Source organism: Nocardia cyriacigeorgica, assembly GCF_029868385.1.
Taxonomy (GTDB): Bacteria; Actinomycetota; Actinomycetes; order Mycobacteriales; family Mycobacteriaceae; genus Nocardia; species Nocardia cyriacigeorgica_F.
This window is the reverse complement of the sequence record NZ_JARWNX010000038.1, coordinates 114,913-172,583: the sequence shown is the minus strand read 5'-3', so window position 1 is coordinate 172,583 and position 57,671 is coordinate 114,913. Positions and strand designations below refer to the sequence as shown.

Sequence of the window (57,671 nt, the reverse complement as noted above, 5' to 3'; positions counted from 1 at the left end):
CTACGGCACGGTCGCCGAGCAGGCGCTCGCGCTGGCGAAGGCGTTGACCACCGCGGGCGTGACTCCCGGCGACACCGTCGCGGTGATCGTGCCGAAGGGCCATCAGCAGGTGATCTCCGTACTCGGCGTGCTCGCCGCGGGCGCGGTGTATCTGCCGGTCGGCGCCGATCAGCCGCTGGCGCGTCGTGATCGGATCCTCGCGCGCGGTCTGGTGCGCGCCGTGATCACCGGTGCGACGGTCGAGGTGCCCGAAGGCATCGAGCGGATCGTCTTCGACGAATCCATCACCGGCCCGCGCGCCGAACAGGCCGTCGTGCCCGATCCCGATGCCCTCGCTTATGTGCTGTTCACCTCCGGGTCCACCGGTGAACCGAAGGGTGTCGAGGTCAGCCACCGTGCGGCCGCCAACACCATCGACGCGATCGCCGAGGAATTCGGGCTGAACGCCGACGACCGCACCATCGGCCTCTCGGCGCTGGAGTTCGACCTGTCGGTGTTCGATATGTTCAGCCCGCTCGCACTCGGCGGCGCGATCGTCTGCATCGACGCCGACAAGGTGCGCGATGCCGCCGCCTGGGCCGAACTCGTCGCGGCGCACCGGGTTTCGGTGCTCAACTGCGCACCCGGCCTGATCGGCATGCTGCTCGATTCGGCCACCGCCGAACAGCTGCGCAGCCTGCGCGTGGTGATCACCGGCGGCGACCGCGTGGATGCCGGTGTGGCCGCCCGGATTCGGGCGCAGGTCCCCGGACTGCGTTTCGCCGGTCTCGGCGGCACCACCGAGACCGCGATCCATTCCACCGTGTACGAGGTCACCGACGAATTCCCCGCCGAATGGACCGCCGTGCCGTACGGCCGCCCGCTCTCGGGTGTGCACTGCCGCGTGGTGAACGAGCGCGGCGAGGATGCCCCCGACTGGGTCACCGGTGAACTGTGGATCGGCGGCGTCAGCGTGGCCGACGGCTACCGTGGCGACCCCGAGCGCACCGCCGACCGGTTCGTCACCGCGAACGGTATCCGCTGGTACCGCACCGGCGATCTGGCGCGGTATCTGCCCGGCGGCACCATCGACTTCCTCGGTCGCGCCGACCATCAGGTGAAGATCCGTGGCTACCGCGTCGAACTGGGTGAGGTGGAGGCCGCGGCCAAGACCCTGCCCGAGGTCGGCGAGGCGGTGGCGGCGGTCGTCGCCGGACGGCTGAGCCTGGCCGTGGTCGGCGCGGAGTCCGGACAGGTGGTCGACACCGTCGCGGTGGCCGCCGCCCTGGCCGAGCTGCTGCCGGAGTACATGGTTCCCGACGTCCTGCACTTCCTGGAGCAGGTGCCGCTCACCAGCAACGGCAAGATCGACCGCGCGGCCATTCGCGCGGTGCTCGAACGTGAGACCGAGGGTCGGGCCGAGGCCGAGTACGTGGCGCCGGAGACCGCGCTGGAGGCGGCGGTCGCCTATATCGCCGCGCAGGTACTCGATATCGAGCGGATCGGCGTCACCACCGATTTCTTCGACGCGGGCGCCAATTCGATCCTCGCCACCACCTTCGTGGCGAATGTGCGCGGTCTGTTGGCCGTCGACGGTGTCGGCGTCACCGATGTGTTCGGCGCGAAGACGGTACGTGGCTTCGCGGCCCGGCTCGTCGAACGTGAGCAGGTGCCGGGCCAGCTGACCCAGGTGGCGCGAATCCTGTTGGAGGTCGCCGGAATTCCCGATCCGTCGGCCGATCTGGCCGCGGCGCGAGCCTGACCGGCGAGGGACGATCGACGTGGCGTCATTAGAGGACCTTCAGGCCGCGATGCGGGCCAGGCTCAGCGATGCGGGTATCGCGGCCGCTCCCGGTGTCGCGCCCCGGCGCGATCCGGGGCGGGCGCCGCTGTCGTTCGCCCAGCGGGGTGTATGGGATTACCAGCGGCGAACGCCCGACAGCACGGCGCACAATCTCTGTCTGGCCTTCACTTTCACCGGCGAGGTGGACGGTGCCGCGCTGCAACGCGCGTTCCTGGCGCTGGTCCGCAGGCACGAGGTGCTGCGTACCACCTACCACGCCGACCAGGACGGCACACCGTACCAGCGCATTCACCAGGATCTACCGCCGCGTACGGAATCGCTGGATCTGCGTGCCGAACCGGACGCGGACGCGCGGTTGCGTGCGGTGATGGCCGCCGCCGGTACCGAGCCCTTCGATCTGGCGGCCGAATCGTCGCTGCGGCTGACCTACGTCGAACTGCCGCCGGACGATTCGGGGCGGCCGAAGATGGCCGTGGTGATGGCGTTGCAGCACATCGCCTGGGATGGCATGACGCTGCCCGTCCTCTCGCGTGACCTGGAACGCGCCTATGCGCGCGCGAAGGAAGGTCCGGGTTCGGAACTGGATTTCGCGCCGCTGTCATTGCAGATCGCGGATTTCGCCGAATGGGAACAGCAGCGGTTCGCCGATGCCGATCACGGCGACGATATCCGTTTCTGGGAGCGGCAATTCGACGGACTCGAACCGCTGCGCCTGCCGTACGACCGGCAGCCCGACACCGTCTCCGAACGCGGCGGGCGCTGCGATCGCACCTTGAGTGTGGCGGCCGACAAGAATCTGCGCGCACTGAGCACCACCCTGCGCACTCCGGCCTTCTCGGTGTTCCTCGCCGCGTACTACCTGACACTGCGCCGGATCACCGGTCAGCGCGATATCGTCATCGGCACCGCGGTCGCCAACCGTGAGGAGTCCGGGATGGGTTCGCTGATCGGCAATCTCAGCAATTCCATCGCCTTGCGCATCGGCGCCGACGAGGTTTCCTTCGCCGATCTGGTTGCGCGGGTTCGCGCGGTCACCGACGCCGCGTTCGGCCACCGCAGCTTCCCCTACGACCACATCGCCGAGGCCGCGCGGCGGGTCGGCGGGCGGACGAGGCCCTACGAATCGTTGGTGCTGTTCCTGGAGCAGAAGATCGACGGCCCACAGTTGCCCGGTTGCACCACCGCCTGGGAACTCGCGGAGAAGGGTTACGCCCTGCTCCCGCTGACCGTGGAAGCGTTCCTACACGCCGACCACACCGATGTGCAGATCGCCTATCAGGTCGATCTTTTCGACGAGCAGACCGTTGTGCGCATTCATGAGGAACTCGACCGGGTCCTCGCGAACGCGGCCGCGGACCGGCAGGACAAAGGGCTCACCAGTGACTGACAATTCCTATGACGACGTGCTCGCCAAGGCTTTCGACGACCGTGTGGTCGCCTGGACCGAACAGGCCGAGCTGGACAAGAGGTTCCCGCGCCACCTGCTCGAGCACCTCGGCGCCGCCGGTGTGTTCGCGCGCAAATGGGAGGGCCGCAAACTCACCGAGCTGGAGCATCACTTCGCACTGGCCCGCGAACTCGGCACGCTCGGTTCGGCGGCCATCGGCGTCGGGGTGAGCCTGCACGATTCGGCCATCGCCATCCTGCGCCGCTTCGGCCGCAACGACTTCCTGCGCAATCTGGCCGAAGAGGCCATCGCGGTGGAGAAGGTGCTGTGCATCGGCGCGTCCGAGGAATCGGGCGGCTCGGATCTCCAGAACGCACAGACCATGATCGCACCCGAGGGCGACGGCTACCGGGTGGTCGGCCACAAGAAGTTCGTCTCGCTGTCCCCGATCGCGGACTACATCCTCGTGGTCTGCCGCGATGCGAGCAGCGGCTCGGCCGGGGAATCGGGCAGCGTCGCGCTCGCGGCCGTGCCCATCTCGCAGGTGCAGGTCGGCACACCGTACGAGAAGTTGGGCGCGGGCCCGCTGGACACGGCCCCGGTGACCATCGACACCTGGATCCCGGAGGAGGCGCTCATCGCCCGCCCCGCGACCGGTCTCGCCGTCATCAGCTGGGGCCTGGCCCACGAACGCTATTCGGTGGCGGGCCAGATCGCCGCGGCCTGCGAGGTGATGCTCGGCGTCACCCTGGCCCGGATGTACGACCGCACCCAGTTCGGTAAGCGCCTCTACGACCATCAGGCCCTGCGGCTGCGGGTCGCGGATCTGCAAGCGCGGGTCGACCAGCTGCGCTACGCCCTCGACGGTGTCGCCGCCGAAGGCAAGATCAATCTGCGTACGGCCGCCTCGCTGAAGGCTTCCTCGGCGAAGCTCGGCGAGGAAGTGGCCTCGGAGTGCCTGCACATCTTCGGCGGCATCGGCTATCTGCAAGTCGGCCTGCCGTTCGAACGCTGGTACCGGGACATGAAGCTGGCCCGCGTCGGCGGCGGCGCCGACGAGGTGCTGCTGGAACTGGTCGCCGCGGCCATGAAGCCCGATAACGCACGCTATGAGCAGATGCTCGCGAAGGTGGAACAGCCATGAGCACCGAGACCACATCCGCCGTCACCGAGCTGACGCCGTCGGATCACACCTATTTGCACCTGGATACCGACAGCCGCCCGATGCACTGGTCGATGCTGCTGGAGCTGGCGCCCGATGGCCCGCGGCTGGCGGTGGCGGATGTGCGCGAGCGGGTACGTGAGCGCAGCGAACTGTTCGAGCTGTTCCGCATGGGCATCCTGAACGGGCGGTGGCGCAAACCGCAGGTGGTGCTGGCCGAAAAGGTCGACGTGGACCGGCATCTCGCCGCCGTCGACTACGCCGACGACGCCGATCTGCGCACCCGGATCGCGACCCTGCTGGAGACGCCGCTGCCCCGGCCCGAGCCGATGTGGCACATCACCATGTTCACCCCCCGCGGTGACGGTCCCCAGTTCTTCCTGCTGCGTGTGCACCACGCCGTGTCCGACGGCATCGCCGGTGCGGCCTTCGCCGCACTGCTGGCCGACGGCACCCCCGAAGAACTCACCGAATTCGAACGGTTCGCGACCAGTCCGCGCTTCCGAACCCCGGCCGTCGAGCCCGAGGTGCTCGAGGAATCCAAGGCCGCCTTCAATGAGCAATGGGCCGCGGGACGTAAGGGTCGCGGCTGGCCGAAGCTCACCAAGTCCGGCAAACGCGAGTACGCCCTCTACAGCGCGTCCACCCGCGATCTGCGCCGCGCCGCCAAGAAGAACGGCGCGACCGTGCACGAGTTCCTGCTCGCCGCGGTCGGCCGCACCGTGAGTATCGCGCCGCCCGCCGCCGCGAACCCGGCCGAGGTCATCCGGGTGACGCTGCCCGTCACCAACGATCCGACCTTCCGGCACACCGGTAACGCCGTCCTGGTCTCCCCGCTCAACCTCCTCGGCAACGAGGCCGATCTGGCGCGCCAGATCGAGCGGACCCGGTCGGAGCTGGCCACCATCGAACAGCGCCGTCCCGAACTCGCCACCGCGGCCCCCACCACCGCTCCCGGTCTGCCGTGGGCGATGCAGCGGGTGATCGCGGGCGCGGGCATGGCCCATATGAGCCCCGACATCCACATCGGCGTCAACCCCGGCTTCTCGCGGATTCGCGCCGTGCTCGGCCAGACGATCGCGGAACTGACCCCGCTGTCGCCGCTGGCCGGATATTCGCTGTCGGTGACCGCGCTGATCCTCGGCAACAAGACCTCCTTCGGCATCGTCATCGATCCCGCCGCCCTACCCGCGGGATACGCCGACACCTTCGCCGAGCATTTCGACCGGGTGCTTCGCGAAGCGGCGACCTCGGAATGATCCGGCCGTACCCCGGCGTCGGCGGACCCGAAGCGCCGGAACCGAACCAGATTCGACGCCGTGGTGCGCCGTGTGCGCAACCGCAGTGCGGGAAGAGAGTGGAACACCAATGAGCAGAATCACCGAGTTGCTTTTCGAGCAGCCCGCTTCCGAGGTCAACGGTCTGTGGAGCGGTATCGAATCGTCGGATCTGACGTTTCGATCCTGGGACCAGGTGCGGTCGGTGGCCCGCCGGGTCGCGGGCGGTCTGGCCGAAGCCGGTGTGGTGCCGGGTGATTCGGTCGCCATCCTGGCGGGCACCCCTGGCGACGTGGCCGTGACCGTGCAGGCGATCTGGATGCGCGGCGGCGCCTTCACGATGCTGCATCAGCCCACCCCGCGCACCAACCTCGAGACCTGGGTGGCGGATACGCGCGCGGTGATCGAGATGCTGAACGCCCGCGTCGTCGTGGTCGGCGCACCGTTCACCGAGGCGGTGCGGGGGCTCGATATCGGCGTCCCGTTCATCTCGATCGACGAGCTGGCCGCTCGCACCGAGGAACTACCGCATGTGTCCACCGATGAGGAGGACATCGCGATCCTCCAGCTGACCTCCGGCACCACTGGCGTGCCGAAGGCCGTGGCCATCTCGTATGCGAACATGCATCAGAACCAGGTGGCGATGGTCACCGCAGCCGAGATCGCGTCCGACGATGTGATCGTCAGCTGGCTGCCGCTGTACCACGATATGGGCATGATCGGCATGCTGATGACACCGATGTTCGCGCAGGCCACCTCGGTCATCATCACCCCGCTCGGCTTCCTCAAGAATCCGCTGTCGTGGGCCGAACTCATCACCCGCTTCGGTGGAACCCTCACCGCGGCACCCAATTTCGCCTACTCACTGCTCGCCCGCCGGTTGCGCCGGGCTGAGGACGGCGCCTACGACCTGTCGTCCATGCGTGTCGCGGTCAACGGCGCGGAGGCCGTCGATGAGAGCACCCTCGTGGAGTTCGTCGGCGAGGCCGAACGTTTCGGCTTCCGTGCCGAAGCGCTGATGCCGTCCTACGGGATGGCCGAGACCACCCTCGCGGTGTCGTTCACCGCCGCCGCCGAGCGGTACACGGTGGACGTCATCGACGCGGAGCGGGTGGAGGCCGATGGTGTCGTGCAGCGCGAGGACGTCACCCGCGCCCGCACCATGATGCGCCTGGGCGTCCCGGTCCCCGGGATCGAACTCAAGGTGGTCGACGACAACGGCCAGGCCCTGCCCGACGATCACGTCGGCAATATCCTGGTGCGCGGTGAGGCCGTGACCAAGCGCTACCTCGGCCCCGACGGCTACGTCTCGGCCAATGACGCCGACGGGTGGCTGTCCACCGGCGATCTCGGTTACGTCGTCGCAGGCACCGGTGAGGTCGTGGTGTCGGGCCGCAAGAAGGACGTCATCATCGTCGCGGGCCGCAATATCTCCCCGACCGTGGTCGAGCGGGCCGCGGGCGTCGTCCCCGGTGTGCGGCCCGGCAGTATCGCGGCCGTCGCGGTCCGGCTGTCCCATATGGCGAGGGAAGGCATCGCCGTCATCGTCGAATCGGATGCGGCGGCCGACGGCGATGAGAGCGAGCGCATCCGCAAAGAGGTCGCCCGCGCCGTCTACGACGATGTGGGCATCGCGCCCACCGTGGTCACCGTCGTGCACAAGGGCGCACTGCCCAAGACCCCGTCCGGCAAGCTGCGCCGCTCCTCGGCGGCAAGCCTGATCCCCGCCTGACGGAAGGTCTTTCCGCACCACCTACCAGGATTTCTCTCATGATCAGCGTTCGCGGCGTTTCCAAACGCTTCGGCGAGAACGTCGCCGTCGACGATGTCAGCTTCGAAGCCGAAGCGGGCTCGATCACCTATCTGCTCGGCCCCAACGGGGCGGGCAAGACCACGGTCATGCGCATGATCGCCGGTCTCACCCGGGCGAGTTCCGGTTCGGTCCGCATCAACGACAAGGGACTGCTGGACTTCCGGGACACGGTCGGCGAGATCGGGTTCGGTCTCGGCGCCTTCGCCCGCAATCCCAAGCACACCGCGCGCCAGCATCTGCTCTGGCAGGCGCGGCTGGGCGGCGTACCGGCGGGCAATGTCGGGCGGGTGCTGGAACGGGTCGGGCTCGAACCGGTGGCGCGCCGCTCGGTGGGTAAGTTCTCCTACGGCATGTTGCAGCGGCTCGGTATCGCGTCGGCGCTGCTCGGCGATCCGCGCACGCTGGTACTCGACGAACCCGCCAACGGTCTCGATGTCGAGGGCACGCTGTGGTTGCGGGAACTGGTCGTCGGGTTGGCCGCGGAAGGCAAATGCCTGCTGATCGCCTCACACAATCTCACCGAGGTAGAGATCACCGGTGACCGGATCGTCGTCATGGGCAAGGGAAAAGTGCTCTCCGATACGAGTAAGGACGAACTGGTGGCCAAGGGATCAGGTCCCCGCCGCCTGGAATCGGCCTACATCGCCCTCACCCGCGCCAGCGTCGAATATTCCGCGGGCGGGGGTGAGCGCTGATGCTCGGCACCTACCTCGCCCGGTCCGTGCGCAGTGAACTGGTCAAACTCTCCTGGCGGAATTCACTGTGGTACACGGTCGTACCGCTGGCGATCCTGATCCCGGTGCTGATCAATTTCGGTATCGCGAAGGCCACCGAGGCGCAGTCGTTCAACGGCAGCGGCGGTATGGAGACCAACAACTCGACGTACTGGATCCTGATCTTCGCGACCTTCATCCTGATGTCGGGCGGGGTCACCTCGCTGTGCGCGGAGTTCAAGGACAAGACCGTCGAGATCGCCTTCGGTATCCAGCCGCGGCGCTGGCTGCTGCCGGTGGCCAAGCTGATCGTGTTCGGCACGATCACCGGCGTGGTCGCCCTGGTGACCACCTTCATCCTGCTCGGCGGCTTCCCACGGATCTTCCCGGAGATCTGGGGCAAGGTCGACGCGTTCTCCGGCGAGGGCGTCCGCCTGCTGATCTGCGTGCCGATCTTCGCCATCCTGATCTGCGCCCTCGGCCTCGGCCTGTCGGCCCTCATGCCCAAACCGGGACTGGTGGTCATGGTCGTGCTGCTGTGGAAGTTCGGCGTCGAAGTGTTCGTCACCTTCATCCCCGGCGACCCAGGCATCCTGCTCCAACGCCTGTCCCCATTCAAGAACGGCGAACTCGGCGTCGGCCAGATGTCGACCATCAAAACCCTGTTCGGCGGCGAAACCGGCTCCCTGCTCTACTTCGCCGCGATCTGCCTGACGATCTTCGTGATCGGCACCGTACGACTCGCCATGGGCGATACGAAGACCGACTAGTCCGGCGGCTGATCCGGCGACCTCGATGTCGCGTGCACTGTTCACTGCGCGACGCGCTCCAGTGTGCTGCCGGTGCGTAGTCTGCACGCGTGGGGCGCCGCGGATGCCGGTTCGAACCGTCCGCACCGGCGACGCGGCGCGGACGGTCGACCGGCAGAGCTCACAAGCTGACGCGCTGATCCTTCGGGAGGAACAGCTCGTCGCCCTCCTTCACTCCGAACGTGGTGTAGAACTCCTCGATATTGCGCACCACCTGGTTGGCGCGGAATTCGTTGGGGGAGTGGGTGTCGGTGGCCAGCAGTCGCTCGGTGACCTCGCGGGTCTGCATGTCCCGCCAGCCGCGGGCCCAGGACAGGAACATGGCGTGGTAGTCGGGATTGTCCACGCCGCGGCGCTTTTCGGCGATCCGGAAGGCCGCCAGCGCGATCTGGAGGCCGCGCAGATCGGCCAGGTTCTCGCCGACGGTGAGTTCACCGTTGACGTGCTGTTCCGGGTCGAGCCCCTCGGGCACGAGCACGTTGTACTGGTCGATCAGCTGCTGGGTCTTGGCGTCGAAGGCGGCGCGATCGGCTTCGGTCCACCAGTCGCGGCGATTGCCGTCACCGTCGAATTTCGAGCCCTGATCGTCGAAGCCGTGGCCGATCTCGTGGCCGATGGTCGCGCCGACCGCGCCGTAGTTGACCGCGGCTTCGGCGTCCTTGTCGAAGAACGGCGGTTGCAGGTAGGCGGCCGGGAAGGCGATCTCATTGGTGGCGGCCATGTAGTAGGCGTTCACGGTCTGCGGCGACATCGCCCACTCGGTATCGTCGACCTTGGTGCCCAACCGGTCGAATGCACGCTTGACCTCGAAATCGTTGACCGCGCGCAATGATTCGATGAGCTTGCCCCGAGTGATCGTGAGCCCCGAATAATCGACCCACTCGTCCGGATAGCCGATCTTGGGATTGATCTTGTCCAGCTTCTCGAGCGAGGCCTGCCTGGTCTCCGGCGACATCCACGAGGAGTTGGTGAAATTCTCCCGGTAGGCGGCGAACAGATCGTCCACCATCTCCATGGCCCGTTCCTTGGCCTCCGGCGGGAAATGCTTGTCCACGTAAAGCTTTCCCAGCTGTTCGCCGAGATTGGAGTCCACCGTGCCGACCGCGGACTTCCACTGCTCCGGACGCTCCTGGAGCCCGGCCATCAGCCTGCCGTTGAAATCGAAATTGGCATCGGCGAACGTCTTCGGCAGGAACCGCGCGTACTGGCGCAGCAGGGTCAGCTTCAGATAGTCGCGCCACAGGGCGATATCGGTCTCGGCCCAGATCTTGCCCGCCTCGGTGACATACGACGGCTGGTTCACCACGATCTCGGCGAACAGGTCCTTCGGCCGGTCGGTGGTGGCGTCCAACCACGGATCCCAATCGAATTCCGGGGCGAGGGCCTTGGTCGCATCCCAGCTCATCCGGTTGTAGGTGGCATCGGTATCGCGGTTGCGGACATTGTCCCAGTGCGCCGCGGCGATCCTGGTCTCCAGATCGACATTGCGCTGCGCCAGACCAGCCGGATCGGGCAGACCGGCCGCGGCGGCGAGCCGCTCGTTGAAGGTCCGGTACCCGGCCAGCTGCTCGGCGTACTCCGGCTTGCGGTAGTACTGCTCGCTCAGTCCGAGACCGGATTGGCCCACCGAGGGAATGTAGGCGTCGGAGTTCTTGCGATCGATGCTGATACCGAGTCCGATCAGCCCGCCGATCGGCAGCGCGCCCATCACCCCGGCCAGTTCGGCCTTGGTTTTCGCGCCATCGATCTCGGCGAACATCGGCTCCAGCGGGGTGAGGCCGAGCTGCTCGATCTCGTCCAGGTTCATTCTGGCGTCGTACAGATCGCGGATCTGCTGCGCCTCCGAGCCCGGCTCCGGATCGGAGATGGATTCGATGATCTCGCGCAGTTGCTGTTCGGTGCGCTCATTGGCCTCGCTGATGGCACCGTAGGACACCTTGTCCGGCGGCAGCTGATACTCACGCAGCCATTTGCCGTTGACGTGCCGGTACAGATCGTCCTGCGGCCGGATCGCGGGATCGCCGCCGGTCAGATCGACCTGTTTCAACGGCTGCGGCTCGTCCTCGGCGCAGGAGGCCAGCAGCGCCGCCGCCGGTACCACCCCGAGGGCGACCAAGAACGCTCGGCGGTCCAGCGTGAACGGACGACCCGACGATGTCACAAAGCTTCCTCTCCCCGATCAGACAATGCGGCCGTCGGCGCCGGGATGCGGGCCGAGCGGTCGGCTCGAGGCTACCGGCGCGGCGGCGGCAGGTCGATCCGTACGTCGCGCCGGGCAGGCCGATGGCCCGCATTCGGCAGTGAATGCGGGCCATCGGCGGCGAACTCACATGAGGCTGGTCGGGTCCACCGCCTTACTGCGCTCGGGCAGGAAGATCATTGCCGCGACCGCGCCGACGGCCGCGATGGCGGTGCACACCCACAGCATGGCCGCGACGCTGTCGACGAATGCCCCGGTGACCGATTCCACCAGTTCCGGCGAACCGAGCCGGTATGCCACCGACATCCCGCCCGACGCGCTGGAGCGCACCGATTCGGCCAGCTCACCCGGCAGCCCCTCGGTGTCGACTCCGCCGCGGTAGGCGGCGTTGACGACGGTGCCGAGCAGTGCGATGCCGACCGTGCCGCCGACCTGACGCATCGCCTGGATCAGCGACGATCCCGCACCGGCCCGGTCGGGGTCGAGCTCACCGAGCGCGGCGTTCATCGCCGACGGCATGGCGAATCCGGCGCCCGCGCCCGCGATCGCGATCCACATGGCGACATATCCGTAGCCGGACTCGGCATCGGTCAGCGTGCCCATGCCCAACCCCACGGCGAGGATGACGAATCCGATCGCCACGGTGATCCGGGTTCCGGCGGCGGTATCGACCGGGGTCGCGAACTTCGCGCCGATCACCATGCCGCCGATGAACGGCAGCAGTTTGAGCCCGGTGCCGAGCGCATCCGCGCCCTGGATGGCCTGGAAGAACTGCGGCATGGTGAACAGCAGGCCGAACATGGCGAAGACGGCCACGGTGATCAGCACCGTGCCCCAGACGAACGAGCGCGAGCGCATCAGATGCAGATCGACCAGCGGGGTCGGCGTGCCCTTCCGCCCGAATCGGCCTTCGACCAGGGCGAATACGCCGAGCAGTACCGCAGCGGTGATCATGAGGGCCACGGCCCACGCATCGCCCCAGCCGCGTTCACCCGCCAGCGTCACGCCGTAGACGAGCGCGGCCAGCGCCGCCGAGGAGATCAGGATGCCGGTGTAGTCGATGGTCGGTCGCACCGAACTGCGTGATTCCGGAATCAGCACGACGACGGCGGTGACCGCGATGATCGCGACCGGCACATTGATCCAGAAGATCGACGACCACGAGAAGTGATCGAGCAGCAGTCCGCCGACGATCGGGCCGAGCGGCAGCCCGATGCTGTTGGACACCACGAAGAAGTTGATCGCCTTCTTGCGCTCGTCCTCGGACGGGAACAGCACCGCGATCAGTGACATGACGACCGGGACCAGCAGTGCGGCCCCGATGCCGAGGAAGGCGCGCGCGGCGATCAGCTGGTTCGCCGAGGTCGCCAGCGCGCAGACCACCGATCCCGCGCCGAACAGCACCAGCGCGATGGCCAGCATCTTCTTGCGCCCGAAGCGGTCGCCGAGCAGACCGGCGGGCAGCAGCAGGACGGCGAGAACGAGGTTGTAGGAGTTCGCGATCCATTGCAGTTGTTCGGTCGAGGCGCCGAGATCGACCGACAGCGTCGGCAGCGCGACATTGAGGACGGTGGTGTCGAGGCCGACGACCAGGACCGCCAGGCACAGTGCGGCCAGTACGCCGAACCGGCGTCTGCCCGACAGGCCGGTCGCCGCGGCGTCGGCGGTGGGTGGTGGGTCAGGTGTTGTGGCCGTATCCGGTAAGGCATCGGTCCATGGGTCGCTCGTCATGAATCAATATTATTACTTACTTCTGATAGTTGCAATAGATGCGATGGTGCCCGGTATTGTGGCGTCATGGCTGCGCCGATACCGACCACCGCCGACCCCGGCCAGGAGCGAGCCTTCGTCGAACGCCTCGGCTCGGCAATGGCCGCGACCGGGGTGCCGCCGATGGCCTCGCGCGTACTCGCGCGCATGTTGATCAGCGAATCGGGCGTGATGACCTCGGCCGAACTGGCCGATGCGCTGGAAGCCAGCCAGCCATCGATCTCCGGTGCGGTGCGCTTCCTGTCCCAGATCGGATTCGTCACCAGGGAGCGGGTCCCGCGCACCCGCAAGGACCAGTACCGCATCCGCGAGGACGTCTGGGAAACCGTGCTCGGCATCCGCAACAGCTCGCTGGACGGCTGGAAAGACGCTCTTCGGTTCGGTATCGGCGTGGTCGGCGAGGGCGGCGCGGCAGGCGAGCGCCTGTCCGAAGCGATGGAATTCTTCGATTTCGTCCAGAGCGATATGGATCAGTTGATCGAGCGGTGGCGCGAGTACAAGAGCAAGCGCGGTTAGCTCCCACCCCGATTTGGGTCCGACCTGGGCATTCACCTACACTAGACCGGTTGCCTGCGGCAGCTGTGCCCGCAATCCGGCCGCGAACCCCCAGTGGTTGGTCCATCAGGATCGAAGAAACCGCTGGCAGGCGCGCGTTCGGGTGGTAACGCGACCATGCCCGTCGGGTCGGAAATCCGGCGTGCTTTTACGTCCAGGTCAAGGAGGCTGAAGTGATTCAGCAGGAGTCGCGACTGCGCGTCGCCGACAACACGGGAGCGAAGGAAATCCTTTGCATCCGCGTTCTCGGTGGCTCGTCACGTCGCTATGCCGGTATCGGCGATGTCATCGTCGCCACCGTGAAGGACGCCATCCCCGGCGGCAACGTCAAGCGGGGTGACGTCGTCAAGGCCGTCGTCGTGCGCACCACCAAGGAGCGCCGTCGTCCGGATGGTTCCTACATCCGTTTCGACGAGAACGCCGCCGTGCTCATCAAGGCGGACAACGATCCGCGCGGCACCCGCATCTTCGGCCCGGTCGGCCGCGAGCTGCGCGACAAGAAGTTCATGAAGATCGTCTCGCTGGCTCCGGAGGTGCTCTGACATGAAGGTGCACAAGGGTGACACCGTGCTCGTCATCTCGGGCAAGGACAAGGGCGCCAAGGGCAAGGTCATCCAGGCCTACCCGGCGACCGAAAAGGTCCTCGTCGAGGGCGTGAACCGGATCAAGAAGCACGTCGCGAACTCCGCCAACCAGCGCGGCGCCTCCTCGGGCGGCATCGTGACCCAGGAAGCCCCGATCCACGTCTCCAACGTGATGGTCGTCGACTCCGATGGCAAGCCGACCCGTATCGGCTACCGGACCGACGAAGAGACCGGCAAGCGGGTTCGGATCTCCCGTAACAACGGGAAGGACATCTGACATGACCACGACTGAAAACGTCCAGCCCCGGCTGAAGCAGCGCTACCGCGAGGAAATCAAGGACGCGCTGAAGAACGAGTTCGACTACGCCAACGTGATGCAGATCCCCGGCGTGGTGAAGGTCGTCGTGAACATGGGTGTCGGTGACGCCGCGCGCGACGCCAAGCTCATCAACGGCGCGGTCAACGACCTGGCCCTGATCACCGGCCAGAAGCCGGAGATCCGCAAGGCCACCAAGTCCATCGCGCAGTTCAAGCTGCGTGAGGGCATGCCGATCGGCGCGAAGGTCACCCTGCGCGGCGACCGCATGTGGGAGTTCCTGGACCGCCTGGTCTCCATCGCGCTGCCGCGTATCCGCGACTTCCGTGGTCTGTCGCCGAAGCAGTTCGACGGCAACGGCAACTACACGTTCGGCCTCAGCGAGCAGTCGATGTTCCACGAGATCGACGTGGACTCCATCGACCGCCCGCGCGGTATGGACATCACCGTGGTGACCACGGCGACCAACAACGAAGAAGGCCGTGCCCTGCTCAAGCACCTCGGCTTCCCGTTCAAGGAGAACTGAGCACATGGCAAAGAAAGCTCTGGTCAACAAGGCGAACGCCAAGCCGAAGTTCGCCGTCCGCGCCTACACCCGCTGCCAGCGCTGCGGCCGCCCCCACGCGGTCTACCGCAAGTTCGGCCTGTGCCGCGTGTGCCTGCGCGAAATGGCGCACCGCGGCGAACTGCCGGGCGTGCACAAGAGCTCCTGGTGAGCTCGCGCTCCTGGTGAGCGCAACCGCCTAGGCGAAACCTGAACGAGGGCACGGACTCTGGTCGAGTCCGTGCCCTTGCTCGTTATTGCGGGGTCACCAGGGCAGGCAGCCCGCCAGCTTCAGCCGCGTCGCCAGCCCGGACCCGATGGTCGTGCTCGACCCCTGGCCGGTGGTCAGCGCCAGCAGCAGGTCCACACCGAGCCCAGCCCCGATCGAGCACCCCAGCAGGTTGATATCGATCGTGATCCGCTCCTCCGGCGCACCGGGCAGCGGCTCGTCGGCCTGCGCGGGACCCGCAACGGCCACAGTTGCCGCCGCCACCGCCAGGGCGGCAATGCCGGCTTTGATGGATCGCACCTATTCCTCCTCGCCTGCGCCATCGGGCGCGATTGGTGTCCGGGAAATATGCCCTCATGCGGATGCCCGCCGTCCCGGCGCGGCGGCCGCTGCCTACTTGTTGACCGGGCAGATGCGGCGAAAACCTCGAGTGGCGCAGACCTCGGTGCGCTGTGCCATCGCGACGCCGTGCCCTACCGTTGGTGGATGAGGCTCATCGCGCTGGGGGCGGTGTCATCGGGGGCCACGATGCTCGCATTGTTGATCGGGTCGGGTGCCGCGCTCGCGCAGCAACCGGCGGATCTCCAGGTGAACGCCGGATGCGGATACCCGAGGAACCATGTGGTCACGGTGCGCAACCACGGCCCCGCACCCGCATACGACGTCACCGTCCGCTACTGGTCCGCCTTCGGCCCCGCGGGCGAGCGCCACGAAGCCGTGATCGAACCGGGCCGCACCATCACCTACGACCTCGGCCCCATGCGCACCCTCGAACTCGCCGCGGCCGCCGCCACGAGCCGCACACCCGACCCCGCCCCGGGCAACAACCAGGGCATCTTCCCCACCCTCCACCTCGGCATCCACCCGATGCCATGCTTCCTGTGGTGAGCAGCCGGAATCAGGCAGAGATCTGGCATCGACGACGACCTACATGTCATCGGGCATGAGTCGAAACGCCGTGTGCGCGGTAAGCGGTGTGAGGGCGCGAAAATCCCGGCGGTCGAGAGTGAGGATGGAGTCGGTCTCGTATTCGGCGGCCAGCGCGACGCCGACCGCGCCGGCGAGGTCGAGACGTAGCGCGGGGTAGAGCGTTCGGACCGCGTTCGCCTGATCGAGGACCTCGGTCGTCAAAACGGCGATTTCGAACATCCCTGAACGCGCTTGAGCGGTGATGTCCTCGATCATCGAGATCGCCCGAGCCTGCCCGAGCGCACGCCGTCCCACATGATCCAGTTCGGCGAGAATCAACGGCGATACGACGACCAGGCCAGCGGTTTCGAGGACGGTGGAGCCCCGATTTTGCCCTGTTCACGCCCCCGTCTACACTAGACCGGTTGCCTGGGCACCTCTGTGCCCGCATGCGGTCTGTATGTGGGTGGCTCGGGCGATACGAACTCATCCGGTCGGCAAGGGTCGGCCGGACCAGCCGAATTGTTGTAGGCCCACGATCTGTAGGCCCGAAAGGGTCGCGGGTGCTGTATGGGAACCGCAGCGAGAAAGGTGTCGAGGTCGAACTATGACCATGACTGATCCGATCGCAGACTTCCTGACACGTCTGCGCAACGCCAACTCGGCGTACCACGATCAGGTGAAGGCTCCGCACTCCAAGCTCAAGGCGAACATCGCCGAGATCCTGAAGCGTGAGGGTTACATCGCCGATTACCGCACCGAAGACGCGACCGTTGGTAAGAACCTCGTCGTCGATCTGAAGTACGGCCCCAGCCGTGAGCGCAGCCTCCAGGGCCTGCGCCGCGTCTCGAAGCCGGGTCTGCGTGTGTACGCGAAGTCCACCAACCTGCCCAAGGTCCTCGGCGGCCTCGGCGTGGCGATCATCTCCACGTCCACCGGCCTGCTGACAGATCGTCAGGCGGCCAAAGCCGGCGTGGGCGGCGAAGTCCTCGCCTACGTCTGGTAAGGGAGGTAGAGACATGTCGCGTATTGGTAAGCAGCCCATCGCCATCCCCTCCGGCGTCGAAGTCACCATCGAGGGCCAGGACGTCGCAGTGAAGGGCCCCAAGGGCCAGCTGTCGCTGACGGTGTCCGAGCCGATCGTCGTCGCCAAGGGCGATGATGGTCAGCTCGCGGTCACCCGTCCCGACGACGAGCGCCGTAGCCGTGCACTGCACGGCCTGACCCGCACTCTGGTCGCCAACATGATCGAAGGCGTCACCAAGGGCTACGAGAAGAAGCTCGAGATCGCCGGCGTCGGTTACCGCGTCGCGCTCAAGGGCCAGAACCTCGAATTCGCCCTCGGCTACAGCCACCCGGTCGTTGCCGAGCCCCCGCAGGGCATCACCTTCGCGGTGGAATCGCCCACCAAGTTCTCGGTGGCCGGTATCGACAAGCAGTTGGTCGGCGAGGTCGCCGCCAACATCCGCAAGTACCGGAAGCCGGAGCCGTACAAGGGCAAGGGCATCCGCTACGCAGGCGAGAACGTTCGCCGCAAGGTCGGAAAGACGGGTAAGTGATCATGGCGCAAACCGAGAATCAGAAGGCCAAGCGCATTCCGCTGGGCAAGGATGCTTCTACCCGGCGTCGGCTGTCGAAGACCCGTCGCCACTTCCGCCTGCGCAAGAAGGTCGCCGGTACCACCGAGCGTCCGCGTCTGGTCGTGCACCGCTCCTCGCGGCATCTGCACGCCCAGCTGGTCGACGACTCGATCGGCAAGACCATCGCCGCGGCCTCCAGCATCGAGGCCGATGTGCGCGCGCTCGACGGCGACAAGACCGCCAAGGGCAAGAAGGTCGGCGAACTGCTGGCCGAGCGTGCCAAGGCAGCCGGTGTCGACGCCGTCGTGTTCGACCGTGGTGGCCACGACTACCACGGCCGCATCGCCGCGCTGGCCGATGCCGCTCGTGAAGGCGGGTTGAAGTTCTGATGACTGCAAACATTTACGGAAGGAACGTCTGATGCCGGGACGTCAGAGGCGTGACGGCGGCAACGGACCCGCCGGACAGCAGAACGGTGCCGCCGGTGGTGGCGACAACCGCGACGGCCGCGGTGGCGGTCGTGACCGCCGCGGCGGCGGTGACCGTCGGGACCAGCAGGCCGACAAGAACCAGCTCGAGCGCGTCGTAGCGATCAACCGTGTGTCGAAGGTCGTGAAGGGTGGTCGTCGCTTCAGCTTCACCGCCCTCGTCATCGTCGGTGACGGCAACGGCCTGGTCGGCGTCGGTTACGGCAAGGCCAAGGAAGTTCCCGCGGCCATCCAGAAGGGCGTCGAGGAAGCGCGCAAGGGCTTCTTCCGCGTGCCGATGATCGGCTCCACCATCACCCACCCGGTGCAGGGCGAGGCGGCGGCCGGTGTGGTCATGCTGCGTCCGGCTTCCCCCGGTACCGGTGTGATCGCCGGTGGCGCCGCGCGCGCCGTGCTGGAGTGCGCCGGTATCCACGACATCCTGGCCAAGTCGCTCGGTAGCGACAATGCGATCAACGTCGTCCACGCGACCGTTGCCGCGCTCAAGATGTTGCAGCGTCCCGAAGAGGTCGCGGCCCGTCGTGGTCTGCCGCTCGAGGACGTCGCTCCCGCGGGCATGCTGCGTGCCCGTGCCGGACAAGGAGTCTGACGATGGCAGATCTCAAGGTGACCCAGATCAAGAGTTCGATCGGCGCCAAGCAGAATCAGCGGGACAGCCTGCGCACCCTCGGCCTGCGGGGCATCCGCAAGTCGGTGGTCCGTGAGGACAATGCCCAGAACCGTGGGCTGATCAACGTCGTGCGCCACCTCGTAACAGTTGAGGAGGTCTGACATGACCATCAAGTTGCATCACCTGCGTCCCGCCCCCGGGGCCAAGACCGCGAAGACCCGTGTGGGTCGCGGTGAGGGCTCCAAGGGTAAGACCGCGGGCCGTGGTACCAAGGGCACCAAGGCTCGTAAGAATGTCCCGGCCGCCTTCGAGGGTGGGCAGATGCCGATTCATATGCGGCTGCCCAAGCTCAAGGGCTTCACGAACCCGTTCCGGGTCGAGTACCAGGTCGTGAACGTCGGCGCCATCGCCGAGCTGTTCCCGCAGGGTGGCGAGATCGGCAAGGACGAGCTCGTCGCCGCCGGTGCGGTCCGCAAGAACCAGCTGGTCAAGGTTCTCGGCGAGGGCGAGATCGCCGTCGCCGTGCAGATCAGCGCGGACAAGTTCTCCGGCGCTGCCAAGGAGAAGATCACCGCGGCCGGTGGCACCGTCACCGAGCTCGGCTGACGTTAGGAATTCCACAGCGGCACCGGACGAGTGAAGAACTCGTCCGGTGCCACTGTTAGAGTTCAAGTGTTGTCTGCCAAGACTCGTCATGGGGTCGGCGTCGCAGGACCGGGACACCATATTCCGGGCCACCGCTGAAAATTCCATGGCATGACCATGTCGTTCGCCAGGAGGATCTGTGCTTTCCGCCTTCGTATCGGCCTTCCGGACTCCGGACTTACGGCGGAAGATTCTCTTCACGCTGGGGTTGGTCGCGCTGTACCGTGCCGGTGCCGCGTTGCCGTCGCCCGGTGTCGACTACAAAGCGGTGCAAGAGTGCGTCGATCTGGTCTCCGGCGGTGAGAACGCCGGTATCTACCAGCTGATCAACCTGTTCTCCGGTGGTGCGCTGCTGCAATTGTCGGTCTTCGCGATCGGCATCATGCCCTACATCACCGCGAGCATCATCATTCAGCTGCTGACGGTCGTCATCCCGCGGTTCGAGGAACTGCGTAAGGAAGGCCAGGCCGGTCAGACCAAGATGACGCAGTACACGCGTTATCTGTCGATCGCGCTCGCCGTGCTGCAAGCCACCGGTCTGGTCGCGCTCGCGGCCCGCGGTCAGCTGTTGCAAGGCTGCCAGCAGGACATTCTCGCAGACACCAGTATCTTCGGCATGATCATCATCGTGCTGGTCATGACCGCCGGTGCGGCCCTGGTCATGTGGTTCGGTGAGCAGATCACCGAGCGCGGTGTCGGCAACGGTATGTCGCTGCTGATCTTCGCCGGTATCGCCGCCCGCATCCCCACCGAGGGCAAGGCCATTCTGGACAGCCGCGGTGGCCTGGTGTTCGGCCTGGTGTGTCTGGCCGCGTTCGCGATCATCGTCGCGGTGATCTTCGTCGAACAGGGTCAGCGTCGGATTCCGGTGCAGTACGCCAAACGTGTGGTCGGCCGCAAGATGTACGGCGGATCGTCGACCTACCTGCCGTTGAAGGTGAACCAGGCCGGTGTCATCCCGGTGATCTTCGCGTCCTCGCTGCTGTATCTGCCGAATCTGATCGCGCAGCTGACGGGGTCGCAGAACAACCCGGACCCGAGCTGGTGGCAGGAACTCATCCAGAAATACCTGGTGAACCCGGGCAACCCGGTCTATATCGCGATCTACTTCGGTCTGATCGTGTTCTTCACCTACTTCTATGTCGCGATCACCTTCAACCCGGAGGAACGCGCCGACGAGATGAAGAAGTTCGGCGGCTTCATTCCCGGCTACCGTCCCGGTAAGCCGACCGCCGATCACCTCAGTTTCGTGCTGAGCCGCATCACCCTCCCCGGCTCGATCTACCTCGGTCTCGTGGCCGTCCTGCCGAACCTGTTCCTCGATATCGGCAACAGCGGCGGTGTGCAGAACCTGCCGTTCGGCGGTACCGCCGTGCTGATCATGGTGAGCGTCGGTTTGGACACCGTGAAGCAGATCGAAAGCCAACTGATGAATCGAAATTACGAAGGGTTCCTCAAGTGAGAGTTGTACTGCTCGGACCGCCGGGTGCCGGCAAGGGCACGCAAGCCGTTCTGCTGTCGGAAAAGCTCGGCGTGCCACACATCTCCACGGGGGACCTGTTCCGTGCGAACATCAGCCAGCAGACCCCGCTGGGTCGCGAGGCGCAGAAGTACATCGATGCCGGGGATCTGGTCCCCAGCGATGTGACCAACCGGATGGTCGAGGCGAGGGTGGCCGAGCCCGACGCGGCGAACGGTTTCGTGCTCGACGGTTACCCGCGCACGGTCGATCAGGCCGATGCGCTGGAGAAGATCCTCGGCGATATGGACAAGAAGCTGGACGCCGTCCTCTGCTTCGTCGTTCCCGAAGAGGTGCTCACCGAGCGCATGCTCGCGCGCGGCCGCGGCGATGACAACGCGGACGTGATCCGCAACCGGCTCCGGGTGTACCGCTCGGAGACCGAGCCGCTGCTCGAGCACTACGACGGCCTGGTCGTCACCGTCGACGGTGTCGGCGAGATCGACGAGGTCAACGCCCGCGCCCTGGTCGCGCTGGGACACTGATCATCCACTCGACGATGGAGCACTGAGGCGCCATGGTTTTCGGCCGCAAGCGCAAGAAGGTGGTGCCGTTCCGCACGGCGGGTGAAGTGGACGCGATGGCGGCCGCGGGTGCGGTCGTCGGCTGCGCCCTGGTCGCTGTACGGGACGCAGCTGTCGCGGGGGCCTCGACGCTCGACCTCGACCAGGTCGCCGAGCAGGTCATTCGTGATGCCGGCGCGGTTCCGTCGTTCAAGGGGTATCAGGGGTTCCCGGCCTCGATCTGTGCCTCGGTCAACGACCGGGTGGTGCACGGTATCCCGTCCGCCGAGGAGATCCTCGCCGAGGGCGATCTGGTATCGATCGACTGCGGCGCCATCCTCGACGGCTGGCACGGCGATTCGGCCTGGACCTTCGGCGTCGGTGAACTCACCGAGGCCGACCGGCTGCTGAGTGAGGCCACCCGACTCGCGATGGAATCCGGTATCGAGGCCATGCTGCCGGAGAACCGGCTCTCCGATGTCTCCCATGCCATCGAACTGGGCACGCGGGCGGCGGAGAAAGCGCACGGCCGCGCCTACGGCATCGTCGACGGATACGGTGGCCACGCCATCGGCCGCGAAATGCATATGGAGCCGTTCCTGCCCAATGAGGGCGAGCCGGGCAAGGGCCCGTTGCTGGTGGTCGGTTCGGTGCTGGCGATCGAGCCGATGCTCACCCTCGGCACCAGTGAGACCGAGATCCTCGACGACGACTGGACCGTGGTGACCGCGGACGGCACCCGCGCCGCGCACTGGGAGCACACCGTGGCCGTTACCGAGGACGGGCCGCGCATCCTCACTCCGCGCCCCGAGTAGAACCTCGAGTTTTCGGCGGAGGCCCGTGCGCTCGCACGGGCCTCCGCCTTTTCGTGGAACCGGGTGCGCGGGGTGGTGCCGATGCGGGTCAGCCCTCGAGGAGCAGGGTGACCGGGCCGTCGTTGGTGAGATCGACGTGCATGTGGGCGCCGAAGCGGCCGGTGGCGACGGTGGCGCCGAGGGCGCGTAGGGAGTCGGCGAAGTGGTCGACGAGGGGTTCGGCTGCCGGTCCCGGCGCGGCGGCGGACCAGGAGGGGCGTCGGCCCTTTCTGGTGTCGGCGTACAGGGTGAACTGACTGATCACCAGGATCGGCGCGTCGAGATCGGCGGCGCTGCGTTCGCCGTCGAGGATGCGTAATCGCCACAGCTTGTCGGCCAGGGCGGTCGCGATGGCCTCGGTGTCGTCGTGGGTGACGCCGACCAGCGCCACCAGGCCGTGTGGTGCGCCGTGGGCTGCGGGATCGATACTGCCGACGACTTCGCCGTCGACGGTCACCCGGGCCGCTGTCACGCGCTGAAGCAGGACTCGCACACCCGTCATCATCGCAGGCGGGCCTACGACCGCGGATGCCGCCGCCCGTCCGGAACGTTCGGTATTGATCCTTTACGGCGTCGGCCCGAACCCGCGTGCCACCACCGCGCCACCTCCGATTCAACCAGTCGCAACTCGGGATTCGTGATCGGCTGCCACAGTCGCAGACGAGCAGATGGAGTGCGGGGGTCCGCACGGGCGGTGAGGAGCGAGCATGGGTGCCGACAAGGTCGATGTCGATCCCGACGATTTCCGCCGGGCCGCGGAGAAGACCGGTGGGGTGCGCGACAGGGTGCAGGGCATCCTCGACGAATTGCAGACCTCGATCGCCTCGCGCGGCGCGCCGTGGGGCAATGACAAGATGGGTGCGTCGTTCACCGATGGCGAGAACGGCTACTTCGCCGCCCGCGAGAGCCTGACCGGCAATCTGGACAATGTCGTCAACTCCTTCAACAACTTCCGCAGCGGTCAGGCGCAGACCGTGACCGAGTTGAAGAAGATGGAACGCGGCAACGAAGACGGCTTCCAATGATCGGGAGCCGCTGATCCGATGCCGAACGAACAAGCGAAGGCCCAGCTCGCGAGCCTGGTCGATGAGGTGACCCAGCAGTTCCGGGATATCGCGCGCATCCAGGAGGAGCGCAATCAGCTCACCGCGAGCGCGACCGTCCGGCGCAAGCGGGTCACCGTCACCGTGAACGCCGACGGCACGGTCATCGACACGAAATTCGGGCCGAATATCGAGGGACTGACCTATCCCGAGATCGCCGCAGCCGTCACCGAAGCGGCGCAGAAGGCGACCGCCGAGGTGATGCGCAAGGGCCAGCAGTTGATGAGCCCGCTCGACGACAGGCGGGCCAGGCTGCCGAAACTGTCCGATCTCATCGAGGGGATGCCGGATCTGACCGGGCACTTGCCGACGCCGCAGCGCGCCTCGACCGCCTCACCCGCCGCGCGGAACCGTGCACTGGTCGACGACGGCAGCGCGGCACCGGAATTCGAGAATGCCGAGGTGCTGAACAAGCCGGACGAGGACGGTGGAGTCACCGCTTCCGGCTGGTGAGCTGATCCAGGCGCGCGATGGCGATCGATTTTCCCAGCGTTCTGGGGTGGGTTGTCGGCAGCGAGTGGCCGGACGGCAATGAAGACGATATGTGGCTGCTCGCCGAAGACTGGCGGAAAGCGGCCAAGGAGCTAGAGGACGTCATCGCCGATGTCCGCGCGGCCAAAACGGCGTCGCTGAACGCGTATCCGGCGGGCGAGGCGCCGACGGAGATGGCCAAAGCGTTCGATTCGATGCTGTACGCCACCGAAGGCCATGACAAGGGTTCGCTCGAGCAGTTGATCGAGGGACTCGAGAGCATGGGCGAGTCGGCCGACAAAATGGGCACCGAGATCGAATACGCCAAGCTCATGTTCATCTCGTCGCTGGTCCTGCTCGCGGCCGAGCTGGCGCTGGCCTGGGTTTTCCCGCCCACCGCGCCCGCGGTGCAGGCCGCGGCCATCGCGCTCACCCGGATCGCGGCGCGCGTCATCTCCCAGCGGGTCATGGCCGCCATCCGCAGCATGGTGCTCGCGCTGGCTCGTAAGAAGTTCTTGCAGTTCATGGTGCGTCACGTGGCCATCGACACCATCATCGGCACCGGTCAGGATCTCGGTATCCAGGCCTATCAGGTGTCGCAGGGGCATCGCGACAAGGTCGACTGGACTCAGGTCGGCGTGACCGCCATCAGTTCGGCCGCCGGTGGTGCCGCCGCCGGGCCGCTGGCCAATCGGATCAGCCGCGGGCTGGGTGCGCGTTATCGTCCTGATGGCACCATGATTCGTCCGCCACGGGTCGGCAATGTCATGAACGGGATGCTCAGCGGTGCGGGGGCGGGCCTGGCCGGTTCGGTGGCGGGCTACGGTGCGAGTCTGGGTGCGCAGTTCGGCGCCGACTGGGCCAAAGAAGGTTTCAGCGCCGAGGGCTGGGACAAGGCGAAGGACAACCTCGGCAACGCGATCAACAATTTCGATCCACGCGCCATCACCGCGGGTGTCTCGAATGGCGCGATGAGCGGTGCGAACAAGGCGCGGGCGAACCAGTTCTGGCAGAACCATCGGCCGGGGCTGTTCAACGGGAACAGTTTCCAGTCGCGGATCGATTCGGTGATCTTCGGTGGCAGTGATCCGGGGAGGGGTGGATTCGGGCCCGGTGGAACGAATCCAGGGCCCGACCCGACGCGACCGGGTGGGACCGATCCCGGTGCCGGGCCGTCGACACCCGGTAGAGCGGATCCTGGTGCTGCGCCGTCGAGGGGCGCGGGGCCGAGTAATTCTGGTGCTGGGCCGAGTAATTCGGGTGCGGGGCCCAGCAGTTCAGGCGGCGGGTCCAGTAACTCGGGTGCAGGGCCCAGTAATTCGGGTGGCGGCCCCACCAACTCGGGTGCCGACCCGAGCAATTCTGGCGCGGGTCCCGGCAGCGACAACGGTCCGGCCGATCAGCGGAGCAGCTCGGGTGAGGATCGCTCCGCACCTGGTCGTGACGACCACCGCGCCGACGACGGTTCGCGACCCGCGCCGGGCGATAGCGATCGGCACGGCGAAGGCGGCGACCCAGGGGCCTCCGCGTCCGACAGCGGTCGCGGCGAGAACGCGGACAGCGGCGATTCGGGCCGCGCCGGTGATGCCGCCCGCGGCGGTGAGGGTGCAGGCGATCGCTCCGGTGAGAGCCGCGCGGGTGCCGCGCCGTCGGGCAGCGACGGTATCCGGGCCGATGGCGGGTTGCAGGCTCAGCCCCGGGCCGGTGATGACGGCGTCATCGGGTTCCACGGCGAGCCAGGCATCGTGCCCGCGCAGCACGGCGAGACCGGCGTCGCCGACGTCGAGGTCCAGTCCGGCGATCCGATACCGTCCGCGGCGGCGCCGACCCCGGTGGCGCCTGCGCCGGGCGCACCCACCCAGAACCCAGCGCCCGGGCCAGTGCAGTCCGGTGGCGAAAATCGCGGTGGTGCAGCATCTTCCAGCCCGGCCAGGCCCGCTTCACCCATCGACGGCCGCCTGCCATCCGCTGACGCGCCGACCGGAGCCGATCGGCCACCGGTAGGCGATGTTGCCGCGCGTACCGACCCCACCGGCCCGGTGCGCGACGAGCAGGTCGCACCACCGGAAACTCGTGCGGGAGCGGTTGATCGGCTGGTAGTCGGCGGTGACACCCACCAGCCCGGCGTTCAGGCAGGCACACGCGACGATTCCGTGGGCGACGCGGCGACGGGCGATCGTGACGCTGCGAGCAACCGGGTGGCCGACGCCAACGATCCGGCCGACCGTGGCGTGGCAGGGCGGGATGCGGTAGGCGATCGTGACGTATCAGCTGACCGGGATGGCGTGGGTGATCGTGACCGGGCGGCTGGTCGTGACCGCGTGGGCGATCGTGCGGGGCAGGCCGATCGTGATGTGGTGGGTGATCGACACGGGGCTGCCGACCGTGACCGGGTAAGCGACCGTGATCAGACAGCTGACCATGACTCGATAGCCGATGGTGACCGGCCCGCACGAGCGGGTGGGCCGGTGGTTCGATCCGAGTCGGGGAGCGCCGAGGGGCAGACTTCCGCGCGGGACGCCGGGGATGCGGACGCGCGGCGTACCGCCGATGACAACCGCGCGGCCGCCGCCGGAGAGCAGCGGGCCGGGGTGCCGGACCCCGACGAGCTGCGGGCGCGCGATCACTCCGATATCCGTTCCGACCGCGTCGATGACGAATCCGCTCCGCCAGCACCGATGTTCGTCATTCCGCCCCCGGATCTGTCCGGCTCCGGTGCTGCGGGGCGCGACGACAACCGGGGTATCAACCGTATCGGCCAGCGCGACGACACCTCGGTCACCGATCGGCGCGGCGACGCTGCCCGTGCCGAACGGCCCGAGAACATGCCCGCCGGTGTCGGCGACGGCCGGATATCCGATGAGCCGAGTGCCCCGATCGACTCCGGGCGCCGTGGCAACGATCTGTTGCTGAGCAACGGGCGGCGGATGGATTCCTATCTCCCCGATACCGAGATCGTCTCGCGCGTCGACGCTCAACTGGCCGAGGTCACTCCGCAGACCGCGCACGCCTATCTGTCCGATCTGGCACGGCACCACCAACCCGGACTCACCATCCGCGATACGCCGCACAATCGCGCCGAGCTACCCGGCGCCGAGCTGCCCCGGCCGATCCGTGGTGATCTGGTGCTGGAAGTGCCACCACAGCACACCGATCCGCCGACAGCGGTGCTCGCGGCGGCCGAGCGGCTCGGTATCACCATCCGGGACACCGACGGCCACATCTACGAACTCGGTGACGATGCGGGCGCTCACCACGGCGGGGACGCCGCACGCCGGGGTCGCTGTGCCGAACTGGCGCTGCGTCTGCTCAAAGAGCTCGTCGGGATCGACGCGATCACCCCGCCCAAGCGTCTGATCGGCCCGGACGGCATGACGGCGAGTGAGGTCGAGGCGGCGGCGGGCGGGCGGCTGCGCCCCTTCGCTGGCCATCGGTCCATCGCGCAGCGGCTGATCACACTCGGCGACGGTGCGTCGGCGCTGGTCGTCGACAACTATGCGGGCGCCACCGATCGCTATCGGGTCGGTGCGCATGCGTATGCGCTGGTCAATGAGAACGGCACCATCGTGGTGCGCGATCCGGGCGCCGGGCGTGTCGAGGGCTTCCCGCCGACCTTGCCGCGTGAGGTACGCGAGGTGCGTGCCGTCCTGTACACCGCTGACCGTACTCCGGTCGAACCGCTCGGCGACGCCGCGCCCGCGGGGACCGGCCGCGAGACCGGGGAGCGGATCGGGCAGCCGAGCGACGCGACTCCGGTAGGGCCCCAACCGCATCCCGCGGGGGCGCCGGTGCCTGCGGGGATGTTCGTCGGCAGCGATGGGTTCCTGCACCGGCCCGGTGATCGTCCCGACTCCTACCGCGATCCGGACGGCACCTGGCATCACTTGATCGACCGTCCGAACACCTTCCGTGACAAGAACTTCCAGCTCTCCGGGCCGCGCGGATGGATTCCGGATCCGCTGGTCGCCGCCGGGTACCTGCACCGGGCGGACCCAGGTCCGGGGACGGACTATCAGGTCACCGACCCGGCGATCATCGATCAGCTGGCGAAGGCCTCCGCCGCCCGGCTCGTGCTACAGACTCGGCGCGACGGGGTGCGGGTCTCGCTGCGCGGCCCGATGGCGTCTTTCGGCATCACCGATATCCACGATCTGGCGCCGAAACGGCTCGGTGCCGAGATGCAGAATCAGCAACGCGGGATAGCGGCCGATCGCTCGCTGTCGGAAACCGATCGGGTGCAGCGGTTGAAGGAGCTGCACAAACTGCGCACCCTCGCCGAGAAGTACAACACTCTCGGTCAAGAGATGGTCGCCACCTCCAAGCTCCTCGGCGAACTCGGCGGGACCGCCTTTGCCATGGACCCGGTGCTGCGGCCGGGCGCGGTCCAGATCACGCCGTTCGACGGCGCCTTCGACGGTGCGAACGTCGTCGATATCGCGGTACTGGTGCCGGGAACGGACGGCAACCCGCCGACACTGGTGGTGGTCGAGGCCAAGGGCGTCGGATCCACCCTCGGCGGATCGAAAACCGCCAGTGCCCAACAGGGTTCGGCCGAATACCTGCGGCGTACGGTCGCCATCGATCAGAACCTGGCCGCCATTCTCACCGAGACGCCCGACCAGATGCGGGCACGCGGCATCGATCCCGACAGCCCCGACGGCCGTGCGCTGACCGCAGCCAAGGATGAACTGCTGCGCGCCCACCACAACCGCACCCTGCGATTCGAGTACCACCTCGCGCACACCTCCGAGACCGGCGAGGTCACGGTGAGCAGATTCCGGATCGACCGCGCGGGAGTCCCGGTCGATATCGACGTGATCGGTGGGATCGAGGCCACGACACCGGCGGACGAGCGAGGCCCGACCGAGCCCGTGGACGGTGACGCAGATCGGACGAGTGGCTCGGACGATCCGACCGATCATGTTGTGCCGCCCGTCGATAACGACCATCTGGGCGACCGAGAAGGCCGTGACGACGCCGGTCGGGACGACTCGATCACGCAACGCCCGGAGAACACCGACCCGCTGGGCGGACCCATCTCCGACGACTGGACGGCGCTGTCCCCGCTCGAGGTCGGCGAACACCTGCGCGAGCGGCTGAGCAGCCTGCTGGACAATCCCGATCTGGAGGTGTTCGGATTCGACCGCTCGGATCTGGACGCAGGTGTCGCGCGTGAATTCGCCAGGGCCATGGTCGATATGGCCGGACGGTATCCGCAGGTCGATATCCGTCGCGTCGGTATCGGTGAGCTGCCCGCGGGCGTGATGGGGATGACCCGGCCGTTCACCGATCCCGCCACCGGTGCGATGCGTGCCGACTCGCTCACCCTCAGCAGCCGCTACGCCGCGGACGGGGCGGCGTTCCGGCAGTGGATGAGTGAACGGGTCGACTCGGGTCGGTTCCATCCGTCGGTCATGGACCGGCCGGTCTACGCCGCCGCGGTGCACGAGTTCGCCCACGCTGTCGACTACGCGGGTCGCCGTGCCGCACGGCTCGCACTCGATGACGACCTCATCGACGTCTACGTCAACAATCGGCTCGGCGCGGGCACCGTCGACGGCTATGACGACTGGCTGCGCAGCCAACTCACCGGCTACAGCTTCGACAAGGCCGGCGTTCTCGATCCGGGTGAGGCACTGGCCGAAGCCTTCGTCGATGTCGTGCTCAATGGCCGCGACAACGTGAACGTCGCGGTGGGCGCGGCCTACGACCTGCTGACGGGAACCGCGGAACGCGCGCACCCCGACCGCACGGCGGAGGCTGGAACCGAGCTGCGGGGCGCCGCCGCATCGCGTGGCCCGGACACGCCGCGTGACCAGGACACATCGCGAGATCGGGACACGCAGCGTGGCGACGACGTGCCACCCCGTCGAGGCGCCTCGGATGGCGACGGTGCGATGCGTGCCGAGGATCCGGTGCCCGACGATGCGGACCGGCTCGGCGACCACGATGCCTCCGATGGTGACCCGGACCGGATGTCCACCGGCCCCCAGTTGCGTCCACCCGGCGACGACATCACCCTCGACGATCACGACGCCGAGATACTCGGGTTCACCGATACCGACGAGTGGTCGAACCTGGATCCCCGCGAAGTGGGGGAGCGGCTGCGGGATCAGTTGCGGGAGGGGATGGGCAATCCCGACTTCGAGGTGTTCGGCTTCGATCTTCCGGGCCTCAATCCGCAGGTGGTGCGCGAGTTCGCCCGGGGCATCACCGATATGTACGCGCGGCACCCGCAGGTGGATCTGCGCTCGGTCGGCATCGGTACGCTCGACCACGGGGTGCTCGGCGAAACCGTCGGCCGGATCGACCACACGACGGGGGCGGTGTACTCGGAGTCGATCACTCTCGACTACATCCTCGCCTCCAGCGCGTACGGATTCCGTGAGCAGGCGCGCGTCGGCATCGCCAACGGCCAGTTCACCCAGACGATCCTGCGTCGCCCGGTGTACTTCGTCGCGGTACACGAATACGGGCACGCCCTCGACCACGGCGGCAACGGTGCGGCCAGACAGCAGGCCGAAGGGTTGCTGCTGCGGCTGGCCGAGGAGGATCCGAACGGCGATTTCGGCGAATGGTTGGGCCAGCTCAGCGGTTACAGCCTCGATGACGGCCTGCTCCGGCCCGGTGAAGCGCTGGCCGAGGCGCTCGCCGAATACGTCGTCGGTGGTCCGGAGGCCGCGAACACTCCGGTCCGGATCCTGCGCGACCTGCTGATCAGTTCTGCCGAGAACCGGTTGAACGAGGGCGATCCGGGAACCGCGGGATCCGATCGAATCGACACCGCACCACGGACACCGGGCGACGCCGATCCCGGCGAGCCCGAAGCCGGTGCCGGAGGCGGCGCGAAGAAGCCTCCCGCCGATCCACCGCGGTCCGCGTCGGAGCCCGGGGGTGTCGAGCCGGGCGACGAGAAGACACCACCGGTTGCGGGCGAGCCCGAATCCGGCGGTGCGAAGAAGCCGCTCACCGACCCGTCGACGCCCCTTGCGGACGAGTCGGAAACCGGCGGCGAAGGGTCGGCAACAGGCCCACCGCGGACGTCGCCGCTACTCGGAGAACCGGAAGGGGCTGATACACGGCGAGATTCGGGCACCGACGATTCGATCGAGCCCGATTCGATCGTCCCTCCGCCCCAGGTCACCATCGACGTCGACGGCGAGCAGGTCCGTATCGACGTCGTCGCGGACGGGCCGGACCGCTGGCGGGTATTCCCGGAGCGCACCGGACCCGATGCGGTCGATACCCGGTCGCGAGCGCGCCGCGAATGGGATGCGGTGCGCGAGATGATGCCGGTCCGCGAGGTGCAGCCGAAGTATCCGTCGGGGTCTCTGGTCGGTGACTCGGCCGGGCAGGCAGCCATTCGTGACGGCGTGGCCGCGGCCCCTGACCTGTTCGGTCCGCCACCTCCCGCGCCGCCACCCCCGCCGCCGTCGGATCTGCCTCGGTTCGAGGCTCCGCCAGCGGGCGGCGAACCGGATCCGACGCTGTTGCGGATCGGCCAGCAGGCCCCGATCTGGATCCAGAACCGCGAGCTGATCCCGATCTTCGGTGAGCTTTCCGGGCGTATGCGTGACGCTGCGGGCGAGCATCTGCCGATGCGGACCCCGGACGGTCAGGAGTATCGCCCGGAACTCACCGACGGCGACCCGGATCTGGTGCGCGAGCAGCTGATATCGGATCTCGATGTCAGGCGCATCACCCCCGAGACCGCGCGCGACGATCTGCTGCGGGTGTTCGAAGGCGCGAATGCCGAACAGCGGCAACGGATCATCGACGATCTGGTGGAGCGCGACCTCATCACCGCCGAGGAAGCCGACCGGCTCGCCGATGAACCACCGGCCGACGCCACCCCGCCCGAACCGCCCGGTCCGCCGCCGGAGGGCGAATCGCTCACCGATGCGGCGCGCCGCCTGCTCGACGTCGAATTGCCCGACGAGAGCTACCAGACGCTGCGCGACCTCATCGACGAGCACCAGTACCGCGTGGTGCGCGCCGCCGCGTCGATCGAGGGCCTCGCCGCCGCGGCGCAGCGCTTCCATGAGGAGCAGACCCTCCCGTTCACCCGTGCGGAGTGGGACGCAAGCCCCGATGCGAACGCTCCGGGACTGGATCGGGGCGCCGACCCGGCTCGGCTCGACGGACCGGCCCGCCGCCGCGACGACACCGACGATGTCCTCGACGACGACTACCTCGACGACACCGACGATCCCGAGAGCGGCCGCCGCCCGAGCCGGTTCGCCGAACCCGATCCGGCGGGCCGCGCGGTGCCGTTCGACGGCTCGGTCAGCTTTATCGACCAGAACCCCATGGGCCGCTTCCGCAACGAGATGATCGCGGCATTCGGCCACCCTCTCGGCCTGCTGGACACGGTGCCGATCGGCAATGGCGCCGACCCGCTGCCGGAATGGGGTGACGGCGACGAACTCGGCCGCGACGAGGGCCTGCGCAAGTTCTTCGAACACGCACTGCGCCGCGATCAGCTGCGCGATGAACTGGCCACCTGGGCGGCCATGCGCGATCTCGACGTGCGCCAGCTCGCCCGCGACCTGGTGGACGACACCCTGAACGCATTGCGCGAGGCCAATGTCGCGCGTTCGGCTCGCGTGGCGGAATTCGCCGAGCTGGCGCGGCAGCGATTTCCGGAGGCGGACCGGGGTGCGCCGGTCGGGGATTCGATCGGCGATCAGGCCGTCCGGATACCGATGTCGGACGGTCCGGACCGTCTGGTCATCGTCGACGGTGCCCGCAGCAGACATCAGGTCCTCGCCGACGCGCTCGCAGGCGATCCGCAGCTGGTGCATGACCTCGCCGACGGGCGCCTGACCGTCGACTATCGGGCCACGCGCACCGATTGGACCGGCCGCACCCAGCTCGAGCCCGTCGATACCCCGCAGGTTCTGCATCGGCAGGAAACCGTCGACGGTCGCCAACTGAACGTGACCCTGATCCGTGAGGGCGACGGTCCATGGCGTGCGGTGCCCGAATCGGACTCACCACCCACCTCGACGGCCGAGGGCGCCGACCCCGTGACCTCCGCGCCGCGGCCGCGCGCGGAGATCGTCGCCGACCTCGTCCGGGTGATGCACGAACTCGGGCTCGGCCCGGCCGATGTGCATCCCGACATGATCGACCGGACCGCCGCCGATCAGCTACTCGACAACGCCGTGCGGGCCGCGCAGATCGAAGGCCTCGCCGATTTCATCCGCTCCGCCAACGACATCCAGACCTTCCACGAGGTCGGCGACGCCCGCAGCAGGCTGGCGACCAGGCTCGGCATACCGCAGGCCGACCTCACCGGCGACACCATGGGTGCCGCGCTCAGCGACACCGCCCAGCGTCGAGCCCTGCGCTCACAGCAGCTCGTCGACCTCGCCGGATACGCCAAACAATTGCGTGAGGTCGATGCGGGGGCGGTGGACGCCGCACGGAACCGGCTGGCCGAACGGCTCGTTTCCGATTCGGTCGCCCGGGCGTTGACCAAGCAGAAGTTCGCCGATCGGGCGGGAGTCCCGCTCGTCCATGCTGCGCTGATGCCGCCGGGCCGGGTCGATGTGCCCGGCAAGGGCCGCAAGTTCGCCGTCGATCCGTCGGCTCTGTCACCGGTGAAGCTCAGAACGGTGATTCGTGATCTGGAGGCCACCGGTAAGGGCGAGCTGGTGCGCGAGGCGCTCACCGAATACGCGAACGCCCTGCTGGCCATCGACCCGTACGCGGGCGTGGCGCGCGGCGATACCGACGCCGATCCGCGCGTCATCGACGGCAAGTTCCCGATGCACGACCGGGACTCCATGACGGTGCTGCGTGAGATCATCACCGATGCGGTACGGGCCTGCGGCGCCGATGATTTCGCGCGCGCGGTCGCCGAGGCGGCACGACGTCCCGACAGTGGGCCGCTGCCGAGCGATGATCCGGCGCGGCGGCCGACCGCCAACCGTGATTGGGCCCGGATCGTCGGCGTGGACATCACCGACGCCGACGACGCCACCTTCCGCAAGGTGTACGAGGCCTACCGGGACGGGCGCATCGAGAAGCACGAGGGGCTCAGCCCGGAGAAGCTGGCCGCCGAACTCGCCGCCCTGCGCAACGAAGTCCGCGACCGCGCCCAGCGCATCAGAGACCTCGTCCGCCTCGCCGACGAATTCGCTCGCGCGATGCGGGAGGCACAGGGCGCGGCGGGGAGTCCACCCGATCCGATCGCGGGCGCGAACGGTGCGAAGGCGGAGGAACCGACGGATGGTTCGGGGCCCGAGGCGACCGCCGGTGGTGCTGCTCCGCCCGGCGGCCCGCCCTCGGGTCCGCCGAAAGCGCCGTCGTCGCCGGATGATCCGGGGGATGGTGATGGTGATCCCGCTGACGATGTTCTGCCCGGTGACAATCCCCCCGGCGACGGAACCGGTGCGGTGAAACCCGCTGACCTCGCGGGTCTTCCATCGGACTGGTACGAACGGCAGCAGATCATCCAGGCCGAATGGGAAGCCAGGATGGCCGCCGAACATGCCGCCTTCCTGCGCGCCCAGGCCGACGCGCACCCCGACGACCGCTGGGCAGGCCTACGCGCCGACCAAGCCGAATGGTCGGCCCGTATGGCCGAGGAACGCGTCCAGTGGTTGCGCGACACCGCGATCCACCCGCACCCCGAACCCCCGGACTCACCCCCCGACCCTGCATCCGGACCGAAGGGCCCGCAGCCCCCCGAAGGCCCCGGCTCCGCACCCACCGACCCGAACACTCCGCGCCGACCACAGGCACCGAACGGTGCAGAGCCACCCCAGAATCCACCACCGCACCCGCCGATGCCGTCGTATCCGCCGATGCCGTCGTATCCGCCGCCCGCACATCCGGCTGGGCCGCCGAACACCGCGGGCCCGGATCAACCGGTGCCGTCCGGGAATCAGGCGTCCCCGAGTGCGGATGTGTCGAATGCGGGTCGGGACGCCGAGCGCGGTGGGGCCGATCGGGAGTGGGGTGCTCGGCCGTTCGCCGATATCGTCGATTTCCTGCGCGAGGTCGCATTGCGGAATCAGACCGATCCGGTGCCACTGTCGGATCGGGAGTGGCGTCATGTGGATCGGTTGGCCGAGTCGCTCGGGTTGGGGAAGCGGCTGACGGAGCATCCCGATCCATTGGGTGCGCTGGCCGAACTCGCCGAGCTGGCGGATCTGCACGGGCACCTCGGTGCGGCGCTGCATCCGGACGCGGGTCCGCTGCGCCCGATGCGGTTCCCCGAGGACTTCACCTATCCCGCGACCGACCGGCCCGGTCTGTGGTTCCCGCCGGAACCGGGACATTCCCCGCTCGCACACACGCCCGATCCGGTGGGCGAGGGTGTCGCGCGTAGCGGCAATGTGCTGATGCCGCGGGTCAATCCGATTGCCGAGGTCGCCGCCGAGCTGGCCCGCAGGTATGGACTCGGCGCCGATGATCTCGAGACCGCGCGGCTGGCGGATACCGTCACCGCCGAGCAGTACCGCAATCTCCTGCGGGCGGCGGCGGTCGAAACGCTGGCCGAGGCCCTCGCCCGGCTCGACGCCGTCACCGACCCCGACGAGGTCGCCGCCGCCACGGCCGAACGAGACCGGTGGGCCGGACGCCTTGACGTCGACCCGAGCGACCTCACCGATCGCCCCGATCAGACCATCGACCGGCTTCGCGGCGACGTACTGCGCCGCGTCACCGATATCGATGACCTCGCCGACGCGGTCCTCGCGGACCGGCAGGAACAAACCGGGCAGACCGACGCACGCCGCTATGTCATCACCGTCGAGGGCGACCGCGTCCCGGTCCGATTGGTCGATGACGGCGACGGCGGCTGGCGAGTCGAGGCGCCGGAGCGGTTGCGCCCGCCAGCCGAGCGGCCCGAACCGCCCGCGCCCAAGGAGATCGAGAAGAAGCGCTCGTGGTTGCGTCGCGTATGGGATGCGCTGCGCGGCGGGTACGGCGGCGCGAATCCGAAGTACCCCTCCGGGTCCGGCGTCGACGGCGCCGGTCAATCGTTCCTCGGTCACGGTTACCTCCCGATCGACCTGACCAGCACCAAACCGGCCATCACACCGGGCGGTTCACCGACCGAGGAACTCACCACCAAATTCAACCCCGCCCGCATCCTCAAAGAGGGTGTGACGATGTGGCGCAGCCGGGAACACATTCCGCTGCTGCGCCATCTCACCGGGCGGCTACCGACCCGCACCGGTGATGTCGCGCCGATCTTCACCCCCGACGGCGACGAGTACGCGCCGTGGATCGATGAGGCGGATCCGAAGCTGCTGCGCGAGATCCAGGCGGATCTGGAACTGGCCGGGCTCGACGGCGGCGCACCACCTGTTCGCGCCGAGCTACCGCCCGGCGATCCGGTCGACCGGCCGGGGGAGGTCGAAGGTGGTGAGCCGCTACCGGATTGGGCACGCGATCTCGCCGACAACCTGCGCCTACGTGCGGCCGATGCCGCCGAGCTGCGTCGGCTGGCTGGTCTGCTCGGTATGCGCCTGTCCGATCTGGATCCGGAAACCCTGCGCCGGGCGGGCGCCGACGCACGTTACGGGTTCATGCGCCGCGCCGGTGCCATCGAAGGTCTCTATGCCGCGTCCCGGCGCTACAACGCCGAGCACGACGCCGTCCCCTACGCCGATTCGACCAGCTTCTTCGATGAGGATCCGCTGGGACGTTCGCTGATCGACAGGGCCCGCGCCCGCGGTGAGCGCACCGAGATGCTCGAATGGGAGGGCGTCAACAACGGCGGCGAACCCGGCCTCGACTGGGGTCCGGAGGTGCCGCCGGAGCGGGACAAGGGCAACAGCCTGCATTTCCAGGACGCATTGCGGCGCGAGCAGATTCGCGATGAGCGCGGCGTGTGGGCGCAGGTGCTCGGCATCGACCTCGGCGAACTGTCACCGTCGACGCGGCTGGACGAGACGATTCGGGCGCTGCGCGACGGACTACCCGCACGCGCCGACCTGGTCGGCGAATTCACCGATCGAATCCGCGCATTCCTCGCCGCCGATTCCGCCGACCGTGTGGTCCGCGCACCCGGTGAGCCGCCGCGGATCATCGTCGTCAATGGCAGCGGCGACCACGAGGTGACACTGGCCGATGCGCTGGCCCGCGATCCCGAGCTGGCCGGGCAGGTCGACCGCGGTGAGGTGGAGGTCGAGTTCCACAGCGCGTTCCTCGACCGCGACGGCATCGTCCATATCGTGCAGCTGGACACGCCGGAGGTCCGGCACTTCCGCGGGGAGATCGACGGACGTCCGGTCGCGGTGACGATGGTGCGTGAGCCGGACGGTGCTTGGCGCGCGGTCCCCGATCCCGTCCCTGCTGACGGGGTGCCCGGCCGGGCCGATCGGGTGCCTGGCGGGGCCGATGGGATACGTGGCCCGGCTGATGGGACAGCGGACCGCGCTGATGGGGTATCCGGCCGGACCGACAGGGTGCCTCCCCGTGCTGAGGGGGTGCCTGACCGGGCTGACGACGTGTCCGGCCGGGCCGACGGGGCGCCTGCCCGCGACAACGGAGCGTCCGGCCGGGACCACGGGAGACCCGGCCGCGTGGATGGAGCGCTTGGGCGAGATGACGGGACAACCACCGACGCCGACGGGACACCGGGGCTATCTGATCGGTCAACCGGCCGGGTCGAGGACGTTTCCGGGGCGGCCGATCGGGCTCCCTCCGCCGAACCGGCCGATCCCCACACGACCGAGGGCGACGCCGGGCAGGCCCCGACCCCGCGCAGCGCCGAAAGCATTCGCGCCGAACGTAATGCGCTGGCCGGGCAACTCGGTATCGCCGATCCCGATGCGCTCACACCGCAGCAGTGGGCCGACGAACTCGCCCGGCGATGGCAGGACAATGTCCTGCGCGCCACGCAGATCGAGGGCCTGCTCGACGTCACCCGCAGTGCCGATGCGATCGACCGGTACAACGCGCTCGACAAGGTGCTCGGCCATCTGGCGAACCGGCTCGAGGTCGGTCGCGCCGAGCTGACTCCCGAACTGGTCGCGCGGATCATCGCCGACCCCGTCACCCCGGACTCCCGCAGACTTCAGCAGCTCGAGGACCTGGCCGAGTATGCCGAACAGCTGCGGGAGTTGAAGAAGAGCACGGTCAACGCGGCGGTGCAGCGGTTGGCCCAGCGGCTCGGTGTGCCGCCCGAGGAGTTGTACGACTCGAGTTTCACCTCCGACCTCAGCCATCGGGTGCCGAACCCGGACAGCCTCGATCCCGCGGGAATGCGGCGGGCGATCAACGCCATGGTCTACTCGATGGCCGACCATCCGGCGGTGGTCGACGCACTGGCCGACTTCGTGCGCGCGCTCGGCGAGGTCGACCCCTACACTCGCGATCTGCGACGCGATCCGAGCGCCGATCCGCGCGTCGGCGGCAGTGAACTCCCCGTCCACGACCCCTCCTCGCTCGCCTTCCTGCTCGACATTCTCGGTGACACCGGACTTTTCGCGCCGCTGGGCAGCGGCGCACCCCCGGATGCCTCCGGCCGTAGACCAAGCCGCGACTACCTGCGCATCCTGGGTGTCGATATCACCGATGCCAGCGACGATGCCTGGGACGAGGCGTACACGAAGTTCCGCGACGGCCGCCTCGACCTGCACGAACGTCTGAAGCCGGCCCAGCTCGCCGAGGTGCAGGCCGCCCTGCGCGAGGAGATCCGTCAACGCGCCGCCGACCTCCGCCACCTCGCCCGACTGGCCGACGATTTCCACAACGCCACTCCCACCCCACCCCTGGACCCGCCCCATCCCCGCAACCCCGACGGCTCCTGGCGCCCCGGCGACGACCCCGACCCCACACCACCCGTCCCCGGCGACACGCCACCCGCACAACCCCCCGCCGCCCCCGGCGTCGCGAAAGCGCTACCCGCCGACCCGAACCCGGAACCGGACGGTTCCGACGCGCACAAGGGCTCCACCGCCGAGTCGGACAATCCTCCGCCCACGGACGACACGGACTCGGGCACCGAGCCGACTCCGGAATCCGGTGGGGGATCGAAGAAGCCGCCGGAGCTGCCGCCGGGCTCCGCCGAACCGGACGAGCCCGGCGACTCCGATGGTCCAGCCGATCGAAACGCGTCGCCGGATCGGGACCGCGCGGCCGATGATTCCGGCGAGAAGCCACCGCTACCCGCTGAGCCGGACGACACCGATGACGGCAGTCGTTCGGGCGATGACGGTAAATCGCCGAAATCCGAACCGGAACCTGACGGCTTCGACGAGCACAAGGATTCCGATGGGCCGGACAGCGACGCAGAGCCGGACCGGCCGGACAACGACAACGGCGAGCAGGATGGGCCGAACAGCGATCCGCGCGCTCAGATGTCGCCCGAGGTCAGAGCCGAATACGACCGTCTCGCCGCCGAGCGGGCCGAGGCGGTGGCTCGGCGTGAGGAATGGCGCGATATCCGGGATATGCGCGCCGAGCGTCAGCCCATCGATGACCATGACGACTATGCCGCGCTGAACTCGGACAATCTGCGGCCGACCATGGACGAGTTGCGGGGCCGGACCATGCGGGTCGACGAAATGCCGCGCCGCCTGGCCGAACTCGACGCGCTCGAACGTGCCGCCGAACGGTTCAACGAGACCGACGCCGACATCACCCGGTTCGACGAGGACATGGCGCGCCTGGAACGTTCGGTCACGCCGGTCGGTGCGTACGACCGGCTGGTCCAGCAGCGCCAGGACCTGGCCCGCGAACGCGAGTTCTGGCGCGCCAAACGCGATGACCGCGCCATGCGCCACGGCCTCGTCGACGACGACGGCCGCGTCGACGAGGCCGCGCTGCGCGGCGACCGGCTGGAGCCGACCATCCTGCGCCTCTACGACGAGACCGCAGCGCGGACCGTCGACGACCCCGGCGGTATCGATGAAGGACCGAGCCAGGCCCGCGCCCCACGCACCGCCGCCGAACAGGCCGAACGGCGTGCGGCGATCGCCAAACTCGCCGAGGCCGCGAGCACCTGCAACCGGCTCGACGCCGCCGTCGATCAGGTGGACCGGCAGCTCGCCGAACTCGAACGCGCCGGTGTCGGGGAGGGCAGGCCACGGTCGCAGGAGGTCGTCGCCGAACTCGACCGCCTGGCCAGACAACGCGCCGAGGCGCTGCACCGGATCAAACCGCGCCGCGCCATGCGTGACGATCTCGCGGCACGCCTGCGTGTCGTCGACGAGCACGGCCGCCCCGACGAGGCCGCGCTCGCACCGGATCGGCGCGACGAAACCCTCGCATTCCTGCGCGCCCGCGCCCATTACGACATGCTCACCGGCGTGACAGACGGCGGCCCGCGCACCCTGCTGCGTGACGTCGACGCGTTGGCCGACGCCGCCCGCGATGTGAACCGCACCCACAACCTCGTCGGCCGCATCCAAGACCGGATGGCGGGTCTCGCCGGTGCCTGGCGGGCGCAGATCGAGGAAGCGGGCGGCCGCATGGTGACCCCGCGCGTCGGCATCATCGTCGACGGTGACGCCACCCGGATCGTGGTCTTCGGCCTGCGCGATGAACTCGGCCGCCCGCACCGCAGCGATATCGACGACGCATTCGCCACCGCCGTGCGGACGAACGCGCTGATCGCGCAGTCGATGATGGACGGCGCCACCACCGTCGAACTGCGCCGGGTGCGCGCCGACCGCGAAGGTGCGTGCGAGATCGAAGAACTCGGCCTGCTCGAGGTGGAGCGGTTGAGCACCGGCTGGGTCGGCGGCGATCGTCTCGACATCACCTCATGGCGCGACGGCGAAGGAAACTGGCATCGGATCGACCCGACCCGCCCGGATTGGCGGACCGGGCGCGATACCAGCGAAACGAGTAAACCCAAGGCGGAGCGGTACAAGAAGTACACCCGCAAGGACCCGCCGGACGGTGTGAGCGGCTGGGCCATGGAGGACGTCGTCAACGACATCACCCTGCCGACCGACGATATCCCGGATGGCAAGGTCCCCGAGAGCACCCTGCCGGTGAACGCACCGCAGGCGCCGACGCTGTACAACACCTCAGGACTGGAACCGAACCAGATCTTCGGCCAGCACTGGGGCGCCGACTCCTACAACGTCGTCCGGCTGCTGCTGATGGCGGCGGAAGTGCCCAAACATCCGGCGGTGAAGGCCTGGATCCAGCGGCATCCGTGGATCGGTCGATGGGTGCAGGCCCGACCGTGGTTGCAGCGGATACCACCGTTCGGGACGGTGTTCCGCAACTACGAGTGGTTCGCGCCGCCGGAGCGGAATGTGCAGCCCATGATCCGCTCCTGGGATCCCGCCGATCATTATCCGGGTCTCGATGATGTGCCGGAATCGTTGCGGCAGCAATGGGATCGGGAAGCCGCGCAGTGGCAGGAGGTGCAGGAGTGGGCCGACGCCGAATATCAGCGGTTCCTGGACGATCCCGACGATCTGGACCGGATCGCGGCGGGTATCGAGGAGTATCGCCGGGCGCAGCAGGTGGAGCGGGCGCGGCAGGTCATCGATCGGGTGCGCCGGGAGCTGGTGGACGGGCACACCTGGATCGATCCGAGCCGTGACGTCGATGCCCAGATCCAGGCGGTGCACGCCGAGATCGACCGCGTCGCCGAGGCATTGGCAGCTCAGTTCGCCGCCGACGATCCCGTCGCCGTCCGCGACACCGTCGAGGATGTGCGCGAACTGCTCATGACCGGTGTCGAACCGGAGCTGATCGCGGGCGCCTTGGCCACGCATATGCGCGACGACGTCCCGGTGTTCACCCCGGCGCAGCTCGCGCAGATCAAACGTCACCTCATGGAGGCCGAGCCACTGGCCCGCGACTACGCCGACCCGAACGGGCCGTTCGTGCACACGCCGATGAACCGCCTCGCCGACGTCGCGGAAGCCTGGAATCGCCTGCGTAAAGGGGCACCGCTGCCGCAGGACTTCATCCTGCTGCACGATGCCCTCGCCGAATCCGATTTCCTGCGCGCGAACCCGCTCGCCACCTGGCAGGACGCCAATGCCAAAGCCATCGGCCTCGGCTACCACTGGGACGCCGACCGCCCACCCCTCACCGAATGGCGCGCCGGAATCCCCTACACCCCCACCCGCCCCACCCAGCGCCCCTTCCTCCCCGAACGCCCCACCGACCGGGAACTCCCACCCACCCAACCGAACCCACCCGCCCTCACCCCGCCCCCCGCCGACCCCGACGAAAACGGACCCACCCCCGCCCAACCCCCCGCGACCCCACCGCACACCCCCACCCCGGCATCCGCCGGTCCCGACCCGGCCCCGTCCGAAGCGCCGTCGCGTGATGAGGGCGCGGATTCGTCGGCCGGTGATGATCGCGACCGCGCACGGCGACCCATTGGTGATGGAGACCGTGGCGGTGCTTCGCGATCGGTTGGTGATGACGGCAGCGATGGTGGTGCGCGTTCCGATGGTGATGGTGCTTCGCTGCTCACCGGCGACGACGGCGGTGATGACGCGGGTCGGCCGGTGGGTGACAGTGGTAGCGATGGTGCACACCGATCCACAGCTGACGGCGATCGTGATGACGCGACCAATCCTGGTGAGCCGGAACGCCCTCGGCGCACACCCGCCTACCGTTCCCGCATCCCGAAGCTGCCGCATGACGAAGAGTTCGAGTTCCCCCGAGTCGAACCCATAGACACGGTCGACCCTGCACCCTGGCACCCGCCCCAACCTCCGGTTCCGCCGCAGCCTCCGGTTCCACCGCAACCTCCGGTTCCACCGCAACCTCCGGTGCCACCCGCTCCTCCCGTGTACCCGGAGCCACCGGCCCCTCCACACCTACCCCTGCCTCCGGTGCCTCCGGTTCCGCCGCAGTCTCCGGTTCCGCCGCAGTCTCCGGTTCCGCCGCAGTCTCCGGTTCCGCCGCAGTCTCCGGTTCCGCCGCAGTCTCCGGTTCCGCCGCAGTCTCCGGTTCCGCCGCAACCTCCGGTACCGCCACAGCCTCCGGTGCCACCCGCTCCTCCCGTGCATCCGGAGCCACCGGCCCCTCCACGCCCACCTCTGCCTCCGGTCCCTCCGGTGCTGCCGGAACCGCCCGTGCCTCCTGCACCGCCACAACCTCCGCTACCACCTGTTCCGCCGGTTCCCCCGGCGTTGCCGTTCCCTCCGCACCTACCCTTGCCGCCCGTACCCCCGGAACTCCCCGTACCTCCGACGTCCCCGATCGTGCCGCCGCCAGCTCCTACCGACCCACCGGCCCCGCCGCACCATCCTGTTCCGCCCGTTCTTCCTCTTCCGCCGGAGTCGCCACAACTACCGCAGCTACCGCACCCGCCGGAGCTACCGGAATCGTCGCCGCACTATCGGTGGGAGCCGTCCGCGCCGACTTCTGGAGAGCGGCAGGTGCAGGATCCGTCGCGGTGGCAGACGACTCTCGGTGACCGTCCAGTAGGTGCCGGAAGTACGGTTCCAGCCTCGGCTGGTGCGCCGCAGCCCGAGCAAGAGCACCAGTACCCGCCGAACGTCGGCGACCACCCGGGCAACGGCCAGGCGGCTCCGATGACTCCAGTGCCCCCTCCACCGATGCCGGGTCCACCTCCGACCAGCAATGCGCACACCGGCAACAGGCCGACCCGCCCCAGGGTCGGGCAAAGCCGCATGCACGGCCCGCTCATGGTGCAACCGTTCGCCGGTTTCGGCGTCACGGCCGAATTCGACCCGGTGACCGGCGCACTCCAGGCGGTGTCGGCGCCCGCGGCCGCCTCGGCCGGGGTCTACGGTGACCTGGGCGAGGCCAAGGTCGTGTTCTATCGCCATGGTGCGGGGCTGGCCTTGCGGACCGACGGTCGTACGATCGAGCTGGACGGGCCGGTCGAGGTCGAGTGGGGGCAGGTCGCGTATCGCACCACCCGGTTCGCGGTGATCGAGGACGGCGTCGTCGTGTTCGAGGCGATCTACCGGAGCCTCCCGCCGGAGATGGACCTGGGCGCGCTGGTGCACGGCGTGCTCGCCGACCCCGAACGCCGCGCGGCGATCTTTCCGGGACAACAGTGAACAAGGAGGCCCATCATGCGTGCGGATCACCCGTCCGACGACGAACTACGCGCCAATTTCGACGAGATGCTCACCTCGGTGTGCGGCGGTGGCGGCCTGCGCACCGCCACCGGCCTCGATATGAAGACCGAGGAGAGCCTGTGGGCGATCGCCCGCGCCTACCCGGAGGTGCCGGGTGAGCTGGTGGCGGCGGCGCGCGCGGCGTTCGCCGGGCAGCTCGACGGCACCAATGCCCGCGAGCGCAGACAGGCGGTGGCCCGCAAGCTCGCGGAACTCGAACAGCGCAGGTCCGCGCACTGACCGACGACAGACTTAGGGTGAGCACATGACGGAATGGCGCGCGTTGAGCGAAGGCGAGGTCACCGATCTGGCCACGCGACTGCGATCGCTGGAGTGGTCCTGGCAGGTGGCCGACGGACCGGAGCTGGCCGAGCGGTTCGGTTGGCGAGTGCTGCTGAGCGAACCGGAGTGGGTGCTGCTCGACACCGGGTTGGGCACGGGCAGCGGTGAGATCCGCGGCGAAGAAGAGAAAGCGGTGGCGATCGAGGTCCGGGTGACCGAATTCGCCGACGCCACCGAGCGTGCCCGCACCCGCGACGCCTTCGCCCTCATGGCCGACGCCCTCACCGACGCGCTCGGTGCACCGTCCGCGCGCATCCCCGGCGAGTTTCCCCAAATCCGCTGGGCCGGTGCGGAGTCCACGCTGGTCTTGCAGGATATGGCGGTCTCGGTGGTGCTGACCCTGGTGACCAACGCCAGGCTGGCCGCGGACGACCGCAATGCCGAACTCGAGGAACAAGGCCTGCTGTGACCGGCTGGACGGAGTTCGCCGCCGGTCTGGCCGACGAGCTGGCCGCGCTGCCGTCCGGTGCGGTGGTGAAGGTCATCGAGACGACGCGGTACGCGCAGTTCCGGCAACTCGACCACGAACTGTGGGCCGAGCTGGTCGGTGACCACTGGCTCGACCCCGCCGCACGTGCGGGCGCGACCGGTGAAGGACTGATCGCGGCGGCGGGCTGGCACCGGCCGGACGCCGATCACGGCCACAACTGGTGGGTCGAATGGCCGTGGCCGCTGTCCTCGGACCGATACCGGCAGCTCACGTCGATGGTCGTCACCGGGCTTCGGGACGGTTTCGGGATAGCCGCCGTCACCGATCTCTCCTACGTCGCGTGGCACGAGAACGCGGGCAATCGCGCACTGGATCTGCCCGCGCTCGGCCTGCCCCGCCAGCCCTGACCTGCCGATCCGGCCACTGCGCCGCGCACCCGTCACCGCGCGTTCCGATGCCGTTTCCTCGGCGGTGATAGGACCGCTTCGACCGACCCGCCCCATCGGGTGCGCAGACGAGGAGAGTGCCGCGACGTGACGAATCCACCCGAGAAGACCGGACCGGCCGACGAACAGGTACTCGCCCACGACGCCGTCGACACCCCCGACCCCGATATCGGATTCAGTCTCGACGACGCGCCCACCGACCCTGCCGAGCGCGCTACGCAGCTGGTCCACCAGGTCGCCCGCGATCTCGCCGCCGCCGCTCCACAGGGCTGGCAGCGGCTCACCGCCGTATTCGCCTCGACCACCGCGATGGAGCTTGGGCAGGTCGTCTACACCGACGAGAACCAGCAGCCGGTCCCCGGCCAGCCTTCGGCGCAGATCCTGGATCTGGTGCGCGGACAACGCCATATCTCCGCCGAATTCGGCGACGGTCCCTGGTGGCGCCTGATCCTGACCTTGACCCCGGCCGGTGAACTGGAGGTCGACTACGACTACGGCGATGAACCCTTCCCCGACGACCAGCTGTTCCCGCCGGAGGCCTATGCCGCCGATCTGCGGGACTATCCGCGCGATTCGCTGCCGGTCTGGCTGGCCGCCTACCTCACCCATGCGGGCAAGCAGCTGCGGTCCCCGCGTGAGGCGGCGGTGCAGGCTCGGGCCGACCGCGCACAGGAACGGCGTGGCACGCGGTCCGACACGGAGCTACCGGAGTTCCCACTGATGTGGGCGCGGTGGGCGGTGCTGTCGGCCGCGTTCGTGGCGGCGGGCTCGCAGTGGGGTCCGCGAATCCTGCCCGCGCTCGGCATGTTCGAGGGCTCACGGCGCAGCGGTTCGACCCTGTACGCGCTGGCGGGCGGGCGCGCGGTGCTGTCCGGCGGCGTATGGAACGCTCCCGAACTCGACGCCGCCTACAACGCGGGAGCGCAGCTGCCGCAGCTGTATGCGGGTGCGCCCGAATGGGTGGCCAACCCGGTGTTGAATCCACGCGCGTCCAGCGGGCTGCTGTCGTTCTGCTACTGGTGGGAAGGCGGCAGCTGGTACCGGGGTGAATCGCCGGGCGCCGACGGAATCGCCGAGGCCGTACCGGGTTTCTGGACCTTCGACACTGTCGTGGATGTGGTGCTGCGGCTGGTGGGCGGCGAATCGGGGGACCGGGAGCGTCGTGCGGTGGCGACGTTGCTGTCGGCGGCCGAGGTCGGCGTCGCAACGAGGGACACCCTGGTCGAAGTCTTCGGCGAGGACACCGAATTCGATATCGACGGCGCCTGCTACCAGCTCACCCTGGCCGGTGTGGCCCTGCTGCTGCCGGAACCCATGCCGCAGGAGCAGGCGATCGAGCGGGTGCGCGGCCATCTCGTGGGCACCGGGCTCGATGCCGCCGGATATCCACCGCAGGATCTGGTCGCCGAGCGGATCAGCGTCGGCTGGATGGTGTACGTGCCAACGGAGCCGGGGGAACTCGCCGTCGGCCGCACCATCTTCTATCTGGCCGACGACGGTGTCCTCGAGCAGTCCACCTCCTCGGTCGCGCCTTCGCGGTTCATCGCCGATTTCGAGCAGCGCTTCCAACAACGGCACCGCTCGGTCGACTACTGACCACCGGTGCATGCGCCCCGCCCGAACATGATTCATCGTGCGGCCACCTGCCGTTCAGTTTCTCCACGGGATGATCGCGCACCGTGAAATCAGCGTGGAATCGTCGGCGCCCCACGAGGTGGCGGCCGTGCGACGGGGTGGGGCCGGTGCGGTATCGGCACCGGCGCCGAGTGGGAAGGAGCTGAGGCGATGGCCGGAGAGAACAATCCTTGGGGCAATCTCCGCAGTCAGGCGGGCAACGGCGGTCTGGTGTTCGATCCGGGCGTCGCCAAGGACGCCGCGACCTACTGCGCGGATCTGCTCGATGTGTTCAACGTCGTTACCAGCAGCCTCGATGACATCCTGAAAATCGAAGGGCTCGGGCACTTCCCCGGCGCGGTCCGTCTGGCCGATAAGTTCGCCGAGGTGGCGGCGGAGTTCCGTGACGAGGTCATGAAGGAACACAAGCGCATCGCGACCGATCTCGGCGAGTCCTTCGTCATCGCGGGGAATCTGTACAAGGGCACCGACGGCGACGGCAAAAGCCATTTCGACGGTATGGTGCGCTCCGCCAACGCTGGTGACCTGGTCAAACATGTCCAGCAGGAGGAGATGTACGACGGTCGCTGGGTGGACATCTCACCCGATATCCCCAATCTCGGCAACTACCAGGACAAGGACAAGAAGTACGGCGGGCTTCCCGACAGTCTGCTCGATCTGGCCGGTAGCAAAGGTTCGCAGGGTTTCGCGGTGTCGGTGCCGCCCGCGCAGACCCTCAACTTCAACCAGCTCTGGTGGCTCGGCGACCAGATCCGCGGCAAACCGGCGTTCATCGCCGTGGCAGGCGGCGACTGGATGCGGATGAAACTGCAACTGAAGTCCGCGTTCTCGAACTTCGACCAGAGCATTCTCGGGTTGGTGGAATCGGAGCGCTGGAAGGGCACCGGTGCCGATAGCGCGGCCAAGGCCATCCGGATGTACACCAATAAGAGCGCCCCGCTGCTGACGGCGATGCAGCAGCTCGGCGACAACCTGGTGAACGCGTCCGGCTGGACCGCGAACACCGTCTACGGCATGCCGGACAAGAGTGTGGCCTACACCCCGGACGATCAGGAGCACGCGCAGCTCGAACTGGCCAGACAGGTTTACGAGAACTGGTACGACCCGGGGATCACCGCCTGCGCCACCGCGATTCCGATCCTGCCCAAACCGTCGGATGTGGTGGAGATTCCGTCCGACAACCCCAATGACAACCGGAACAATAACAACAACAACAACAACGGGAACAACGGAAACAACGGCGGCGGCAACGGGGGCGGCGGCACCGGTGGTGGCGCCGCGGCACAGCAGCAGGCCGATCTGGCGAAATTCGCCAAGGATCAGCAGGCCCTCGCCCAGCAGCAGCGTGATTCGGAGGCCATGCAGGCCAAGGCCGACGCCGATGCCAAGCGTCAGGCCGATGAGCTCCGCCAGCAACAGCAGCTCGCCCAGCAGCAGGCCGCCCAGCGGGAGCAACAGCAGGCCGTTCAACAGGCCGCGCAGCAGGTCCAGCAGGGCCTCCAGCAGGGTCTGCAACAGGCGCAGCAAGCCGCCCAGCAGGGACTTCAGGCTGCCCAGCAGGCGATGCAGCAGGCCGGTCTCGCCGGTTTGCCGCAGGCACTGTCGGGTCTGGGTAAGGACCTGCCCAATCTGAAGGGTGGGCTCGGCGGCGGCAAGGGCGCGGGTGGCGGTGGCGCGGGTGGCGGTGCCGGTGCGCTCGGTGGGTTGCCGAAGGAGCCCGCGCAGACCCAGGCCTCGAAATTGTTCCCGCGCGCATCGGTCGCCGGTGCGGCCGCCGGTGCCATGCGCGGTGCGGGTCTGGCGCCGATGGCGGGTGCGCCCGGTGCGCCCGGCGGTATGGGTCCGGCGGGCGCGGGTGCGGGCGGCGGCCAGCAGGGCAGCAAGGAATACAAGCGCGCCGACTACCTCGACTCCGCCGAGCACATCGAAGAGGCGCTGGGCGACGCGCCGGTGGTGGCCAAACCGGTTGTGGAGAAATGAACCGGACCTGGGAATTCAGCGATACCGAGTTCTTCGTGCTGTGGAAGTCGCTGCGGCGCGGCGGGCTGCCGTTCCCGCTGTTCTACACCGGACGCACCGAGGACCCGGAGCGATTCAAGGCCGAACTGCTGGCGGCGCAGGAGCAACTGCGCCGCCGGCTCGGCACCTCGTTCGACCCGGTGCTCGCCGCCATCGCCGATCCCGACTTGCGGATCGTGGTCAACGGCGGTGACGGTCGGGAACCGCGCGAACCGAAGGGGCTGGTGCGGTTGATCGGTGCGCGACGCCACGACAGCGGCTATCTGGTGCGGCAGCTGCCCGGTGAGACCTACTGGCACAGCGGAGGATTCACCGTCACCGAATGTGATGCCGTCGGTCTGGCCGATGCCGTGGTCGCCGCGATGCCCGAGGCGAGGGCCGGTAAACAGCGGGATGTGGTGTTACCGGCGGAAAGCCCCGGCGACGACCTCGACCACACCTATGGCGGCTCCGCGGTCCACGACTCGTTCGACGATTCCACCGCACAACGCGGCGCGGCGTTCCTCGCCGCGCCCGCGCCGAGCTACGGAACCATCGATGTGGTGCAGGGCTTTTCGATCTTCGGCCCGCGCGGTATCACCCGACACCGATTGCGCTGGCGTGATATCGAAGACGACGGCCGCTACGTCATCGGTGACGAAACGCCGCCGGTGGCGCGACCTGCCGACCGGAGATCGCTGACCAACACCATCAACACCAGGGTCGCCGCGGTGATCCGGGCGATCAAGGACGAGCGGGTATGAGGCGGCGACGAGCCGCCGGGGACGATCGGGAGGATTCGCGATGACCGAACAGGATCGAGGACCGGCCGAATGGAGCGCGACCTCGCGCACCGGCGCGATCGCGGTGCGCACCACCGAACAGGGCCTGCCGGTGGGCATTTCGATCGAACGCGCCGAGCTGCGCGGTGATCCCGACGCGCTCGCGGCGGAGGTGCTGCGGCTGTGCACACAGGCCGCGAACCGGGCCGGACTGGCCCGCCGCGCTCAGCTCGAACAGGCGGGTCTGACCGAGGACATGCTCGCGCTGATGGGCCTGCCGACCGCCGCCGAGGTGGCCGATCAGGAGATGGCCGACGAGCAGGATTACGACACCGAGCCCGCCAGTTGGCTACGCCCCGTCTGAACTGCTGATTTTCATCAGTGGGAGGACTTGTGCGGGAAAGGAATTCACCTCGTGTTTGAATCTATGGACGAGCTGGAAGCCAGCGTACGTCGCCGGTTGTATCGCATGCGCGATCTCGCCGACGATATGGCCGCGGTCCGCGCAAGCGAAACCGCACCGGACGGCGCGATGACCGTCGAGGTCGATGGCAACGGCTCGCTGGTGAATCTCCAGTTCACCAGAGCGATCTCGGAGCTTTCCCCCTCCGAGTTCGAGCAGCGGCTGGTAGCTACCGCCGCAGCGGCGGCCAGGGCGGCCTTTGCCCGGCGCGCCGAAATCGTCGTGTCATTCAACGAAGAAGTCGCCGGGTAGACACGTCACGTTCACCCTGACCGGGCATAGTTTTTCGCGACAGGCTCAAACCGAGGCCAGCTGGCCCGGTGGGGGATTCGCGCCAAACATCCAGCAGCACCGGATCGGGGAGTACGATGAGCGACCTCGTAGCAACACCTGACGCGATCCGTCGCTACGGCGACGCGGCAGCGGCGATGGCGACGAGCGTGGCCACCGCGGGCAGCGCCGACCAGGCGGCGACCATGGCCGTCGCGGCCCCCGTCTTCGGCTTGATCGGGCAGGAGTTTCTCCTGTCCTACGCCTTCGCGCAGGGCAATCATCTGTCATCGGTCATGGAACTGGCCGGTGTGCATGCCGCGACAGCGGTGACCGCCTATCAGAGCGCGGCGGCCTATGAGGCCTCCGACGCCGCCGCGATCGCCGAACTGGGTGCGGCAACCGCGCCACTGCAATGAATCCGGAGCCCGACCCCACCGTCGTCGATCTGCTGCGCGGTAGTGCTCTCGCGCCTCATATCGACCGTCCGGTGAACGACATTCTCGCGGATATGGGCCTGCCACCGTTGCCGGACCTGTCCGCGATCGCGCCCCTGCCCGAACTACCGCCGATGCCGGTGATCGACATCGCCGCGCTCGCCCGGCCGCTGACCGACCTGGCCAGCAGCTTCGGCACCGGTGTGCTCGCACCGCCACCGGGCGGCGGCCCCGATCCGATGCAGGTCTTCCAGGCGGTGAACACCGCCCTCGGCACCGCGATGCAGCTCGGTACCTCGGCCTTGCAGGCGGTGATGACGATCTGGCAGGGCATGGGCGCCACCAGCGCAGCGGGTAAAGCGGCCGACGCACAGAGCGACGGCGCCGAACTCGCCACCCAGAGCACCGCCGAGAAGACGGTGCTCGCCGGAGCGGCCACCTCGGTCGCCGTCGGCGGCGCCGAACTGACCGCGATCATCGCCAAATATCTGACCACGATGGTGGCCTCGGCCCCGCTGCTCGCCACTCCGGGCGGACAGATGTTCATGGTCGCGGCGACCACCGAGGCCTTGACCTCGGCGACGGCCGTGGTGGCCAAGACTCGCGGCGAACTGCTCGGCCACTCGGGGAATATGACCCAGGCGGGCAAGAAGGTCGCCGTCACCGGTGCACCCAAGGGCGTGGACTCGATGCAGCAGGTGATGCAGCTGCTGAACATGGTCACCCCGTTGATGACGATGGCCGGTACCGGAGCCCAGTCGATCGGTCAGCTCGCCGCGGCCAATAGCGCGCTGCTCGCGCCGAAACCCGTGGGCGGTGCGCAGAACCCGGACGGGAAGAAGGACGGCGAACCCGGCAAGGACCATCCCGGCGGGGCCGGTGGCGGTGGTGTGGGCGGCGGCGGTGTCGGTGGTGGCGGTGTCGGCCCTGTTGCCGCACCGTTGAGCCCGTGGCCCGGCACCCGCACCGCCGGGCTGGGCGCGATGCCCGGTGGGGTCGCCGGACTCGGTGCCGCCGCGACCGGCGAGGCAGGCATGGTCGGTGGCCGGTCGGCGGCCACCACCGCCGGTACCGGACCGGCCATGATGCCGATGGGCGCCGCCGGTGCGGCGGGTGCCGCCTCGGGCGCGCGTGGCGCGGGCGACTCCGGCGATATGCCGAACTATCTGGTGTCCGGTCAGCACGGCGACGAGGTCGTCGGCGATATCGAGGGGGTCTCGCTGCCGGTGGTCGGCGCGGCCGAACCGCAGTCCGAGCCACCGCCGGATAAAGAACTCACCCTCTGACGCAGTCAGCACGGTCCGATCCAGGAGGTTGTCATGGTCCGCAGTGGTGTGGATTTCGATGGGGTCCAGTTCGACGCCGCCGGTGCGCGGGCGGCGGCGCTCGAGCTCGACGGTCTGGCCGACCGGCTGGAGCGCAGCTTCAGCACGCGGGCGGCCGCATTGCAGGTCGAACCGGCCGGCGCCGACGAGGTGTCGCTGATCGCCGCGCAGACGATGAACGAGGTCGCGACGTCCTTCGGTGACAGCGCGGCCGCTGGCATCGGCGAACTGCGCAAACTGGCCGCCACGCTGCGCAGCCAGATCACCGGGTTCGGCCGGTCCGAAAGCGACAGTGCCGCGGGTTTCGAGATGCCTTCGCGCGGCGCGGCATAGGCCGCACCGGGGGAGTCGACGGAGTTCTGTGATGATCGAACCACCGCAGCCCGGGTTCACCGGCGTGGTCTGGGAGGCGCGTCAGCCCGACCGGCTGGCCCGTGAACTCACCACCGGACCGGGTTCGCTGCCATTGGCCGAGGCCGGTGCCGCCTGGGCGCAGCTGGCCGCCGAACTCGGCACGGCGGTGGTCGATTTCGAACGGGTCGTGCTCGGTCTGCGCGGGGCGTGGCAGTCGGGCACCAGCCGTGAGGTGCTCGACAAGGTCTCGCGGTTGCGCGATTGGCTCGCCGAGGCGTCCGCGGCGGCGGCGAACAACGCGGTGCGGGCCGAAACGCAGGTCGCCGCCCATGAAGTGGCGCGTCTCGCCATGCCGAACACCGCGGAGATCATCGCCATCCAGGAGATCCAGCGCCTGCTGGAGCAGGTCGGCTCGGCCCTCGGAGCGCCGATCAAAGCCGTGGCAGCGCAGACCGATACCGACGCCGATGCCGCCAAGGCCGCCGCCGCACGGGTGATGCGCGGCTACGAGGCCGCCAGCGAGCCGCTGGCCAGGCCGTGGACGCAGCAACCGCCGCCGGTGATCGTGTCGGCCGCGGCATTGGAAGCCGAACAGGTCACACCTGCCGCGGCCGCACCGACTGCCCCTGCCCTGCCACCGGTCACCCCCGGCATGTTCGCGCCGGGCGGCGGTCTCGGGCCGATTCCACGCGCCAAGACCTCGTATCAGGCAGCTGCCTATACCGAGACCGCTACCACGGAAACCGTGGAAGTCGTCGCACCACAGCAGGTTCCGTCTTCCCACGCGAACGTGCCCTTGGTTCCGGGCTCCCCGTTCGCCGCCGCCGCGGGCGCGCAGGACGAGGAATATCAGTCGAGGGCCGGTGACGCCGGGACCGATGCGCTCGGCGCCGATCTCGGCATCGTCTCCGCACCCGCCGTCCTCGGCGCGCCCGATTCGGCCGTACCGCAGACGGGACACGCCGCACCGGGAGGTGGCGCGTGACGGTCGTGACCAACGACGGGCTGCTCGCCGTCGCCGAACGCCTCGGGGTGCAGACCCTGCCGCAGGTGTTGTCGGTGGCGCCGCACCAGGATTCCTACGACGAATGGGCCGCCGCCCAACAGCGCGCGGTCGCCGATCTCACCGGCGCAGGCCTCATCGACTCCTACGGTGAGGTGGCACCGAGCCTGGCCGACGCACTGTTCACCCTGGCCCAACCCGACCGCGAATTGGTCGCCCGGGTGTTCACCGGCGGTCCACCGACCCGGATCTGTCTGGCCCGGCGCGGCCACCAGCACGCACTGGCCGTACGCACCGGCGACGACTACGACATCACCACCCTGTGGTCCGACGGTTCCGGCGCCACCCTCGCCCGGCCGGTGCTCGCCGCGCTCGGCCGCTGCGCCGCCGCCGACGTCATCGATTTCAGCGCACCCGCCGCCGAACTCGGTGCGCGGCTCGACGCCGCGCAGACCTCCGCCGAATACGCCGATGCCCTCTACGCGCTCGGCGTCGCCGATCAGGACGCACCCCGCTACGGGCTGGCCTTCGCGTCCTGCCATGCCTACGCCGAGATCGTGGCCTACGCCCACATCGACGGCGTCACGACCCGGCCGCCCGCGGCGGTCGCGGTATACGACACCGGGCACGGTCGCCTCGTCGCCGCGCCCGGGTTCGCACCGGATCAGCAGGTCTGGTCCACGGTGACACCGGGCACTGATCACCGGATCGCACAGGCGATTTCGGCCCTGGTCGAAGCGCTGCCCGGGGGAAGGTGGCTGCCGCAGTAGACCCGAAGGGCGTGCAGTAGCCCGCCACTCTCCCGGTGGTGCCGCCAGCACTTCCGGGCACGGAAATCACAACACGAAAGGTTCGATCATGGTTTACGCCGATCACGTATCCGCCGACAAGGCCAAGGACGATATGGCCAACGCCGTCGAGGGCATGAAGTTCACCCTCAAGGCCATCACCGACGAGGTCAACGCGGCCCGCGGCTGGGAAGGCGATGCCCGTTCGGCCTTCAACGCCGCCGCCGACCGCTGGAACACCGAGGCCACCGAACTCAACGGTGTGCTCAACCGGCTCACCGAACTCGTCGGTGAGGGCAGCGCGACCTTCAAGCGCATGGACGCCGAAGGCGAAGACGAGTTCAACTACATCAAGATCTGACCGCCGTCCGCGTCGAGCGCCACGGCCACCACCACTTACCGATCCCCGGAGGGTTCTGATGGAATACGACAAGGCTGCCATGACCACCCTGTTCCACGATCTACAGGGTTTCCGCAAGGCACTCACCGACAACGCGCGCGATATGTCGGATGCGGGCACCGCGCTCGCCACCGCCTGGGAAGGCAACGAGGCCAACAACAACTTCCAGCTCGCGCACAAGGACTGGGACACCAAGTTCGAGGACACCCTGGTGATCCTGGACAACGTCGCGGCCGCGGTGGAGAGCGCACTGCACCGCGCCCTCGGCACCGACGGCAAGATCGGCGACGGGTTCGCGGGCGTGTGATGAGCACCAACCCCTGACAGCCGGTCCGGACACTCCGGACCGGCTGTCGGCTCGTCCGGGCCCGTTCAGCGCGCGGCGGCGAGGGATTCGCCGATATAGCGCATCTCGTCGGGGGTGGTGACCATGTTGACCGTCGCCTCGGCGGTGGAGGTCCGCACCGTGATGAGGTTGCGGGCGGCCGGGTCCTGCGACAGGGTGACGTCGGCGTCGAAGTCGGTGTCGGGTTCATGTGGTCCACGCACCCGGACGATCGTCGCGCCACCGGTCAACGCGGTCGGCGCGACCCCGTCGAACACCACGACGGTGGCGGTGCTGAACGCCGCACCCGGCTGTGTCGTGGCCGGGCCGTGCTGATGCGCTGGCCCACCGAACCGGGCGGCCAGTGACAGCGAGTGCGGCGCACCGACATTGGCGACCATCGTCTGCCATGCCTCGGGGCGGTCGGTGTGCACCACCACATGCGCGCCGAGCGCGATGGCCCGCAGGATCACCTGCTGGGCCAGATCGAGTTCGCCGATCACCTCGAGATGGCGGGTGCCATCACCGATCAGCGGAACCGCGATGCCCTGACCACGCTGATCGGCGCCGATCAGCTGACCACAGCCGCCGGTCGGCACCGCGATCCCGGTGAGCGCGCTGAGCGGTCCGTGATAGTCGGCGGCGCTGTCGTGCACCACGGTCTGGGCGGGCAGCGTATCGAGCAGGGCGCGGAACTGCCTGCCGCGCAATGGACGCAACCCGGCCACCGGTAGCTCACCCGGATCGGTGAGAGTGTCGAAACGGACCAGCGCGCCGAGCGTGATCGGCGGTGATGATGGCCGCTGCCCCGGACCGGGGCGTTCGACACCGGGGCGCAGCCGCACCGTCACCATGGTGTTGAGGCTCGGCGTCGCCCAGATATCGGCGAAGCCGCGCGAACCGATCAGCTCCGGCCCGATCTCGTAGCTGGTGAGCCGCAGGTCACCGTGCACGAGGGCGGTCTGGGTCTCGGTGAACTGATCCAGCGGCACACCCCAGCACATCCGGCGCACCGCGGTGTTCATCTCACCCGCGGTGAGCACCGAGACCGAGATATCGCGGGCGGCCAGCCGATTGGCGACCCGCCGGGTGGCGATGATCGCGGTGCGCAGGCTTCCGGTCCGACCGCCGCCCCGGTTGTCGACCGCCTCGGCATTGGCCAGCGGATCGAGTCGCAGCACCAGCCAGACGGTGCGATGGGCGATCGCGGGCAGCGGTCCGAGGATCCGGTCGTAGAGCTGGGCCACCACACCGTTGCCCGCGGTGCGCGCTCCGGTGCTGATCACATCGATCGAGGTGAGCGTGATGTCGAACTGGCTCAGGCATTTACCGATCTCGGTGAGCGGCAGGACCTGATCGGTGCTGAGGGAACTACGTCGCAGCAGCGTCATCGCATCGGGTGGCGGATCGATCCGCAACATGGTGACCAGCAGGTCGTTGTCCCAGCGCACACCGTAACTGCCGCCCTCGGGCAGCGTCACATCGAACGGCTCCGCCCCGGAGTCCGCGGGACCTGGCCGCGCCCGGCGCCAGCGGTAGGCGAGGGCCTGGGCCACCATCCCGACCGGATTGCGTGGGTTGGCCCGGCGTACCGGCACCGCCCCGAGCAGCAGTACCGCGGCGCCCACCCCGACGGCGGCGGCGATCGGCGCATCGAAGGCCAGCGTCACCCATGCGGCCGCGGCGGCCAGCAGGGCCAGCGGAACCATGCGCCGCAGCGGTATATGGCGGAACAACCAGAATTCGGGATCATGTAATGTCGCGTTCACCGCGATGTCCGGTCGAATTTCCCCGGATGAGTTTCCCGCCGACATTTCGGCTCCGGTTTCCCTTTCGTTTACAACCACGTTCACCATTAGTCGCCCTGGGTTCGAATTCTTGTGACCGGAGTTTGTATTTCCGGGGGGATATGGAGAGTTTTACGATACCGCGCCGAAGGTGAAATCGCGGCGTGAGGATATTGCTCCGAGCGGATGATCTCGCGCCGATTGACACCGCCGTTTCTGCCGATACTGTAATTGCTCGAGTGAGGGGAGAACCCAGTTCTATGGAGGCCAGGTGCCGACACAGCTGACCACCCGGCAGCAGGTCAATGGATACCGATTCCTGTTGCGCAGGCTCGACCACGCGCTGGTGCGCCGGGATGTGCGGATGCTGCACGATCCGATGCGCTCGCAGCTGCGTTCGCTGCTGGTCGGTGCGGTACTCGGGTTGCTGGTCGTCGCCGGTGCGGCGATCCTCGCGTTCATCCGCCCGCAGGGCGCCGTCGGTGACGCCAAGATCGTGATGGGCAAGGACAGCGGTGCGCTCTACGTCGTGGTCGCCGACAGTGCCGGCGGCACCACACTGCACCCGGTGCTCAACCTCGCCTCCGCCCGCCTGATCAGCGGCAGCAACGAGTCACCGACCTCGGTCAAGGACGACAAACTGGCCGATATGCCCCGCGGCCCGCTGCTCGGCATTCCCGGCGCGCCGTCGGCGCTGCCCGGTTCGGCGCAGGGCGACAGCTCGGACTGGTCGCTGTGCGACACGGTGGAACTGTCCATCACCGGCAGCGCAGCCTCGGCCTCGGGTGTCGACACGGCGGTCCTCGCGACGCGGCCGGAACTGAGTGAACGGATCCGCGAGGCGAACCCCGACGAAGCCGTCCTTGTGCGCCGATCGGACCGCACCTACCTGATCTACCAGGGCAAACGTGCTCAGATCAATCCCGGTGACGGTGCTGTCGCACGAACGTTGAACCTGTCGGGCGTGCGCCCACGCCCGGTCGGCGCCGGTCTGCTCGGCGCCGCAACCCCCGTGCCGCC

47 protein-coding genes (2 of these 47 only partly in view) are annotated in these 57,671 nt (G+C 68.3%); 41 read left to right on the top strand and 6 right to left on the bottom strand.

The window, feature by feature from the left end; translation table 11 throughout:
• From QH168_RS09085 to QH168_RS09055, 7 genes are all read left to right on the top strand, one after another.
• Window positions 1–1,741: the end of an amino acid adenylation domain-containing protein gene (locus QH168_RS09085; RefSeq protein ID WP_280234081.1), read on the top strand. It extends 1,748 nt beyond the left edge of the window; only the last 1,741 of its 3,489 coding nucleotides appear in the window; its start codon lies beyond the left edge, outside the window; the stop codon is at window positions 1,739–1,741.
• Window positions 1,742–1,760: 19 nt separating this feature from the next.
• The gene (locus QH168_RS09080; protein WP_280234080.1) at window positions 1,761–3,170 is read left to right on the top strand and encodes a condensation domain-containing protein; all 1,410 of its coding nucleotides are present in this window, start codon (window positions 1,761–1,763) and stop codon (window positions 3,168–3,170) included.
• Window positions 3,163–4,314, top strand: coding sequence for an acyl-CoA dehydrogenase family protein (locus QH168_RS09075; protein WP_280234079.1), 1,152 nt, complete (start codon window positions 3,163–3,165; stop codon window positions 4,312–4,314). Before QH168_RS09080 ends, QH168_RS09075 begins: the two co-directional genes overlap by 8 nt.
• Window positions 4,311–5,591, top strand: coding sequence for a wax ester/triacylglycerol synthase domain-containing protein (locus QH168_RS09070; RefSeq protein WP_280234078.1), 1,281 nt, complete (start codon window positions 4,311–4,313; stop codon window positions 5,589–5,591). The genes QH168_RS09075 and QH168_RS09070 overlap by 4 nt, the downstream gene beginning before the upstream one ends.
• A gap of 109 nt (window positions 5,592–5,700) precedes the next feature.
• On the top strand, window positions 5,701–7,341 hold the full coding sequence (locus QH168_RS09065) for a long-chain-fatty-acid--CoA ligase (protein WP_280234077.1): 1,641 nt from the start codon (window positions 5,701–5,703) through the stop codon (window positions 7,339–7,341).
• A 38-nt stretch (window positions 7,342–7,379) separates the two neighbouring features.
• Entirely contained in the window at window positions 7,380–8,117 is a 738-nt protein-coding gene (locus QH168_RS09060) for an ABC transporter ATP-binding protein (RefSeq protein WP_280234076.1), read from the top strand.
• Window positions 8,117–8,905, top strand: coding sequence for an ABC transporter permease (locus tag QH168_RS09055; RefSeq protein ID WP_280234075.1), 789 nt, complete (start codon window positions 8,117–8,119; stop codon window positions 8,903–8,905). Before QH168_RS09060 ends, QH168_RS09055 begins: the two co-directional genes overlap by 1 nt.
• A gap of 160 nt (window positions 8,906–9,065) precedes the next feature.
• Here the strand turns inward: QH168_RS09055 and QH168_RS09050 are convergent, their stop codons facing one another.
• Both QH168_RS09050 and QH168_RS09045 read right to left on the bottom strand, forming a co-directional pair.
• Window positions 9,066–11,105 carry a M13 family metallopeptidase gene (locus QH168_RS09050; RefSeq protein WP_280234074.1) on the bottom strand — a complete coding sequence of 680 codons (2,040 nt, stop codon included), beginning with the start codon at window positions 11,103–11,105 and terminating at the stop codon, window positions 9,066–9,068.
• A 165-nt stretch (window positions 11,106–11,270) separates the two neighbouring features.
• Window positions 11,271–12,875 (bottom strand): DHA2 family efflux MFS transporter permease subunit, encoded by a 1,605-nt coding sequence (locus QH168_RS09045; protein ID WP_280234073.1) that lies wholly within the window; start codon window positions 12,873–12,875, stop codon window positions 11,271–11,273.
• A 66-nt stretch (window positions 12,876–12,941) separates the two neighbouring features.
• On the opposite strand from QH168_RS09045, the gene QH168_RS09040 reads away from it, so the two are divergent.
• From QH168_RS09040 to QH168_RS09020, 5 genes are all read left to right on the top strand, one after another.
• Window positions 12,942–13,430 carry a GbsR/MarR family transcriptional regulator gene (locus QH168_RS09040; RefSeq protein WP_280234072.1) on the top strand — a complete coding sequence of 163 codons (489 nt, stop codon included), beginning with the start codon at window positions 12,942–12,944 and terminating at the stop codon, window positions 13,428–13,430.
• Between the two features lie 212 nt (window positions 13,431–13,642).
• Window positions 13,643–14,011, top strand: a complete 369-nt coding sequence (gene rplN, locus QH168_RS09035; protein WP_014349098.1) for a 50S ribosomal protein L14 — start codon at window positions 13,643–13,645, stop codon at window positions 14,009–14,011.
• Window position 14,012: 1 nt separating this feature from the next.
• A complete protein-coding gene (rplX, locus tag QH168_RS09030) occupies window positions 14,013–14,330 on the top strand; it encodes a 50S ribosomal protein L24 (RefSeq protein ID WP_163823643.1) in 318 nt (105 codons plus the stop codon).
• A gap of 1 nt (window position 14,331) precedes the next feature.
• Window positions 14,332–14,895 carry a 50S ribosomal protein L5 gene (rplE, locus tag QH168_RS09025; RefSeq protein ID WP_280234071.1) on the top strand — a complete coding sequence of 188 codons (564 nt, stop codon included), beginning with the start codon at window positions 14,332–14,334 and terminating at the stop codon, window positions 14,893–14,895.
• 4 nt (window positions 14,896–14,899) lie between these two features.
• On the top strand, window positions 14,900–15,085 hold the full coding sequence (locus QH168_RS09020) for a type Z 30S ribosomal protein S14 (RefSeq protein WP_014981705.1): 186 nt from the start codon (window positions 14,900–14,902) through the stop codon (window positions 15,083–15,085).
• A gap of 93 nt (window positions 15,086–15,178) precedes the next feature.
• On the opposite strand, the gene QH168_RS09015 is transcribed toward QH168_RS09020, so the two are convergent.
• The gene (locus QH168_RS09015; RefSeq protein WP_280234070.1) at window positions 15,179–15,442 is read right to left on the bottom strand and encodes a hypothetical protein; all 264 of its coding nucleotides are present in this window, start codon (window positions 15,440–15,442) and stop codon (window positions 15,179–15,181) included.
• Between the two features lie 186 nt (window positions 15,443–15,628).
• On the opposite strand from QH168_RS09015, the gene QH168_RS09010 reads away from it, so the two are divergent.
• On the top strand, window positions 15,629–16,030 hold the full coding sequence (locus QH168_RS09010) for a hypothetical protein (RefSeq protein WP_280234069.1): 402 nt from the start codon (window positions 15,629–15,631) through the stop codon (window positions 16,028–16,030).
• Between the two features lie 39 nt (window positions 16,031–16,069).
• Here the strand turns inward: QH168_RS09010 and QH168_RS09005 are convergent, their stop codons facing one another.
• Window positions 16,070–16,390: a VapC toxin family PIN domain ribonuclease gene (locus QH168_RS09005; protein ID WP_280234068.1), complete on the bottom strand. Its 321-nt coding sequence runs from the start codon at window positions 16,388–16,390 to the stop codon at window positions 16,070–16,072.
• Window positions 16,391–16,658: 268 nt separating this feature from the next.
• Here QH168_RS09005 and rpsH point away from each other — a divergent pair, with 268 nt between their 5' ends.
• The 9 genes from rpsH (at window position 16,659) to map (ending at window position 22,211) form a co-directional block, all read left to right on the top strand.
• Entirely contained in the window at window positions 16,659–17,057 is a 399-nt protein-coding gene (gene rpsH, locus QH168_RS09000; RefSeq protein ID WP_280234067.1) for a 30S ribosomal protein S8, read from the top strand.
• Window positions 17,058–17,070: 13 nt separating this feature from the next.
• Window positions 17,071–17,610, top strand: a complete 540-nt coding sequence (gene rplF / locus QH168_RS08995) for a 50S ribosomal protein L6 (protein WP_280234066.1) — start codon at window positions 17,071–17,073, stop codon at window positions 17,608–17,610.
• Window positions 17,611–17,612: 2 nt separating this feature from the next.
• Window positions 17,613–18,020, top strand: a complete 408-nt coding sequence (rplR, locus tag QH168_RS08990) for a 50S ribosomal protein L18 (RefSeq protein WP_280234065.1) — start codon at window positions 17,613–17,615, stop codon at window positions 18,018–18,020.
• Window positions 18,021–18,051: 31 nt separating this feature from the next.
• Window positions 18,052–18,708: a 30S ribosomal protein S5 gene (gene rpsE / locus QH168_RS08985; protein WP_280234064.1), complete on the top strand. Its 657-nt coding sequence runs from the start codon at window positions 18,052–18,054 to the stop codon at window positions 18,706–18,708.
• A gap of 2 nt (window positions 18,709–18,710) precedes the next feature.
• Window positions 18,711–18,890 carry a 50S ribosomal protein L30 gene (rpmD, locus tag QH168_RS08980; RefSeq protein WP_014349110.1) on the top strand — a complete coding sequence of 60 codons (180 nt, stop codon included), beginning with the start codon at window positions 18,711–18,713 and terminating at the stop codon, window positions 18,888–18,890.
• Between the two features lies 1 nt (window position 18,891).
• Entirely contained in the window at window positions 18,892–19,335 is a 444-nt protein-coding gene (gene rplO, locus QH168_RS08975) for a 50S ribosomal protein L15 (protein ID WP_280234063.1), read from the top strand.
• 178 nt (window positions 19,336–19,513) lie between these two features.
• Window positions 19,514–20,836, top strand: a complete 1,323-nt coding sequence (gene secY, locus QH168_RS08970) for a preprotein translocase subunit SecY (protein WP_280234062.1) — start codon at window positions 19,514–19,516, stop codon at window positions 20,834–20,836.
• On the top strand, window positions 20,833–21,378 hold the full coding sequence (locus tag QH168_RS08965; protein WP_280234061.1) for an adenylate kinase: 546 nt from the start codon (window positions 20,833–20,835) through the stop codon (window positions 21,376–21,378). The genes secY and QH168_RS08965 overlap by 4 nt, the downstream gene beginning before the upstream one ends.
• 32 nt (window positions 21,379–21,410) lie before the next feature.
• A complete protein-coding gene (map, locus tag QH168_RS08960) occupies window positions 21,411–22,211 on the top strand; it encodes a type I methionyl aminopeptidase (RefSeq protein WP_280234060.1) in 801 nt (266 codons plus the stop codon).
• 88 nt (window positions 22,212–22,299) lie between these two features.
• Here map and dtd read toward each other — a convergent pair whose 3' ends face one another.
• A complete protein-coding gene (dtd, locus tag QH168_RS08955) occupies window positions 22,300–22,743 on the bottom strand; it encodes a D-aminoacyl-tRNA deacylase (protein ID WP_280234059.1) in 444 nt (147 codons plus the stop codon).
• 214 nt (window positions 22,744–22,957) lie between these two features.
• On the opposite strand from dtd, the gene QH168_RS08950 reads away from it, so the two are divergent.
• From QH168_RS08950 to QH168_RS08865, 18 genes are all read left to right on the top strand, one after another.
• Window positions 22,958–23,275, top strand: coding sequence for a hypothetical protein (locus tag QH168_RS08950; protein ID WP_280234058.1), 318 nt, complete (start codon window positions 22,958–22,960; stop codon window positions 23,273–23,275).
• 18 nt (window positions 23,276–23,293) lie between these two features.
• Window positions 23,294–23,806, top strand: a complete 513-nt coding sequence (locus QH168_RS08945; protein WP_280234057.1) for a YbaB/EbfC family nucleoid-associated protein — start codon at window positions 23,294–23,296, stop codon at window positions 23,804–23,806.
• 17 nt (window positions 23,807–23,823) lie between these two features.
• The gene (locus tag QH168_RS08940; protein WP_280234056.1) at window positions 23,824–43,806 is read left to right on the top strand and encodes a hypothetical protein; all 19,983 of its coding nucleotides are present in this window, start codon (window positions 23,824–23,826) and stop codon (window positions 43,804–43,806) included.
• 15 nt (window positions 43,807–43,821) lie between these two features.
• Entirely contained in the window at window positions 43,822–44,106 is a 285-nt protein-coding gene (locus tag QH168_RS08935; RefSeq protein WP_280234055.1) for a hypothetical protein, read from the top strand.
• Between the two features lie 25 nt (window positions 44,107–44,131).
• The gene (locus tag QH168_RS08930; RefSeq protein WP_280234054.1) at window positions 44,132–44,617 is read left to right on the top strand and encodes a DUF6301 family protein; all 486 of its coding nucleotides are present in this window, start codon (window positions 44,132–44,134) and stop codon (window positions 44,615–44,617) included.
• The gene (locus QH168_RS08925) at window positions 44,614–45,045 is read left to right on the top strand and encodes a TY-Chap domain-containing protein (RefSeq protein ID WP_280234053.1); all 432 of its coding nucleotides are present in this window, start codon (window positions 44,614–44,616) and stop codon (window positions 45,043–45,045) included. The genes QH168_RS08930 and QH168_RS08925 overlap by 4 nt, the downstream gene beginning before the upstream one ends.
• 126 nt (window positions 45,046–45,171) lie before the next feature.
• The gene (locus tag QH168_RS08920) at window positions 45,172–46,680 is read left to right on the top strand and encodes a hypothetical protein (RefSeq protein ID WP_280234052.1); all 1,509 of its coding nucleotides are present in this window, start codon (window positions 45,172–45,174) and stop codon (window positions 46,678–46,680) included.
• Between the two features lie 189 nt (window positions 46,681–46,869).
• Complete coding sequence (locus tag QH168_RS08915) at window positions 46,870–48,699, top strand: hypothetical protein (RefSeq protein WP_280234051.1); 1,830 nt, start codon at window positions 46,870–46,872, stop codon at window positions 48,697–48,699.
• Entirely contained in the window at window positions 48,696–49,481 is a 786-nt protein-coding gene (locus QH168_RS08910; RefSeq protein ID WP_280234050.1) for an ESX secretion-associated protein EspG, read from the top strand. The genes QH168_RS08915 and QH168_RS08910 overlap by 4 nt, the downstream gene beginning before the upstream one ends.
• Before the next feature lie 40 nt (window positions 49,482–49,521).
• Window positions 49,522–49,863: a hypothetical protein gene (locus tag QH168_RS08905; protein WP_280234049.1), complete on the top strand. Its 342-nt coding sequence runs from the start codon at window positions 49,522–49,524 to the stop codon at window positions 49,861–49,863.
• Between the two features lie 51 nt (window positions 49,864–49,914).
• Window positions 49,915–50,214, top strand: coding sequence for a YbaB/EbfC family nucleoid-associated protein (locus tag QH168_RS08900; protein ID WP_280234048.1), 300 nt, complete (start codon window positions 49,915–49,917; stop codon window positions 50,212–50,214).
• A gap of 116 nt (window positions 50,215–50,330) precedes the next feature.
• On the top strand, window positions 50,331–50,651 hold the full coding sequence (locus tag QH168_RS08895; protein WP_280234047.1) for a type VII secretion target: 321 nt from the start codon (window positions 50,331–50,333) through the stop codon (window positions 50,649–50,651).
• A complete protein-coding gene (locus tag QH168_RS08890) occupies window positions 50,648–51,955 on the top strand; it encodes a hypothetical protein (protein WP_280234046.1) in 1,308 nt (435 codons plus the stop codon). Before QH168_RS08895 ends, QH168_RS08890 begins: the two co-directional genes overlap by 4 nt.
• 33 nt (window positions 51,956–51,988) lie before the next feature.
• Entirely contained in the window at window positions 51,989–52,327 is a 339-nt protein-coding gene (locus QH168_RS08885; RefSeq protein WP_280234045.1) for a PE family protein, read from the top strand.
• 31 nt (window positions 52,328–52,358) lie between these two features.
• The gene (locus QH168_RS08880; protein ID WP_280234044.1) at window positions 52,359–53,333 is read left to right on the top strand and encodes a PPE domain-containing protein; all 975 of its coding nucleotides are present in this window, start codon (window positions 52,359–52,361) and stop codon (window positions 53,331–53,333) included.
• Window positions 53,330–54,121: an ESX secretion-associated protein EspG gene (locus tag QH168_RS08875; protein ID WP_280234043.1), complete on the top strand. Its 792-nt coding sequence runs from the start codon at window positions 53,330–53,332 to the stop codon at window positions 54,119–54,121. Before QH168_RS08880 ends, QH168_RS08875 begins: the two co-directional genes overlap by 4 nt.
• A gap of 88 nt (window positions 54,122–54,209) precedes the next feature.
• Window positions 54,210–54,500, top strand: coding sequence for a WXG100 family type VII secretion target (locus QH168_RS08870; protein ID WP_280234042.1), 291 nt, complete (start codon window positions 54,210–54,212; stop codon window positions 54,498–54,500).
• 58 nt (window positions 54,501–54,558) lie between these two features.
• The gene (locus QH168_RS08865; RefSeq protein ID WP_280234041.1) at window positions 54,559–54,846 is read left to right on the top strand and encodes a WXG100 family type VII secretion target; all 288 of its coding nucleotides are present in this window, start codon (window positions 54,559–54,561) and stop codon (window positions 54,844–54,846) included.
• Window positions 54,847–54,911: 65 nt separating this feature from the next.
• Here QH168_RS08865 and eccE read toward each other — a convergent pair whose 3' ends face one another.
• Entirely contained in the window at window positions 54,912–56,633 is a 1,722-nt protein-coding gene (gene eccE / locus QH168_RS08860; protein ID WP_280234040.1) for a type VII secretion protein EccE, read from the bottom strand.
• A 289-nt stretch (window positions 56,634–56,922) separates the two neighbouring features.
• On the opposite strand from eccE, the gene eccB reads away from it, so the two are divergent.
• Window positions 56,923–57,671 carry the 5' portion of a type VII secretion protein EccB gene (eccB, locus tag QH168_RS08855; protein ID WP_280234039.1) on the top strand. Its footprint extends 748 nt past the window's final position, so the window shows 749 of its 1,497 coding nt (coding positions 1–749); its start codon is at window positions 56,923–56,925; its stop codon lies off the right edge, out of view.

Excerpts from the sequence above, each read along its gene's own strand:
- QH168_RS08905 (WP_280234049.1), top strand. The coding sequence starts at position 49,522 with ATGACCGAACAGGATCGAGGACCGGCCGAATGGAGCGCGACCTCGCGC.
- QH168_RS08870 (WP_280234042.1), top strand. The coding sequence starts at position 54,210 with ATGGTTTACGCCGATCACGTATCCGCCGACAAGGCCAAGGACGATATG.
- QH168_RS08880 (WP_280234044.1), top strand. The coding sequence starts at position 52,359 with ATGATCGAACCACCGCAGCCCGGGTTCACCGGCGTGGTCTGGGAGGCG.
- QH168_RS08915 (WP_280234051.1), top strand. The coding sequence starts at position 46,870 with ATGGCCGGAGAGAACAATCCTTGGGGCAATCTCCGCAGTCAGGCGGGC.
- rplX (WP_163823643.1), top strand. The coding sequence starts at position 14,013 with ATGAAGGTGCACAAGGGTGACACCGTGCTCGTCATCTCGGGCAAGGAC.
- rplO (WP_280234063.1), top strand. The coding sequence starts at position 18,892 with ATGACCATCAAGTTGCATCACCTGCGTCCCGCCCCCGGGGCCAAGACC.
- QH168_RS09040 (WP_280234072.1), top strand. The coding sequence starts at position 12,942 with ATGGCTGCGCCGATACCGACCACCGCCGACCCCGGCCAGGAGCGAGCC.
- rplR (WP_280234065.1), top strand. The coding sequence starts at position 17,613 with ATGGCGCAAACCGAGAATCAGAAGGCCAAGCGCATTCCGCTGGGCAAG.
- rplF (WP_280234066.1), top strand. The coding sequence starts at position 17,071 with ATGTCGCGTATTGGTAAGCAGCCCATCGCCATCCCCTCCGGCGTCGAA.
- QH168_RS08885 (WP_280234045.1), top strand. The coding sequence starts at position 51,989 with ATGGTCCGCAGTGGTGTGGATTTCGATGGGGTCCAGTTCGACGCCGCC.
- QH168_RS08930 (WP_280234054.1), top strand. The coding sequence starts at position 44,132 with ATGACGGAATGGCGCGCGTTGAGCGAAGGCGAGGTCACCGATCTGGCC.
- QH168_RS08940 (WP_280234056.1), top strand. The coding sequence starts at position 23,824 with ATGGCGATCGATTTTCCCAGCGTTCTGGGGTGGGTTGTCGGCAGCGAG.
- QH168_RS09060 (WP_280234076.1), top strand. The coding sequence starts at position 7,380 with ATGATCAGCGTTCGCGGCGTTTCCAAACGCTTCGGCGAGAACGTCGCC.
- QH168_RS08935 (WP_280234055.1), top strand. The coding sequence starts at position 43,822 with ATGCGTGCGGATCACCCGTCCGACGACGAACTACGCGCCAATTTCGAC.
- QH168_RS09055 (WP_280234075.1), top strand. The coding sequence starts at position 8,117 with ATGCTCGGCACCTACCTCGCCCGGTCCGTGCGCAGTGAACTGGTCAAA.
- map (WP_280234060.1), top strand. The coding sequence starts at position 21,411 with ATGGTTTTCGGCCGCAAGCGCAAGAAGGTGGTGCCGTTCCGCACGGCG.
- QH168_RS09045 (WP_280234073.1), bottom strand. The coding sequence starts at position 12,875 with ATGACGAGCGACCCATGGACCGATGCCTTACCGGATACGGCCACAACA.
- QH168_RS09070 (WP_280234078.1), top strand. The coding sequence starts at position 4,311 with ATGAGCACCGAGACCACATCCGCCGTCACCGAGCTGACGCCGTCGGAT.
- rpsH (WP_280234067.1), top strand. The coding sequence starts at position 16,659 with ATGACCATGACTGATCCGATCGCAGACTTCCTGACACGTCTGCGCAAC.
- rplE (WP_280234071.1), top strand. The coding sequence starts at position 14,332 with ATGACCACGACTGAAAACGTCCAGCCCCGGCTGAAGCAGCGCTACCGC.
- QH168_RS09065 (WP_280234077.1), top strand. The coding sequence starts at position 5,701 with ATGAGCAGAATCACCGAGTTGCTTTTCGAGCAGCCCGCTTCCGAGGTC.
- QH168_RS08890 (WP_280234046.1), top strand. The coding sequence starts at position 50,648 with ATGAATCCGGAGCCCGACCCCACCGTCGTCGATCTGCTGCGCGGTAGT.
- QH168_RS08950 (WP_280234058.1), top strand. The coding sequence starts at position 22,958 with ATGGGTGCCGACAAGGTCGATGTCGATCCCGACGATTTCCGCCGGGCC.
- QH168_RS08895 (WP_280234047.1), top strand. The coding sequence starts at position 50,331 with ATGAGCGACCTCGTAGCAACACCTGACGCGATCCGTCGCTACGGCGAC.
- rpmD (WP_014349110.1), top strand. The coding sequence starts at position 18,711 with ATGGCAGATCTCAAGGTGACCCAGATCAAGAGTTCGATCGGCGCCAAG.
- QH168_RS08910 (WP_280234050.1), top strand. The coding sequence starts at position 48,696 with ATGAACCGGACCTGGGAATTCAGCGATACCGAGTTCTTCGTGCTGTGG.
- QH168_RS09020 (WP_014981705.1), top strand. The coding sequence starts at position 14,900 with ATGGCAAAGAAAGCTCTGGTCAACAAGGCGAACGCCAAGCCGAAGTTC.
- QH168_RS09010 (WP_280234069.1), top strand. The coding sequence starts at position 15,629 with ATGAGGCTCATCGCGCTGGGGGCGGTGTCATCGGGGGCCACGATGCTC.
- rpsE (WP_280234064.1), top strand. The coding sequence starts at position 18,052 with ATGCCGGGACGTCAGAGGCGTGACGGCGGCAACGGACCCGCCGGACAG.
- QH168_RS08865 (WP_280234041.1), top strand. The coding sequence starts at position 54,559 with ATGGAATACGACAAGGCTGCCATGACCACCCTGTTCCACGATCTACAG.
- QH168_RS08945 (WP_280234057.1), top strand. The coding sequence starts at position 23,294 with ATGCCGAACGAACAAGCGAAGGCCCAGCTCGCGAGCCTGGTCGATGAG.